General features: G+C 51.4%; 47 protein-coding genes and 1 pseudogene. 26 read left to right on the top strand and 22 right to left on the bottom strand.

Annotated features, from left to right (window positions below):
* From ftsY to BZG79_RS02110, 8 genes are all read left to right on the top strand, one after another.
* Positions 1 to 947, top strand: a 947-nt coding sequence (gene ftsY / locus BZG79_RS02145; RefSeq protein ID WP_077773628.1) for a signal recognition particle-docking protein FtsY, incomplete at its 5' end; no start/stop codon positions are given.
* Positions 948 to 949: 2 nt separating this feature from the next.
* Entirely contained in the window at positions 950 to 1,618 is a 669-nt protein-coding gene (gene ftsE, locus BZG79_RS02140) for a cell division ATP-binding protein FtsE (protein ID WP_077576383.1), read from the top strand.
* Complete coding sequence (ftsX, locus tag BZG79_RS02135; protein ID WP_077576382.1) at positions 1,611 to 2,546, top strand: permease-like cell division protein FtsX; 936 nt, start codon at positions 1,611 to 1,613, stop codon at positions 2,544 to 2,546. The genes ftsE and ftsX overlap by 8 nt, the downstream gene beginning before the upstream one ends.
* A gap of 120 nt (positions 2,547 to 2,666) precedes the next feature.
* Positions 2,667 to 3,530, top strand: a complete 864-nt coding sequence (rpoH, locus tag BZG79_RS02130) for an RNA polymerase sigma factor RpoH (protein WP_021022237.1) — start codon at positions 2,667 to 2,669, stop codon at positions 3,528 to 3,530.
* Between the two features lie 334 nt (positions 3,531 to 3,864).
* Positions 3,865 to 4,203 carry a thiosulfate sulfurtransferase GlpE gene (gene glpE, locus BZG79_RS02125; protein WP_021022239.1) on the top strand — a complete coding sequence of 113 codons (339 nt, stop codon included), beginning with the start codon at positions 3,865 to 3,867 and terminating at the stop codon, positions 4,201 to 4,203.
* Between the two features lie 8 nt (positions 4,204 to 4,211).
* Positions 4,212 to 5,042 carry a rhomboid family intramembrane serine protease GlpG gene (gene glpG, locus BZG79_RS02120; protein WP_077576381.1) on the top strand — a complete coding sequence of 277 codons (831 nt, stop codon included), beginning with the start codon at positions 4,212 to 4,214 and terminating at the stop codon, positions 5,040 to 5,042.
* A gap of 253 nt (positions 5,043 to 5,295) precedes the next feature.
* Entirely contained in the window at positions 5,296 to 6,657 is a 1,362-nt protein-coding gene (gene glpT / locus BZG79_RS02115) for a glycerol-3-phosphate transporter (RefSeq protein ID WP_077773625.1), read from the top strand.
* 87 nt (positions 6,658 to 6,744) lie between these two features.
* Positions 6,745 to 7,539, top strand: a complete 795-nt coding sequence (locus BZG79_RS02110; protein WP_077461465.1) for a DeoR/GlpR family transcriptional regulator — start codon at positions 6,745 to 6,747, stop codon at positions 7,537 to 7,539.
* Here BZG79_RS02110 and BZG79_RS02105 read toward each other — a convergent pair whose 3' ends face one another.
* Complete coding sequence (locus BZG79_RS02105) at positions 7,540 to 7,962, bottom strand: flagellar basal body-associated protein FliL (RefSeq protein WP_077773624.1); 423 nt, start codon at positions 7,960 to 7,962, stop codon at positions 7,540 to 7,542.
* Positions 7,963 to 8,119: 157 nt separating this feature from the next.
* On the opposite strand from BZG79_RS02105, the gene BZG79_RS02100 reads away from it, so the two are divergent.
* The gene (locus BZG79_RS02100) at positions 8,120 to 8,662 is read left to right on the top strand and encodes a chorismate lyase (RefSeq protein ID WP_077576378.1); all 543 of its coding nucleotides are present in this window, start codon (positions 8,120 to 8,122) and stop codon (positions 8,660 to 8,662) included.
* Positions 8,659 to 9,513 carry a 4-hydroxybenzoate octaprenyltransferase gene (gene ubiA, locus BZG79_RS02095; protein ID WP_077773623.1) on the top strand — a complete coding sequence of 285 codons (855 nt, stop codon included), beginning with the start codon at positions 8,659 to 8,661 and terminating at the stop codon, positions 9,511 to 9,513. The genes BZG79_RS02100 and ubiA overlap by 4 nt, the downstream gene beginning before the upstream one ends.
* A gap of 177 nt (positions 9,514 to 9,690) precedes the next feature.
* Here the strand turns inward: ubiA and plsB are convergent, their stop codons facing one another.
* Complete coding sequence (gene plsB, locus BZG79_RS02090; RefSeq protein ID WP_077773622.1) at positions 9,691 to 12,141, bottom strand: glycerol-3-phosphate 1-O-acyltransferase PlsB; 2,451 nt, start codon at positions 12,139 to 12,141, stop codon at positions 9,691 to 9,693.
* Positions 12,142 to 12,354: 213 nt separating this feature from the next.
* Between plsB and lexA the strand changes: the two genes are divergently transcribed.
* The 6 genes from lexA to BZG79_RS02060 all read left to right on the top strand — a co-directional run bounded on the left by lexA (position 12,355) and on the right by BZG79_RS02060 (position 18,274).
* Positions 12,355 to 12,981 (top strand): transcriptional repressor LexA, encoded by a 627-nt coding sequence (lexA, locus tag BZG79_RS02085; RefSeq protein ID WP_025744361.1) that lies wholly within the window; start codon positions 12,355 to 12,357, stop codon positions 12,979 to 12,981.
* 121 nt (positions 12,982 to 13,102) lie between these two features.
* Positions 13,103 to 13,897 (top strand): class I SAM-dependent methyltransferase, encoded by a 795-nt coding sequence (locus BZG79_RS02080; protein WP_347336578.1) that lies wholly within the window; start codon positions 13,103 to 13,105, stop codon positions 13,895 to 13,897.
* Positions 13,898 to 14,153: 256 nt separating this feature from the next.
* Positions 14,154 to 15,269: a cytochrome c oxidase subunit II gene (gene coxB / locus BZG79_RS02075; RefSeq protein WP_077576375.1), complete on the top strand. Its 1,116-nt coding sequence runs from the start codon at positions 14,154 to 14,156 to the stop codon at positions 15,267 to 15,269.
* A gap of 9 nt (positions 15,270 to 15,278) precedes the next feature.
* Positions 15,279 to 16,880, top strand: a complete 1,602-nt coding sequence (ctaD, locus tag BZG79_RS02070; protein ID WP_077461472.1) for a cytochrome c oxidase subunit I — start codon at positions 15,279 to 15,281, stop codon at positions 16,878 to 16,880.
* The gene (locus BZG79_RS02065; RefSeq protein ID WP_077646476.1) at positions 16,870 to 17,397 is read left to right on the top strand and encodes a cytochrome c oxidase assembly protein; all 528 of its coding nucleotides are present in this window, start codon (positions 16,870 to 16,872) and stop codon (positions 17,395 to 17,397) included. The genes ctaD and BZG79_RS02065 overlap by 11 nt, the downstream gene beginning before the upstream one ends.
* A gap of 10 nt (positions 17,398 to 17,407) precedes the next feature.
* On the top strand, positions 17,408 to 18,274 hold the full coding sequence (locus tag BZG79_RS02060) for a cytochrome c oxidase subunit 3 (protein WP_242412975.1): 867 nt from the start codon (positions 17,408 to 17,410) through the stop codon (positions 18,272 to 18,274).
* Position 18,275: 1 nt separating this feature from the next.
* Here BZG79_RS02060 and BZG79_RS02055 read toward each other — a convergent pair whose 3' ends face one another.
* Positions 18,276 to 18,482: a DUF2909 domain-containing protein gene (locus BZG79_RS02055; protein ID WP_077773621.1), complete on the bottom strand. Its 207-nt coding sequence runs from the start codon at positions 18,480 to 18,482 to the stop codon at positions 18,276 to 18,278.
* 45 nt (positions 18,483 to 18,527) lie between these two features.
* Between BZG79_RS02055 and BZG79_RS02050 the strand changes: the two genes are divergently transcribed.
* From BZG79_RS02050 to cyoE, 4 genes are read left to right on the top strand one after another with little or no spacing between them, the layout of a single operon-like run.
* Positions 18,528 to 19,235 carry an SURF1 family protein gene (locus BZG79_RS02050; RefSeq protein ID WP_175992987.1) on the top strand — a complete coding sequence of 236 codons (708 nt, stop codon included), beginning with the start codon at positions 18,528 to 18,530 and terminating at the stop codon, positions 19,233 to 19,235.
* Positions 19,232 to 19,753, top strand: coding sequence for a hypothetical protein (locus BZG79_RS02045; RefSeq protein WP_077660377.1), 522 nt, complete (start codon positions 19,232 to 19,234; stop codon positions 19,751 to 19,753). Before BZG79_RS02050 ends, BZG79_RS02045 begins: the two co-directional genes overlap by 4 nt.
* Before the next feature lie 2 nt (positions 19,754 to 19,755).
* A complete protein-coding gene (locus BZG79_RS02040; RefSeq protein ID WP_077676509.1) occupies positions 19,756 to 20,778 on the top strand; it encodes a COX15/CtaA family protein in 1,023 nt (340 codons plus the stop codon).
* On the top strand, positions 20,753 to 21,655 hold the full coding sequence (cyoE, locus tag BZG79_RS02035; protein WP_077773619.1) for a heme o synthase: 903 nt from the start codon (positions 20,753 to 20,755) through the stop codon (positions 21,653 to 21,655). The genes BZG79_RS02040 and cyoE overlap by 26 nt, the downstream gene beginning before the upstream one ends.
* 18 nt (positions 21,656 to 21,673) lie before the next feature.
* On the opposite strand, the gene BZG79_RS02030 is transcribed toward cyoE, so the two are convergent.
* The 3 genes from BZG79_RS02030 to BZG79_RS02020 all read right to left on the bottom strand — a co-directional run bounded on the left by BZG79_RS02030 (position 21,674) and on the right by BZG79_RS02020 (position 23,410).
* The gene (locus BZG79_RS02030) at positions 21,674 to 21,922 is read right to left on the bottom strand and encodes a DUF3862 domain-containing protein (protein WP_077461480.1); all 249 of its coding nucleotides are present in this window, start codon (positions 21,920 to 21,922) and stop codon (positions 21,674 to 21,676) included.
* Between the two features lie 75 nt (positions 21,923 to 21,997).
* Positions 21,998 to 22,582 (bottom strand): Fe-S biogenesis protein NfuA, encoded by a 585-nt coding sequence (nfuA, locus tag BZG79_RS02025; protein ID WP_025744364.1) that lies wholly within the window; start codon positions 22,580 to 22,582, stop codon positions 21,998 to 22,000.
* Positions 22,583 to 22,693: 111 nt separating this feature from the next.
* Positions 22,694 to 23,410, bottom strand: coding sequence for a phosphoribosyltransferase family protein (locus BZG79_RS02020; protein WP_077576367.1), 717 nt, complete (start codon positions 23,408 to 23,410; stop codon positions 22,694 to 22,696).
* Between the two features lie 38 nt (positions 23,411 to 23,448).
* Between BZG79_RS02020 and bioH the strand changes: the two genes are divergently transcribed.
* The 3 genes from bioH to BZG79_RS02005 all read left to right on the top strand — a co-directional run bounded on the left by bioH (position 23,449) and on the right by BZG79_RS02005 (position 25,282).
* Positions 23,449 to 24,228, top strand: coding sequence for a pimeloyl-ACP methyl ester esterase BioH (gene bioH, locus BZG79_RS02015; RefSeq protein ID WP_077773618.1), 780 nt, complete (start codon positions 23,449 to 23,451; stop codon positions 24,226 to 24,228).
* Positions 24,229 to 24,327: 99 nt separating this feature from the next.
* Positions 24,328 to 24,741: a hypothetical protein gene (locus BZG79_RS02010; RefSeq protein WP_077773617.1), complete on the top strand. Its 414-nt coding sequence runs from the start codon at positions 24,328 to 24,330 to the stop codon at positions 24,739 to 24,741.
* A 67-nt stretch (positions 24,742 to 24,808) separates the two neighbouring features.
* Positions 24,809 to 25,282 (top strand): hypothetical protein, encoded by a 474-nt coding sequence (locus BZG79_RS02005; RefSeq protein WP_025744367.1) that lies wholly within the window; start codon positions 24,809 to 24,811, stop codon positions 25,280 to 25,282.
* Between the two features lie 132 nt (positions 25,283 to 25,414).
* Here BZG79_RS02005 and BZG79_RS02000 read toward each other — a convergent pair whose 3' ends face one another.
* Both BZG79_RS02000 and greB read right to left on the bottom strand, forming a co-directional pair.
* On the bottom strand, positions 25,415 to 27,712 hold the full coding sequence (locus BZG79_RS02000) for a Tex family protein (protein ID WP_077773616.1): 2,298 nt from the start codon (positions 27,710 to 27,712) through the stop codon (positions 25,415 to 25,417).
* 45 nt (positions 27,713 to 27,757) lie between these two features.
* A complete protein-coding gene (gene greB / locus BZG79_RS01995) occupies positions 27,758 to 28,249 on the bottom strand; it encodes a transcription elongation factor GreB (protein ID WP_077676514.1) in 492 nt (163 codons plus the stop codon).
* Positions 28,250 to 28,470: 221 nt separating this feature from the next.
* Here greB and ompR point away from each other — a divergent pair, with 221 nt between their 5' ends.
* Positions 28,471 to 29,187 (top strand): two-component system response regulator OmpR, encoded by a 717-nt coding sequence (ompR, locus tag BZG79_RS01990; protein WP_077773615.1) that lies wholly within the window; start codon positions 28,471 to 28,473, stop codon positions 29,185 to 29,187.
* Between the two features lie 2 nt (positions 29,188 to 29,189).
* Positions 29,190 to 30,467: a two-component system sensor histidine kinase EnvZ gene (gene envZ / locus BZG79_RS01985; RefSeq protein WP_077773614.1), complete on the top strand. Its 1,278-nt coding sequence runs from the start codon at positions 29,190 to 29,192 to the stop codon at positions 30,465 to 30,467.
* A 17-nt stretch (positions 30,468 to 30,484) separates the two neighbouring features.
* Here envZ and recG read toward each other — a convergent pair.
* The 5 genes and pseudogenes from recG to gmk form a co-directional block, all read right to left on the bottom strand.
* A pseudogene (recG, locus tag BZG79_RS01980) lies at positions 30,485 to 32,427 on the bottom strand (ATP-dependent DNA helicase RecG).
* Between the two features lie 37 nt (positions 32,428 to 32,464).
* A complete protein-coding gene (gene trmH / locus BZG79_RS01975; RefSeq protein ID WP_077773613.1) occupies positions 32,465 to 33,166 on the bottom strand; it encodes a tRNA (guanosine(18)-2'-O)-methyltransferase TrmH in 702 nt (233 codons plus the stop codon).
* 84 nt (positions 33,167 to 33,250) lie between these two features.
* Positions 33,251 to 35,350, bottom strand: a complete 2,100-nt coding sequence (gene spoT, locus BZG79_RS01970; protein WP_077773612.1) for a bifunctional GTP diphosphokinase/guanosine-3',5'-bis pyrophosphate 3'-pyrophosphohydrolase — start codon at positions 35,348 to 35,350, stop codon at positions 33,251 to 33,253.
* A gap of 27 nt (positions 35,351 to 35,377) precedes the next feature.
* The gene (gene rpoZ / locus BZG79_RS01965) at positions 35,378 to 35,650 is read right to left on the bottom strand and encodes a DNA-directed RNA polymerase subunit omega (protein WP_077461490.1); all 273 of its coding nucleotides are present in this window, start codon (positions 35,648 to 35,650) and stop codon (positions 35,378 to 35,380) included.
* A gap of 114 nt (positions 35,651 to 35,764) precedes the next feature.
* Positions 35,765 to 36,388, bottom strand: coding sequence for a guanylate kinase (gene gmk, locus BZG79_RS01960; RefSeq protein ID WP_025744374.1), 624 nt, complete (start codon positions 36,386 to 36,388; stop codon positions 35,765 to 35,767).
* A 279-nt stretch (positions 36,389 to 36,667) separates the two neighbouring features.
* Between gmk and BZG79_RS01955 the strand changes: the two genes are divergently transcribed.
* Positions 36,668 to 37,771, top strand: a complete 1,104-nt coding sequence (locus tag BZG79_RS01955) for a glycerophosphodiester phosphodiesterase (RefSeq protein ID WP_242414112.1) — start codon at positions 36,668 to 36,670, stop codon at positions 37,769 to 37,771.
* A 205-nt stretch (positions 37,772 to 37,976) separates the two neighbouring features.
* On the opposite strand, the gene BZG79_RS01950 is transcribed toward BZG79_RS01955, so the two are convergent.
* The 9 genes from BZG79_RS01950 to BZG79_RS01910 all read right to left on the bottom strand — a co-directional run bounded on the left by BZG79_RS01950 (position 37,977) and on the right by BZG79_RS01910 (position 49,231).
* Positions 37,977 to 39,287 carry an MATE family efflux transporter gene (locus BZG79_RS01950; RefSeq protein WP_077646491.1) on the bottom strand — a complete coding sequence of 437 codons (1,311 nt, stop codon included), beginning with the start codon at positions 39,285 to 39,287 and terminating at the stop codon, positions 37,977 to 37,979.
* Positions 39,288 to 39,427: 140 nt separating this feature from the next.
* Positions 39,428 to 41,521 carry a prolyl oligopeptidase family serine peptidase gene (locus BZG79_RS01945; RefSeq protein ID WP_077773610.1) on the bottom strand — a complete coding sequence of 698 codons (2,094 nt, stop codon included), beginning with the start codon at positions 41,519 to 41,521 and terminating at the stop codon, positions 39,428 to 39,430.
* Between the two features lie 115 nt (positions 41,522 to 41,636).
* Positions 41,637 to 42,851: a tetratricopeptide repeat protein gene (locus BZG79_RS01940; RefSeq protein WP_077773626.1), complete on the bottom strand. Its 1,215-nt coding sequence runs from the start codon at positions 42,849 to 42,851 to the stop codon at positions 41,637 to 41,639.
* Positions 42,852 to 42,861: 10 nt separating this feature from the next.
* On the bottom strand, positions 42,862 to 43,491 hold the full coding sequence (locus BZG79_RS01935) for an energy transducer TonB (RefSeq protein WP_069361945.1): 630 nt from the start codon (positions 43,489 to 43,491) through the stop codon (positions 42,862 to 42,864).
* 3 nt (positions 43,492 to 43,494) lie between these two features.
* Complete coding sequence (locus BZG79_RS01930) at positions 43,495 to 43,902, bottom strand: biopolymer transporter ExbD (RefSeq protein WP_069361944.1); 408 nt, start codon at positions 43,900 to 43,902, stop codon at positions 43,495 to 43,497.
* 19 nt (positions 43,903 to 43,921) lie between these two features.
* Positions 43,922 to 44,452 carry a MotA/TolQ/ExbB proton channel family protein gene (locus tag BZG79_RS01925; protein ID WP_069361943.1) on the bottom strand — a complete coding sequence of 177 codons (531 nt, stop codon included), beginning with the start codon at positions 44,450 to 44,452 and terminating at the stop codon, positions 43,922 to 43,924.
* A gap of 9 nt (positions 44,453 to 44,461) precedes the next feature.
* A complete protein-coding gene (locus BZG79_RS01920; RefSeq protein ID WP_077646495.1) occupies positions 44,462 to 45,814 on the bottom strand; it encodes a MotA/TolQ/ExbB proton channel family protein in 1,353 nt (450 codons plus the stop codon).
* Positions 45,815 to 45,816: 2 nt separating this feature from the next.
* A complete protein-coding gene (locus BZG79_RS01915) occupies positions 45,817 to 46,578 on the bottom strand; it encodes a DUF3450 domain-containing protein (RefSeq protein WP_077646496.1) in 762 nt (253 codons plus the stop codon).
* A 58-nt stretch (positions 46,579 to 46,636) separates the two neighbouring features.
* The gene (locus BZG79_RS01910; RefSeq protein ID WP_077678648.1) at positions 46,637 to 49,231 is read right to left on the bottom strand and encodes a TonB-dependent receptor; all 2,595 of its coding nucleotides are present in this window, start codon (positions 49,229 to 49,231) and stop codon (positions 46,637 to 46,639) included.
* Between the last annotated feature and the right edge of the window lie 134 nt (positions 49,232 to 49,365).

The following is a 49,365-nucleotide window of genomic DNA, read 5'->3' as shown; positions in this document are numbered from 1 at the left end:
AGCCAGCGGTGCGCGAAAAACCGCAACGTGAAGGCTTCTTTGCGCGGTTAAAACGTGGCCTGCAAAAAACCAAAACCAACCTCGGCTCCGGCTTCTTTAGCTTGTTTAGCGGCAAGAAAATCGATGAAGAGCTATTTGAAGAGCTTGAGGAACAGTTGCTGATCTCTGATGTAGGGATGGAAGCCACGACCAAAATCATTGATAACCTCACCGATAAGGCCAGCCGTCGCGATCTCAAAGATGGTGAAGCCCTGTACGGCATTCTCAAACAAGAAATGGCGCACATGCTGGAAAGCGTTGAGCAACCCTTGGTGCTGACGGATCAAAAGCCTTATGTGATCTTGATGGTTGGCGTTAATGGCGTGGGTAAAACGACCACGATCGGCAAAATGGCACGCCAATTTCAGGATCAAGGCAAATCGGTCATGTTAGCCGCCGGTGACACCTTCCGTGCTGCCGCCGTTGAACAACTGCAAGCTTGGGGTGAGCGTAACCACGTGCCCGTGATTGCCCAGCATACCGGCGCTGATAGCGCGTCTGTGCTTTATGATGCGATTGAAGCGGCCAAAGCACGAAATGTCGATGTGGTGATTGCCGATACCGCCGGACGCTTGCAAAACAAAGCCAACTTGATGGAAGAGCTACGCAAAATTGTCCGTGTGATGCAAAAACTGGACGTAGGTGCCCCGCACGAAGTGATGCTTACCCTTGATGCAGGCACCGGGCAAAATGCGATCAGTCAGGCCAAGTTATTTAATGAGATAGCACCGATCACCGGTATTACCCTCACTAAATTAGATGGCACCGCAAAAGGCGGGGTGATTTTTGCGGTGGCTGAACAATTTAATATTCCGATTCGCTATATTGGTGTCGGTGAAGGCATTGAAGATTTACGCACCTTTAACGCCAATGACTTTATCGAGGCGCTGTTTAGCCGGGAGGAATAACCGTGATTCAGTTTCAGCAAGTCAGCAAAGCCTATCGCGGGGGACGTCAGGCCTTACAAAAGGTTAATTTTGAATTGCCTAAAGGCGACATGGCCCTGCTCACGGGTCATTCAGGCGCAGGGAAGAGCACCTTGTTGAAACTAATTTGTGCCATTGAACGTCCCAGTGATGGACACATTTATTTCAACGGCCACGATATATCGCGCCTCCCGCGTCAAGATATTCCCTTTTTGCGTCGTCATTTAGGGATTATCTTTCAAGATCATAAACTGCTGATGGACGCGACCGTGTTCGAAAATGTCGCCTTGCCCTTACGGATTGAGCAGCAGTCAGACAATGAAATCAAAAAGCGGGTTTCAGCCGCGCTCGATAAAGTTGGTTTGCTTGATAAAGCGCGTTGTAACCCCATACAACTGTCCGGTGGTGAGCAACAGCGGGTAGGGATTGCGCGTGCGGTGGTCAATCGTCCCCAAGTGCTGTTGGCTGATGAGCCGACCGGAAATTTAGATGCGGCGTTGTCTGCGCAAATCATGGAATTATTCCGCTTATTCAATCAAGTCGGGGTGACCATCTTGATGGCAACGCATGACACCAGCCTGCTCGAACAATACAACCATTTACGGCGCTTTGACCTTCAACACGGAAGCTTAGCGGAGGTGGGGCATGGCTGAATCATTTATTCAGACCCAGCAACGTCACGCATTGACGGCTTGGCGTGATCTTTTTCAGCGTCCGATGGGTAATTTACTCACGCTGATGGTGTTGGCCGTTGCCTTGTCTTTGCCGGCGACCTTCTATTTGCTAGCTAAAAATGTGGTCGCGGTAAGTGCGCAGTGGCAAAGCCCAGCAGAGATCAATGTTTTCTTGTCGCCGACACAATCTGAGCAACAGGGACAGGCGCTGGCGGACACACTGAAAACGTGGCCAGGTATTGATAGCGTCACCTATGTGTCACCGTCTGAAGGCATGACCGCGCTTAAAAAGCAGCGTGGCTTTCATCAAGCGGTCACTTTATTGGAGGACAATCCTCTTCCCAGCGTGATCGTGGTGGTTCCCAGGGGAGATGCTGATAATGACAGCACTCGGACACTGTCGGATCGCGCGAGTGGATTAGCAGAGCAATTAAGGCAACGGGATGAGGTCGCTGAAGTGCGGCTCGATACCGACTGGCTCGCGCGTCTTGATGCCATTAAGACCTTGGCGATGACGATGGCGTGGTTATTTTCTATTTTAATGCTGGCGGCTGTTGTTTTGCTGGTCGGGAATACGCTGCGCTTACAGGTCCTGCATCATCAACCCCGGATCCAGGTGATGAAAATGGTGGGCGCAACGGACAGTTTTATTCTGCGTCCCTATTTATATATGGGCGCTTGGCTGGGGAGCTTAGCCGCAGTCGTGGCCTGGATTCTCACTGCCATGAATACGTGGCTGATGGATGGTGCCGTCCACCAATTTGCACAGCTATATGACAAGCCCTTTACCCTCAGCGGACTGAGTTGGGATGAGTCTTTGCTATTATTGATGGGATCCGTTTTGCTTGGCGTAGGCGCTGCCTTGCTGGCGACGCGCCGTCACTTAAAAGAGATTGAACCTGTATAGGAATAATACGGTCATAGAACAACGAGAGAGACATCAGGGCTTGCAGTTTTCCCCCGCTTGGGTATATTTTTGCATGCTTAATAGCAATTCGGTCTTCGACGATTCGGAAACGAGGTTTGAATGACAAAAGAGATGAACGCATTGGCACCGATTGTACAAGGTAACATCGATGGTTATCTGCAAGCGGTTAACAGCCACCCTATGCTCAGCGCGGAAGAGGAGCATTCGCTGGCCGAGCGTCTCCATTATCATGGTGATTTGGAGGCGGCAAAGTCGCTGATCTTATCTCACTTGCGTTTTGTTGTTCACATCGCCCGTGGATACACCGGATACGGCTTACCCATCGCGGATTTGGTTCAAGAAGGCAACATTGGCTTAATGAAGGCGGTCAAACGTTTCAACCCTGAAGTTGGCGTACGTCTGGTGTCATTTGCCGTCCATTGGATCAAAGCCGAAATTCACGAGTACGTATTACGTAACTGGCGTATCGTTAAAGTGGCAACGACCAAAGCGCAACGTAAGCTGTTTTTCAACTTACGTAAAAATAAGAAGCGCTTGGGTTGGTTTAATAACGACGAAGTGAATATGGTCGCGGAGCAGCTTGGCGTTGAGGCGTCAGAAGTTCGTGAGATGGAAGCCCGTTTAGCGGCACAAGATCCGACCTTTGAAGCGCCCGCATCGGCAGACGATGAGCGTGAAAATGGCCCAATGGCGCCGGTTTACTACCTAGAGGACAAAAGCTCAGATATTGCCGAGTCTCTAGAGGCAGAAAACTGGGAAGCGCACGCTAATCGTCGCTTGGCGAATGCGTTATCAGGCTTGGATGAACGTAGTCAGCATATTGTTCGTGCTCGTTGGTTAGAGGACAATAAGGCAACGTTGCAAGACTTGGCAACGCATTATCAAGTCTCCGCAGAGCGTGTGCGACAATTAGAAAAAAATGCGATGAAGAAATTAAAGCAAGCCATTGGCGATGCGCTATAGCGCCTCCTGATCCTTGTATTGGTTTCGTGAAGAAAAACCGGTCCGTTGGCCGGTTTTTTTTATGCCTGAAAACCAGGCGGTACTCATCGCCATAGCAAGTTATACACAGCTTATCCTGGATCCATACTATATGTAGTGGATCCTTAGATACGATCATCGCTTATCAACGCAATTCACACCTTTGTCCACAAACGATCAAAAATCAAACAAAGCGAGTATTGCTAGACAGGCGGGGGGAGACAAACTCAGGTACAATGCGGGTTCATCTCGAGGCGCACGCGATCCTCGTGTAACATCAGCTGGGAATAACTTTGTGAGTGGAGAGGTATAAGGTATGGATCAGTTCGCACATATCTCTGTGACCGATGCGTGGGAAATGCTGAACGATGATCAGCAAAATGCAGTATTAGTGGATATTCGTGATCCTCAAACCTTTCAGGTCGCGCATCCTCAAGAGGCCTATCACCTCACCAACGACACGCTGGTGGCGTTTATGGATCAGGTCGATTTTGATCAACCCGTCTTGGTGATGTGTTATCACGGGATCAGTAGCCAAGGGGCGGCACAGTATTTGATCAATCAAGGCTTCGATGCGGTTTATAGTGTCGATGGTGGGTTTGAAGCCTGGCATCGACAGTCACTGCCGACCGCATCAGGGATCGATATAAAATAGGACAGCCCATGCAAAAAATCGCGGTATTGCCCAATGCGCGCTTGGCACAAGCTTTTATCGATTACGCGGCCGCGCATGATGTTAGCCTTGAGCTCGCGCCAGAGCCAGACGCACACGTTGCGGTTTGGTTGATTAATGACGACGACAAAGCATGGGTCGACAACGAGCTTGAACGTTTTATTGCCGATCCAACACATAGTCGTTATCAAGCGGCGTCTTGGCAAGTTGCCGAGACGCGCCAAGCACGCTTTCACTACCCCTCAGCTCGATTATGGCAAACGGTAAAAGAGAAATCTGGCCCGGTTACCTTGAGTATCATGTTTATCTGTGTGGCCTTGTTTACGCTGATGACCCTCGGCGGCTTTGATGTGGTGGCGCGTCGTCTGCTGTTTCCTGCAGACAGCAGCCAACAATGGCAATTATGGCGTTTATTCAGCCATGCGCTGCTGCATTTTTCTGCCTTACACATCATCTTTAATTTGTTGTGGTGGTGGGTACTCGGAGGTCGAATTGAGCGTCTCGATAGTAGCAGTAAGCTGGTGCAGATCTTTCTCTTTGCCGCACTTTTCTCAGGCTTAGGCCAATATTGGTTAGACGGCCCGTATTTTGGTGGGCTTTCCGGCGTGGTTTATGCGCTACTGGGCTATTTATGGTGGCTAACTTGGTTGGCTCCCGAGCGTGGATTAACCATCGAAAAACCCTATGTGATCTTTATGCTGGCATGGCTTGTGATTGGATTTTTCCAGCCTATGGGCATGAACATCGCCAATATGGCGCATTTATTTGGCTTAATCATCGGTTGTGTCCTGGGTTTATGGGACGCAAAACGCCACGCTTGACTATCCGCTAACCCCTCGTTCATCGACAGATACCACTGTGCCCTAAAAAAAGAGCAATGAATTGCTCTTTTTTTGTTCGAACGCATACCCTTTTTGCGTCAGATCTATGTTTTTATGTTCGCTTTCACGGTTTTGGTTTTCATTTTGAGTAATTATTCCATTTGTTGAGCGAAATCGAAATTTTAGTTGCTCACTTGTTTGATTTTTATCTTTTTAATTAATCCATCGCGTACATCTTACTGAGGACCCTCCCATGTTTGGAATCTTTCGGCCGGCAGCTCACCGGCAAAGATTGCCAGAGTCACAGATCGGTGACACTTATACCCGACTGCGCTGGCAATTATTTTTTGGTATTTTTATCGGCTATGCCGGTTATTATCTGGTGCGTAAAAACTTTAGCTTGGCGATGCCGTTTCTGATTGATGAATATGGCTTTAGTCGCGGCGATCTAGGTGTCGCATTGGCGGCGGTATCCATCGCTTATGGTTTGTCCAAGTTCCTCATGGGCAGCGTGTCTGATCGCTCAAACCCAAGATATTTCTTAAGTGCCGGTCTGTTAATGTCATCACTGGTGATGTTCAGCTTTGGCCTTTTGCCATGGACGACAAGCAGTATTGCCATCATGTTTGTGCTGCTGTTTATCAATGGCTGGGTGCAAGGTATGGGCTGGCCGGCTTGTGGACGCACCATGGTGCACTGGTGGTCACGGAAAGAGCGTGGTGAGCTAGTCTCCGTCTGGAACGTTGCCCATAACATTGGTGGCGGACTGATTGGTCCTTTGTTCTTACTGGGTTTATGGCTGTTTAACGACGATTGGCGCGCTTCTTTCTATGTGCCGGCATTCTTTGCTGCGTTGGTCGCTGTCTTTATCTGGTTTACCTTGCGAGATACCCCACAATCGTGTGGCCTGCCGCCGATTGAAGAGTACAAAGACGATTATCCGGATAACTACGACGAAGAAGCATTTGAAAAAGAAATGTCTGCCAAAGACATCTTTGTCACCTACGTGATGAAAAACCGTCTGTTGTGGTATATCGCGATTGCCAATGCCTTTGTTTACTTGATTCGCTATGGCGTGCTCGATTGGGCGCCGGTTTACCTGGATGAAGCCAAAGGCTTCACTGTGGATAAATCGTCCTGGGCCTACTTCTTGTATGAATGGGCTGGTATCCCAGGCACACTGTTGTGCGGTTGGATGTCCGATAAGTTCTTTAAAGGAGCACGTGCGCCAGCCGGGGTGCTATTTATGGTGCTGGTGACGATCGCTGTGTTGGTGTATTGGTTTAACCCCGCCGGCAATCCAGGCATTGATATGGTGGCACTGGTTGCGATTGGCTTCTTAATTTATGGCCCCGTGATGCTCATTGGTCTGTATGCCTTGGAGCTTGCACCGAAAAAAGCGGCGGGTACCGCGGCAGGACTGACCGGACTATTTGGTTACCTAGGTGGCGCGGTTGTCGCGAACATTGCTCTGGGTTATACCGTGGACCTCTTTGGCTGGGACGGTGGCTTTATGCTGCTCACCGGTGGCTGTGGCTTGGCCATCTTCTTCTTGTGCCTCGCGTGGGTGGGAGAGCATCGTGTGCGCCGTGACGCGGCTGTGCACGCTGCCTAAATGATCTGTCTTGGCATTGCCTAGTGGCTATGCGTAAACTAGGAAGCCCTCGTGATCGCGGGGGCTTTTTTTGTAAGGGGAGATGCAGTGAAGCAAAACAAACGTCATCAGCAAATCATTGATCTGGTTAAATCACAAGGATACGTGAGCACGGAAGACTTGGTTGAGCGCTTCAATGTCAGCCCACAAACGATTCGGCGTGATCTCAATGAGTTGGCAGCAGAAAATCAAATTCGCCGCCATCACGGTGGCGCCACCGTGCCCTCCAGCTCTGAAAACACCGCGTATGCGACCCGCAAAGTATTGCAACAACAGGAAAAAGACACCATCGCTCAGGCGCTGGTGCAGCACATTCCCGACGGCGCAACGTTATTTATTGATATTGGGACCACCCCAGAGGCGGTGGCGCGCGCATTGCTGGATCATCATAACTTACGGGTAGTCACCAATAACCTCAATGCGGCGGCGATCTTAATGCCGAAACAGGATTTTACGGTGATTATTGCCGGTGGTGAGGTACGCAATCGTGATGGTGGCATTGTGGGAGAGGCCACGCTCGATTTTGTCTCTCAGTTTCGACTCGACTTTGGCATCTTGGGGATCAGTGGTATTGACGATGATGGGTCATTACTGGACTTTGACTATCATGAGGTGCGGGTTAAAAAAGCCATTTTAGACAATAGCCGCTGTGTGATGTTGGCCGCTGACCATACTAAATTTGGCCGTAATGCGATGGTGAACTTAGGCAATATTACCCAACTGGATATGGTCTTTACCGATGTCACTCCGCCCGCGCAAATTCAGGAGATGTTAGCGGCACAAGGCAGCCACCTAGAGGTGATCAGCCATGCCGTCTCTGAGGATATGCCATCAGTTGGGTGATTACTGATAGAGGTACTTGGTAAATAAAAGGTCGGCCAGCATTCTGCGATTGGTTTCGGCAAGAAGAAGCGCGTTGACCTTTTCTAGGCATGCTTTGCGAATCGCTTCGCGTCCCGACAGCGATTTAATTTTGCTCGCGGTCTGTTGCGCCAAGGTTTCTATGATGACATCGCGGATCAGCGGCGAGTGGTATTCCAGCTCGCTGACCCACTTAGGATCATCGACCATCAATTCAACTTTCACCTTGATAAAACCGAGCTGCCGGCCTTCGGTGACATAATTGGTGGTAATTTCAGGCTCTAAGGAAAAGTAACTGTACTTTGCTTGGTTGCCGTTACTGCCTTCTTCTTGTGCCTGGACGGCGGTACTGACCCATAACAACAGGCTCAGCAGTACCATCAATAGGGGTTGTCGTTTACTCATAGCCACCCAAAAATTCGGTTGATGATGTGATAGGAGTAGGCCGTGCGCATTCTCCAATCGCGGTCAGCCTGATACAATTACCCGCCGAGTATAGCAACATTGTCCGCCTCATAGGGGGACGGACAGGCGAATTTTGCGCGATGTGGCACAGGAAATAATGTCAGACTTAAATCATACCTATCTAGAGGCGCTGCAACAGGCACGCTGGGAGCGACCCGATATTGCGGCGTTAAAGCGCACCGCAGAAGGCAGCTGGTTGTTAGAATCACACTCCATGACGGCACGACTCAAACGCCACTGTCAGGATTTCGATGTCGACGTGCTCCAGGTCTATCAACTGACGCCGGACAAATTGACCGATCATGAAACCGCTTTGATTGGCCCAGAGGCCTGTGTGGTACGGGAAGTCGTCCTCAAAGGTGACGGACAAGCTTGGCTGTGTGCGCGAACGCTAATGCCGGCTTCCACCTTAGAGGGACAGGGTGGCCACTTACACGCGCTAGGGACCGAACCTCTGGGTCAGCATGTGTTTAAACAGCGCGCCTCTCGCCGCGATGCGATTGAAACCGCACATGTCTCTTGCTTGTCACACCAGCTTTATGCCCGTCGCTCGCGTCTTTGGCTCCATAATCGACCCATGTTAGTGGCCGAACTCTTTTTGCCTCACTCGCCCTTATATGGCAAGGAGGCGCCTGCATGAGCACGAAATTGGCTGCTTATGGCCAGCTTGCACGTTTAGACCGTCCCATTGGTACCTTATTATTACTCTGGCCAACATTATGGGCGTTATTTTTAGCCGCCGATGGCATGCCGGCGTTGCTGACCCTGGTCGTCTTTGTGCTCGGGGTGTATATGATGCGTGCTGCCGGCTGCGTGATTAACGATTATGCGGATCGCCACTTTGATGGTCACGTCAAACGCACCAAAGCGCGCCCTTTGCCCTCAGGGCGGATTGGCGAGAAAGAAGCGCTGGGTTTCTTTATTGCGCTAGTGTTAGGCGCATTTTTATTGGTATTAACTCAAAATACGCTCACCATTCAGCTCTCGTTTGTTGGGGTGGCGCTGGCGTTTATTTACCCGTTTATGAAGCGCTATACCCATCTTCCCCAGCTGGTGTTGGGGCTGGCGTTTWGCTGGGCGATCCCGATGGCGTTTGCCGCGGCACAAGGGGCACTCCCTCCGGTGATTTGGCTGCTATTTATGGCCAATATTTGCTGGACTATTGCTTACGACACCTTGTACGCCATGGTGGACCGCGATGATGATCTAAAGATTGGGATTAAATCGACCGCCATCTTGTTCGGACGTTGGGATAAAGCCGCGGTTGGTGTATTGCAGTTATTGACGCTTGCGCTATTGATGCTCGCCGGGCAATGGCTAGAGCTGGCGGCCGGTTACCAATGGAGCCTATTAGCGGCCTTTGCGCTATTTGTTTATCAACACTATCTTGCCCGTGAACGGGAACGCATGGCATGTTTTCAGGCTTTTTTAAACAATAACTATGTCGGTTTAGTGGTATTCATTGGTGTTTTGGCCGGTATTTACGGTTAATGTTGTCGCTCTTGTCATCAACAACGAGACACTAAAAAGGCGCTTCTGAGTGAAGCGCCTTTTTTTTAAGCATCTAACTGTTTATGGTCATCAATATCTTTTTAATCAACATCTTATGTTAACCAAGAGCTTATGAAAACCACGAGCTTGTGGGCACCACAAGCTGACGGTGCCCTGTTAGCTATCATCAGGCTGGCTCTCACTCAGCGGCTGATTTAGCACGGCTTGAATTGTTAATTGCACTTCTGGTGAGATCAAACCACAGACAAAGTCATTTAAGGCCTGGATGCGCTCAGCATTGGYTTTGGCATCATCGTCTAAATAGCCTTGCTCGCGCAGGGTATCGATAAAGATGGTAAAGACCTGTTTATCGAAAAACTCAGGCGCATTGATACCATGCAAGCGGCTGAGTCGTTGCGCCAACATTTGGCTGTTTTTTTCCAAATCGCGCTTATCAATGTGTGGCTGATGGGTGAACAAGGTCAAGGTAATGGCATAGCGCTGCAGGGTTTCGGCAATGGTACGGCCGAGTAATTGTAGCTCGCCGAGCTTGGCATTATTCATGGTGACTTTGTCGCCCTCACAGCACAACAAGGACTGCGCATGCATGGCATGTAAGAGTGCATCAAAGTAGCTGTCGAGTCCGGCATCATCAAAGCTCATAAAGAGTTCTGCTTTGAGCAAGGGATACAACTGCTGCACACAAGCCCGCAAGCCGGATTGACTGATGGTTTGGTGGGTTACCAGGATTTGTGCAATCAGTGATGGCAGTGCCACTAGGTGGATCACATTGTTGCGATAGTAAGTCATTAAGATGGCTTGCTGGCGATCAAGCGAAATGACTTCACCCATGGTGTCTTTCTCGACCACCAGTTTATTTAACGACAACGCATGCTCGACCAATTCTACCGGCGAGGCTTGTGGGACACTGCTACTGGTGGAATATGGGGCCTGAGTCAGTAGGCCTTGATAGACCGCAAGCTGTGCTTCTAAGGCTTCTCGGCTCAGGGCTCGTTGGCGCGAGGCGAGCAGCGCGGTCGCACAGAGGTTCAGCGCATTGGTCGCGGCAGCATCGTTGATATGGGTCATGACCTTGGTCGCTAACTCACTCACCACTGGGTTCATCCAAGCCGGCTTTTGAGGCTCCATTGGATCAATATAATCATGCCAATCTGGCACTTTCTCATTGAGGTGTTGATTGAGCGCAATCGGCTCACCGAAGTTGACATAGCCAAGGCCATAATTGCGCAACTTACGCACAATCCCGAGTACCTGACCAAAGCTCTCTTTTTCTTTACGCTGGCCCTGTAGCTCTTTGGCATAAGTGTTCACTTCCATTACATGCTCGTAGCCGATATAGACAGGCACTAAGGTGATAGGACGCTGTTGGCCGCGCAGCATAGCTTGCAAGGTCATCGATAACATCCCCGTTTTAGCCGACAATAAGCGACCGGTGCGCGAGCGCCCGCCTTCAGCGAAATATTCGACCGAATAACCGCGGGCAAACAACTCGGCCAAGTATTCACGAAAAACGGTGGAATACAGGCGGTTGCCCTTAAAGCTGCGTCGAATAAAGAAGGCGCCACCGCGACGGAAGAGCGGCCCGGCAGGGAAGAAGTTGAGGTTCACGCCCGCGGCAATGTGCGGCGGCACTAAGCCTTCTTTATACAGTACGTAAGAGAGCAGCAAGTAATCCATGTGCGAGCGATGGCAAGGCACATAGACAATCTCGTGACCATCTTGTGCCAGCTGGCGAACCCGTTCGGCATTGTTAACATGAAGGCCTTGATACAGTTTATTCCAAAGCCAGGTTAGAATGCGGTCGCTGTAGCGAATCAAACGATGAGAAAAGTGTGCCGCAATCTCTTCCATCATATCGACGGCTTCTTTACGGACTTTTTCAACCGATACATCACGGCTTTGTGCTTCATCGTGGACGACTTTGTCGATGGCCTTTGATGCCAGCAGACGTTTGAATAACAGAGCGCGATTAGGCAAACGGGGGCCTGAGGCCGCGAGTTTTTGCCGCGAGAAGTGGATCATCGCCACCCGCGCTAATTTGTGGGCGATGGCTTGGTCGGTGCCGTGTTTGTCGGCCATGTAACGCAGCGACACCGCTTGGCTTAACCGCACCATGCCATCACGGCCACGAGTAAGGATGGTCCAGAATTTTTCTGGCCCATTCATTGCGTGCAGTGTTGCTTGGTGGCGCTGCGTCTCGTTGCCCGGATCGCGCTGCCAAAGCACTGAGGCAGGCACGAGTTGAATATCTAACTCGCTGTCTTGTCGGTGTAAGTGGAGTAAGTCTTTAAAATGCGCGAGCGAGCGCGCAGGCAGATCGTCATCACCGGAAAACACCTTGCGTCCGTGACTAATAAAGACATAGCGCGGCAGTGTGGTATCGCCAATAATGAGGGGCTTTAATGGATCCGGTAATCCTTGACGTAAACAGGTTCGCCGTAGCGTTAATAAATCCGAATGAGACTGAAACGGCAACACGTACACAATAGGACGTGCGAGAGACAGGTTTAGCTGCTCGACCGGTTCAGAGGGGATACATTGGGTTTTTACCCAGGCAGAAAGCGGCAAATTCAATAGCTTGTAATAAATCTTTTGCCAGAGCGCCATGATTGTCAGTGCCTCAAATTCAAAATGCGCGCCAAGGATAGCAGAAAATGGCTGCGAACTTGCAACCAAAGGCAGAGAATTGACGCGAGATTGCGCGCGTTTGAATCGGCTACCGACAATGAGATCCGCTTCTCGTGTCTATAATTAGTCCTTTTCAAGCCGTATGTTACTGGATATACTCACAGTTAACTGTATAAAAAGACAGGTAAGAGCATGAAGCCGTTAACCGCGAGACAGCAACAAATCTTCGAGCTGATTAAAACCCATATTGAAGACACAGGGATGCCCCCAACACGTGCCGAAATCGCCCGTCAGCTGGGGTTTCGCTCCGCGAACGCTGCCGAAGAGCATTTGAAAGCGTTGGCGCGCAAAGGCGTACTCGAGATTATTCCCGGGGCATCACGCGGTATTCGCTTAATTAGCGAAGAAGAAGTGGTGACGCCTGATGACCAAGGCTTGCCTTTAATTGGCCGTGTCGCGGCGGGTGAGCCCATCTTGGCACAAGAGCATGTTGAGAGCCTCTATCAGGTCGATCCAGCCTTGTTTAAGCCAAGTGCCGACTTTTTACTGCGAGTTAGCGGCATGAGCATGAAAGATATTGGCATTCTTGACGGTGACTTACTGGCGGTGCACAAAACACAAGACGTACATAATGGCCAAGTGGTCGTCGCGCGAGTGGATGACGATGTCACCGTCAAACGGCTAGAGAAGAAAGGGTCGAATGTTGTTCTTCATGCTGAAAACGATGAATTTATGCCGATCTCGGTGGATTTAACTGCACAATCACTGACGATTGAAGGTGTTGCTGTTGGTGTGATTCGCAATACCGACTGGATGTGATTTCCCACGTTGGCGGACATTGATGTCCGCCAATGGAATGCGGTTAAAAAAACATCTTTGCATTTCTCTACATTTAAACGATAATTATTATCATCCTTGATTATCGTGTGTGGAGGTGTCCGTGCGWACGCAACAGCATTCTGTTCCCAGTAAGCTATTTAAGCCAATGTGGCTGCGCAGTCGTGAGAGCCTGACTGACAATGGCGTGATCTATGACCCCATGGCGGCCGCCGCATGCCAAGGGTGTGTCATGCAGCCCGAATGTGATTGGCACAATCTCGATCAAACCCAGCTTCTTTATGCCACGCTCACTAGCCAGTGTGATGCCATTGTTAAACAGTTTCTTGCTCAGCACCCCACGGCATGGATCATTAATGTTGGTGGTGGGTTAGATACCCGCTTTTATCGACTGGATAACGGCCGTTGTCGTTGGTTAGAAGTCGATGTTGACGAAACCTTGTTATGGCGAGAGCGTTTATTCCACACCAGTGAGCGTTTCCGGATGGTGCAAGGGTCGGTCAAACAGCTTGATTGGCTGGCGCAACTGGCGGTTCCTGCGGGTCATCCGACCATGTTAATTTGCGATCAAGCCTTACTTGAGTGCACCAACCAAGAAATTTCTGCATTTTGCCAGCATATTAGTCGCTGTTTTCCCCAACTTGAGGCCTGTTTAGTCTTAGCGGGGGATAAGTGCCATAGCCGGATCGGCCAGAAACTGGGGTGTGAATCTTATCAACATGGTTTTGCCGATCCGCGTATGGCGATCATTCAAGCCTTGCCCTGGGCCTGTCGGGTTGAAGAACACTCCCCACTTGATAAACCTTGCCCAAGGTGGCGTTTTTGGCAGCGCGCACTGGCGGCGATGCCGCGTTATCGTCTGCGTTTTACCCCGATGGTGTTGCATATTGAGATCTAGCGCGGCGCGGATGCCGCCTTTCGCTTTTCAGTCTGTGCTTAGCCTCACGATCTTTCTTTGTCTATTTTTTGTCCTTTGGGCAAACCTCTCCTAGATTGAATGTAAACAAAACGTTAATTTTTGTGATCGTATGTATCGCGTTGTTTCCTTAACCTTTGCTTAAGCTGCGTGGGTTTAAGCAAAGGTGCAATGCATTCATGCCTGCGGGCAGGAGGGGGCCGTGTCGAGCTACCATAAACCAATACTGGCATCGGGAATGGCTTTGCTGCCTGGGCAAGTGCAGGCTGCCGAACGTGAAGGGTGGAACCTGACTCAAGGGGTCACGGCCATCAGTCAGCAGGTGTATGACCTGCATATGACGATTTTCTATATTTGCGTGGCGATAGGGGTATTGGTGTTTGGCGTAATGTTTTGGGCCATTATCCGCCATCGTAAATCCAAAGGCGCCAAGCCTGCTTCGTTTCATGAAAGTACCAAGGTAGAAATTGCGTGGACGCTCGTACCGTTTCTCATTTTGGTGGGTATGGCGATCCCCGCCACCCAAGTCTTACTCGATATGGAAGATACCACCAAGCCTGATTTAACCGTTCAAGTGACCGGCTCACAATGGAAGTGGCATTACCGCTACTTTGATCACGATGTTGCCTTTTTCTCCTTGCTTGCCTCTAGCCCTGAACAGATCCGCAACGAAAGACAAAAACGCGATAACTATTTGTTAGAAGTCGACCAACCCTTGGTGTTACCGGTGGGACGCAAGGTGCGCTTTTTGATCACGTCGCAAGATGTGATTCATTCTTGGTGGGTACCGGCCTTCGCGGTGAAAAAGGATGCCAACCCTGGGTTTATCAATGAGGCTTGGACCAAAATCGACAAACCCGGTATTTATCGTGGGCAGTGTGCCGAGCTGTGCGGTAAAGACCACGGTTTTATGCCGATTGTGGTGATCGCCAAGCCGCAAGAAGAATTTGATGCTTGGGTGCAAAAAACCGCACTCACTCAGCAACAAGCTCGCGAAGAAGAGCAACGCTTATTGGGGATGGAGATGCCGATGGATGAACTGATGGCGCTGGGCAAACAAGTGTATGACAGCCGCTGCGGCATGTGCCATCAAAGTGAAGGGCAAGGCATGCCTGGCGTATTCCCAGCGTTAGCGGATGCTGAGATTGCGACGCAACCAAATCGATTGGTTGATCATATCGATATTGTCGTCAACGGCAAAGCCGGCACCGCCATGCAAGCGTTTGGACCGCAATTGTCACTCAAAGAGTTAGCAGCGGTGGTGACGTACGAGCGCAATGCGTGGGGCAATGACACCGGCGAGACGGTACAAGCCGCTCAGGTTAACGCGGTGATGTCGGGCGAAGAGCTTTAGGAGCGCACTATGACAGATACAACGCCAGAATCCGTTCATGACGACCACCACCATAAACCGCGCGGCATCATGCGCTGGGTGCTGACCACTAACCACAAAGACATCGGCTCCATGTATCTGATTTTCAGCTTCACCATGTTTTTGCTGGGTGGCGCGATGGCAATGGTGATCCGTGCGGAATTATTCCAGCCCGGCCTGCAACTGATAGAGCCCAACTTTTTTAATCAAATGACCACGGTTCATGGTTTGATTATGGTGTTTGGCGCGGTCATGCCTGCCTTTACTGGGCTCGCTAACTGGATGGTGCCGATGATGATAGGGGCGCCGGATATGGCGCTGCCACGGATGAATAACTGGAGCTTTTGGATTCTGCCGTTTGCGTTTCTATTGTTGATCGGCTCGTTATTTATGGAAGGTGGCGGCCCCAACTTTGGCTGGACCTTCTACGCGCCACTGTCGACTACCTATAGCCCCGATAGCACCGGCTTATTTGTGTTTGCCCTACATATTATGGGGATCAGCTCCATTATGGGGGCGATCAATGTGATTGTGACAATTATCAATATGCGCGCGCCTGGCATGACCTATATGAAAATGCCGCTGTTTGTCTGGACCTGGCTGATAACCGCCTTTTTGCTGATTGCGGTGATGCCGGTATTAGCGGGAGCAGCGACCATGGTGCTGACCGATAAATACTTTGGCACCAGCTTTTTTGATGCGGCGGGGGGCGGTGATCCGGTTTTGTTCCAGCACATTTTCTGGTTCTTTGGTCACCCAGAAGTTTACATCATGATTTTGCCCAGTTTTGGCATTATCTCGGCCATCGTGCCGGCGTTCTCACGCAAACGGCTATTTGGTTACAGCTCCATGGTGTATGCCACCGCCTCGATTGCAGGATTAAGCTTTCTGGTATGGGCACATCATATGTTCACTACCGGGATGCCGGTGTTTGCCGAGCTGTTTTTCATGTTCTGTACCATGCTGATCTCGGTGCCGACTGGGGTCAAAGTGTTTAACTGGGTGGCGACCATGTGGCGAGGCTCGCTAACGTTTGAAGTGCCGATGCTGTTTGCGATTGCATTTATCGTCTTATTTACCATTGGCGGGTTTTCTGGGCTAATGTTGGCGATCACACCGGCTGATTTTCAGTACCACGACACCTACTTTGTGGTGGCGCACTTTCACTATGTTTTAGTCTCAGGGGCGGTGTTCTCGATCATGGCAGCCGCCTATTACTGGCTGCCTAAATGGACTGGGCATATGTTTAATGAAACCCTGGCACAGTGGCATTTTTGGTGCTCAGTGATTTCCGTCAATATTCTTTTTTTTCCGATGCATTTTCTCGGCCTCGCAGGCATGCCACGCCGGATCCCCGATTATGCCCTGCAGTTTGCCGACGTGAACGCCATTGTCAGCATTGGTGGCTTTGCCTTTGGTCTGTCGCAACTCATCTTTTTAGCCGTCGTCATTAAATGCGCGCGTGGTGGCGAGCCTGCTGCCGCTAAACCTTGGGAAGGGGCCGAAGGTCTGGAGTGGACCGTGCCATCGCCCGCGCCTTACCACACCTTTGAGACACCGCCGGATCTGGAGGAAGCGCGCTATGGTCACTAAATCAACGCGCTCCGCTCGTCGTCTACTGTTGCTCGCCGTGGGTATGTTTGGTTTTGCCTTTGCCTTAGTTCCACTCTACGACGTGTTTTGCGACGTGACGGGCATTAATGGCAAAACGGATACCGAGGCGGCCGCATCCAGTGCTGGCATTAACCAAGATCGCTTGGTGACCATTGAATTTATTGCCTACATCAATCCGGGGATGCGTTGGACATTTGAGCCCCAAGTCAACCAGATGCAAGTGCACCCTGGTGCGACTCACACGATTAATTATCTCGCAACGAATAACGCACGCTATGACACCATTGGTCAAGCCGTACCCTCGGTCTCACCGGGGATAGCCGCGCAATACTTTAACAAGATTGAATGCTTTTGTTTTAACCGGCAGCCATTGCCACGTGGCGAGGACGCGGCGTTGCCCCTGGTGTTTTATGTGGATCCTGAGCTGCCGGATGACATTAACCATTTAACGCTGGCCTATACGCTGTTTGATGTCACCGCCAGTGCCAAGGAATAAGGAGGCGATCATGGCGACGCCTGAACGTTACTACGTCCCAGCGGCGAGTATATGGCCGATTGTCGGTGCGCTGGCGCTGTTTTTAATTGCGGCAGGGGCCGGTGCCACGGTAGGCGGCTTGTTTGGGGGATACGGCCCTTGGTTGTTGCTTGCGGGCACCGTACTGATTGTGGTGATGCTGACCGGCTGGTTTCGCGATGTGATCCGCGAATCCATGCAAGGCCTCTACTCGGCTCAAATGGACCGTTCTTTTCGCCAAGGAATGAGCTGGTTTATTTTTTCTGAGGTGATGTTTTTTGGTGCCTTCTTTGGTGCGCTCTTTTACGCCCGCTTTATCGCCGTACCTTGGCTAGGCGGGGCCAGCAATAATGCGATGACCGCGGCGGTATTGTGGCCGGATTTTGTTGCCCAGTGGCCACTGACTGTCACACCGGGCGGGATAGAAACCACGGCAATGCCCGCGATGGGGCTGCCCTTGCTTAACACGCTGATCCTCCTGACCTCGTCGGTCACGCTCCATATTGCCCATACTGCGATTGAAAAAAACCAACGCGGACGGCTGAAGGGATTTTTACTGGCGACCGTCTTACTTGGGGCGGTGTTTATGTTCTTTCAAGGCGAAGAGTATGTGCATGCCTATCAAGAAATGAACTTGCGCCTCGATTCAGGCGTGTATGGCAACACCTTCTACTTACTGACGGGCTTCCATGGTTTACACGTGACCTTGGGAACCTTAATGCTCTTGGTTATTTGGTTACGCGTGATGCGTGGACATTTTAGCCCTGAGCATCACTTTGGCTTTCAAGCCAGTGCGTGGTATTGGCACTTTGTGGATGTGGTGTGGCTGTGCTTGTTTGTGTTGGTTTACATTCTTTAACTCAGTATGGGCGCGGATTGGGGGCAACCCAGCCCATGGAGAGCGCAAGCAGCAATAACACGAAGACAATCACGGAAAACAGCACCCGGCGACCGAGATAACGGGATAAAGGCACTGAATTATCGCCTTTTAATAACACGGGCAAGGCACGAAAGAGGTTAAACAAAATAAAAACCAGTAAACAAATCAGCATGGCTTTGATCAACATAAGCGCTCCTTCGCGCAATGGGTAAGTATGAAACAAGGACGACGAATGGGATTTCTGATATTGACTGTGGTTGTGGTCTTGCTGCTCGTCAAGTTAAGCCATTGGCAATGGACGCGTGGCGCGCAAAAAGCCCAACATCTGGCACGGTTTGACGCCAACCAAACACCACAATCACTCACAGGCTCGGTGCAAAAAGGGCAATACCTGGTGATCGATGGCCAGTTTCGCCCCGAGTTCGCCGTGTGGCTCGACAATCAGATCCACCAAGGCCGCGTAGGCTATCGCCTTTTTCTTCCTTTTATTCCAAGCCAGCAGCCATCGCAGTGGTGGTTAGTTGAATTGGGCTGGATGGCCGCGCCTGCGCTTCGTGCATTGCCGGACGTTCCCACGTTAGCATCGCGCTATCAGCTGTTCGGATTTGCTGACACACCGTCAAAGCGCGTTGTGCTTAAGCAACAGACGGAAACGCAAACCTGGCCGGTGCGGGTACAACGCATTGATTTACCCACATTGCAGGCACGACTACCCGCGCTAGAGGTGCAGTGGCTGATACGGGCAGAAAAACTGGTGGATGTGACAGCGCCGAGCCGGGATGCCTTGGCGCAAGCAGGGGTGAGGCCGGTGTGGCAGCCAGTGGTGATGCCGCCGACGAAGCACTATGGCTATGCCTTGCAATGGGCACTGATGGCTCTCGCAGTCGGTATCGGTGCGGGCATATGGTGGCACAAAACACAAAGGAAGGAGTGCGAATGAAAGGACGCATGCTTGTCGTGGCATTGATAGGGATCTTTATACTGCCGGTGGTGGTGGCCAAATTAGTGCTCGAGCAAAGTTGGTACCAAAAAGGTGTCACCAATTACGGCCAGTTTCTTGCTGAGCCAGCGACCTTGAATTGGTTACCCGAGCAAGGGCAGTGGCGGTTGATTTATCGGGTGCCAGAACAGTGTGACTTGGTGTGTGAGCAAGCCCTTTTTCAGTTAACGCAAATTCCTATTGCGGTGGGTAAAGAGCGCGATCGCGTCACTAGCGTGGCCCTGACAAGTACTGCACCGAAAGCGCCGGAGGTACTGACATGGCAAACTTTGACGACCGAGCAGGCGCAGGCATGGCAGCAGCAAGCATTTGATAAAAATACTATTTATCTTAGCGATCCGATGAACAATGTGGTGCTGGCCTATCCAGTCAGTGATGATAACACCCAGTGGATTGCGCAAGGTAAAGGCTTATTGCGCGATCTCAAACGGCTTCTCAAGTTGTCTAAGGTAGGCTGATTATGGCAACACGTCGCTACCAACTCGCCGTCTTATCGACACTGATACTGGCCGTGCTGGTGGTTGGGCTGGGCGCGTTTACCCGTTTAACTGAAGCCGGACTTGGCTGCCCTGATTGGCCCGGATGTTATGGCCACTTGGGCGTGCCCGACAGTGGAACTGCGCAATCGGTGGCGATGTTGCGGTTCCCCGACGCGCCCTTGGATGTGACGAAAGCGTGGAATGAAATGCTGCACCGCTATGTCGCAGGCACCTTAGCATTGGCTATTTTTGCGTTGACTTGGATAAGCTGGCGACGCTCCGATTATCGGGCGTTACGGCCGATGACCACGCTGCTGAGTGTGGTGGTAGTCATGCAAGCGGCGCTCGGGATGTGGACGGTCACCTTAAGCTTAATGCCGGTGGTGGTGATGGCACATTTGCTCGGTGGCTTCACTACGGTGTGTTTGCTGGCTTGGCTTGTGGTGTTGGCAGGGGCAATCAAGCTGCCCGTTATGCAAATATCGCCGCCCGCACGCCGCGTGGGCAGTGTGGCAGTGGTCGCCGTGATCATACAGATAGGATTGGGCGGTTGGACCTCAGCAAATTATGCCGCCACGGTCTGTACGCAGTTACCCATCTGCGAAAGCCCTTGGTGGCAGCTTTTCACCCCCTCGGCGTTTAATCCTATCAGCCCTCACAGCGAGACCTACCAGTTTGGCGTACTGAATCATGCCGAGCGGGTGACCATTCATGCCACGCACCGTCTCGGCGCCATGGTGGTCACTGCCTTGGTGCTGGGCTGGGCATGGGTACTTTGGCATGCTGGCGCGCGCGCCGTTGGGCTTGGGGTGATTGTGGTTCTGGCCGTGCAAATCAGCCTGGGGGTGACCAATGTGGTCGCGCTCTTGCCCTTAAGTGTGGCGGTGGCGCATAACCTCGGTGGATTGTCGCTACTGGCCATATTACTGCTCTCCCGGTTTTTATGTCTTTCACCGTCGGCCCGACAAGGATCTCACCATGGCACAGTATCAACGCACCGCTAATGTATCGACGCCTGCTGGCGCTAATTGGCGTGATTATTACGAGCTCACCAAACCGCGCGTGGTTGCCATGCTGCTTCTCACCGCGCTGGTGGGGATGTGTTTAGCCACGCCCGGCTGGCCACCCTGGTCGGCGGTGCTGGTGGGATTATTTGGCATTGGCGCACAAGCCAGTGCTGCGGCGGTGTTTAATCACGTGATCGATTGGAAAATTGATACCAAAATGCAGCGTACTCGCCATCGTCCTGTTGCTGAAGGCCGTGTCAGTCAAGGTGCCGCTTTGGTGTTTGCGGTGGCACTGATGGTGAGCGGCTTTATTACCTGTTGGTGGCTGAATCCGCTCACCGCGTGGCTGACCTTTGCCAGCCTGGTGGGTTATGCGTTGGTATACACCCAGTGGCTTAAACCCGCGACACCGCAAAACATTGTCATTGGCGGTTTGGCCGGCGCAATGCCGCCACTACTTGGTTGGACGGCGGTGACAGGCGAGGTCCACGCGCATGCGCTGCTGCTGGTGATGATTATATTCACGTGGACGCCGCCCCACTTTTGGGCGCTGGCGATTCATCGGCGCAATGATTATGCCAAAGCCGATGTGCCGATGCTGCCCGTCACCCACGGGGTTCGCTTTACTCAGACCATGGTTTTGCTTTACACCTTATTGCTGGTGGTGGTGGGGATTTTCCCTTGGCTGACCGGGATGAGTGGTTGGCTATATCTGGTGGGCGCGACTGCCCTTAACCTCGCTTTTGTCGGCTATGCTTGGCGACTGAAAACCCAGTCGCAAAAAGGCATCGCGTGGCAGACTTTTAAGTTTTCGATATGGCATATCTTCGCGACCTTTGTGGTGCTGCTTGCCGACCACGCGTTGCGCTATTAAGTGGCGCTATTGGAGGGACTACTTAAGCCCTTTTGCCGACAGTACCGTGGCTTTGTCGGCGACAAACGAGACCTTAATGTGTTTGCCATCACCGCCCCACACGCAATGGGTTAATCCCATGGTGTCATCACATTGGCTTGGCTTGCCAACGTGAGCAACTACCACGTCATAACTCATGCCGACCTCCAACTGATCGTAGTTTTGCTTAGTCACTTTCGAGCAACCGGCCAGAAAGACGACCAAGACACAGGCAAAAAAGACCCGCATAACAATACCTCACTCACTGATGTGATCAAAAAACAGGCCTCATGGCCTGTTTTGCTATTAACGTGGTGGTGTCTATTAGTAGTAAGAGTGATCGCCCCGGGCGTGCTCGGTCACATCGCGCACACCGTGTAGCTCACCACTAAATTCAGCCAATAGCTGCTTTTCAATCCCTTCTTTCAAGGTTACATCCACCATGGAGCAACCGTTACACCCGCCACCAAATTGGAGGATAGCCACCGAATCATCAGTGATTTCAATCAGGTTCACATGGCCGCCATGGCTGGCAAGTTGTGGGTTTACCTGGCTTTGAATCACATAATCGACGCGCTCCATCAAAGGTGCATCATCGGCGACTTTACGCATTTTGGCGTTCGGTGCTTTCAGCGTGAGCTGCGAGCCCATTTTATCGGTGACAAAGTCGATCTCTGCTTCGTCGAGAAAAGGGAGACTCAGTTCGTCGATAAACGCAGAAAAACCGTTGAATTTTATCTCGGTATCACTGCTTTCTACCGCTTCCGGCGGACAGTATGAGACACCGCACTCTGCGTTTGGCGTGCCTGGATTGACAACAAACACGCGAATATGGGTGCCCTCGGGCTGCTGCTCAAGCAACTTCACAAAGTGGCTTTGTGCATTTTCTGAAATATTGACTTCTGACACGACAAATACCTGACTAATCCAGTGTGTTTTATACAGTGTACTCCGGTTTGCTTTGGCTATCACCCCTCGAACCATGTGGCTACTTTATGTGCAGGGGTAGCACGCTTACCGCTAGGGTAGATCGGTACGGGCCAAACAGTAAACATCGATCGTTTTTGCACCGGCTTTGCGCAGTAATCGACATAATTGCGATACCGTTTGTCCGGTGGTGACGACATCGTCGACGACAGCGACATGAGAAGCGGGGAGCGGGCCATGAAGAGCAAAAGCACCACGCAGATTATGTAACCTGTCTTGCCGACTGAGACCTTGTTGTGGCGCGGTATGTCGGGCGCGAGATAAGTACGTATCCACCACCCGAGTATCAAGGTTGTCGGCAAGTGCCCAAGCCAAGTGCAGACTTTGATTAAACCCTCGTTGCCAACGACGTCGCCAATGCAGCGGCACCGGCAACAGCACCGGTGCGGGGGTGAGAATACGATCACTGAGCTGCTGGGCAAACGGCAATGCCAGCTCGAAGGCTCCTTGGTATTTGAACGCGTGAATTAATTGCGGGAGAGGATCATGGTAGCCACTGATAGCAACCAAGCGGTCCCAAGCTGGCGGCTGGCTGAGGCAGGCGCCACATCGCGCTTGTGGTTGTGAAACAGGCAGTCCACAACACTGACAAAGCAAACACTGATGATGGGCATCCCAACACGCATCACAGCACAGAGAGTGATGGGCAGGTAAGGCGAGGTGGCAAACGGGACACTGTAAGGGCAAGAGTTTGCCTCGCCAGTGGGTCAGTACACGTGTAAAGCGCCGTGGCACGATTGTTGATATCATAAGCGTCCTGAGTAAAAAGCAATCAAGGCAGTGTAAACATGGCGTTATGTGATTGGCAGTCGCACGGGCAAGGACCCGATCTGGTTCTCATTCATGGTTGGGGCATGAACAGCGCGGTGTGGTCATTAATCTTGCCGTACCTAACACCACACTTTCGGGTGCACTGTGTTGATTTACCCGGTTTTGGCTATAGCGCGGCACAACCGGGGCTTAATATCGAAGATCTGGCACAAGTGTTGCTTAAAGAATCACCAGTAGATGCCACTTGGATAGGCTGGTCGTTAGGTGGGTTAGTGGCAACACAAGCCGCGCTTTTATCGCCACAGCGTGTAACTGGATTGGTTACCATCGCCAGCTCACCCAAGTTTGTTGCCGAACCTGGGTGGCGAGGAATTAAACCTGGGGTGCTCAGTGACTTTGCTCGTCAGCTTGAGCGTGACTTTTCGCTGACAGTTGAGCGCTTTATGGCGCTGCAAGCGATGGGATCACCAACCGCGAGAAAAGACGTAAAAGCGCTTAAGCAAGCGGTATTTTCGCGGCCAACACCGGACCCTCGTGCGCTTGCGGATGGCTTAGCCATGTTAGCAGACACGGATTTGCGTCAGGGCTGTGGCGCTATCAAGGTGCCTTGGTTGAGAATGTATGGGCAGTTAGATGGTTTAGTGCCGGTATCGGTGGCTGATGCGGTATCAACATTGGCTCCGGACTCACACAGTGAGGTCCTGACACACAGTGCTCACGCGCCGTTCGTGACCGAGCCTGAAGCGGTGATAGACAAGCTAAAAGCCTTTTTAGGCAACAAGTTGCCGGCAACATAGCCAGTGCGGATCATTTTTTTGGTAGAATTGACTCAATCCTGTCACGGTTCTGCCGATAAGTTAACTATGTCACTTGTTTTGGCATAAGGAGAGACCATAATGAACGTAGGTAACGTTGGGCAGTCTCCGGCGTATCATCAAGCGATGAAGTCCAAAACGCCGGCACAGCCGCAGCAAAATGCGGACAAACAAGCTGAGCAGGTGTCCAAAGCCAATACTTTTAAGGATCACGTCGCAAAAGCGAATGAGGTCAAAGAAGGTGATAAACCGGCTTCGCCTCAAGCCGCAAAAAATAATGTTGACGTGAAAGACGGCGCCAACGCTGGTGCGGTCGCTAAAGCCCAAGAGGGAAAAGAGCCGGAAGAAACGTCCGCCGTAAAGTCGTTTACCTACGGCGCATTGGGGATGGAGCATCCGGAGAAAGTCCAAGAAAGCGATGATTCATCGTACACTGCGGGTAAATTTGTGTCGGCCTTAGGTACAATAGGTACAATACTCGCGGTTATCGTCTAAACTGATAGAAAGACGACAAGGCCGCACTAACAATTAGGCCTTCAGCTGGTGTGGGAGGTAGCATCAGATGAACATATCGCCAGCCAGCGTCAGTATTCCAACTGTCGCGCCATCGGTGAACCCGCCAACGGAGCAAGTTGCGCGGGACAATCGCTTGCGCGAAAAAATCGTCCCTGCTAAGTCATCTCCCGAGCCCGACAATGGTAAAGCCCCTTCTGATCAAGATAAGCAGCTGGGACGTTCATCCTGGGATCCTGCCCAACACCCCAACTACTCGCTGGACTATCAGCGTGATTCATTAACGCATGCCGACTACGATGGCGCCAATATCGCAGGTCGTATCGATGCCATAGCACGCACGGATCCCAGTGAGCAAGCTCGCCAAGATAATGGCTACACGATGGGCTTAAAAATGCCCGAAGAAGTGTTAGAAAAAATTGAGCAGCTAAAACGGTTTGAGCAAACGCGTGCGGTAGTGGCGATGCGCTACCAGCAGGCAAGCGTGGCGAACATGCCCTCCGAAGTATTGATTGTGATTTAATACGATCCAGTCCTTAAGCCATGTCCTGATTAAGACAAAATATAAAAAGCCCCGCCAGTATTGGCGGGGCCATTAGTGTCTAAATATGCCATTTGTTAGGCACTATTAGGTTGGCTCTAGAAACCTTTGACTTTAAGAGCGCTTGGCGCGCGCAAAGGCATCGGCCATGCTCCCTCCTAGGGAAGATGATGATTGCTGTTTGGGCGCTTTGCTTTCGCGCTGCTTAGTCGGCCTCGCTTTCGCTTCCGATGCCTCGGGCGTATCATCAAGACGCATTGATAAGCCGATCCGTTTGCGCGCCACGTCCACTTCCATGACTTTAACTTTTACTACATCACCGGCTTTGACCACCTCACGTGGGTCGCTGACAAAGCGCGTCGACAGCGCAGAGATATGGACTAAACCGTCTTGATGAACACCCACGTCGACGAAGGCGCCAAAGTGAGTGACATTGGTCACCACACCTTCGAGCTGCATCCCAGGCTTCAAATCACTAATTTGGTTAATGCCATCGGCAAAGGTCGCCGTTTTGAACTCTGGACGTGGATCGCGACCGGGTTTCGCAAGCTCACTCAGCACATCGGCGACAGTGATCGCCCCAAAGGTGTCATTGGCATAATCATTGGCGGTTAAGCTTTGTAATAAGCCCGTGTTACCCACTAAGGCATCGACCGCCTTGCTGGTCTTTTGGGCGATATGTTTGACCAATGGATAGGTCTCTGGGTGGACACCCGAGCGATCGAGCGGGTTGGTACCGTCCATGACGCGTAAAAAGCCAGCGCATTGCTCATAGGCTTTCGGCCCAAGGCGCGGTACTTTCAGCAAGGTTTTACGGTCGTTAAATCGACCATTTTCATCGCGAAAGGCAACAATGTTTTGCGCCATGGTTTGGCTAAGGCCTGCCACCCTGGTGAGCAGCGGCGCAGACGCGATATTGACATCGACCCCTACGGCGTTCACACAGTCTTCCACCACCGCATCAAGCTTTTTCGCCAGCTGGTGTTGAGAGACATCATGCTGGTATTGGCCCACCCCAATCGACTTAGGATCAATCTTTACCAGCTCCGCCAAAGGATCTTGCAGGCGACGAGCGATTGAGACGGCGCCACGGAGCGACACATCTAAGTCTGGAAACTCGTTAGCCGCTAGCTCAGAGGCTGAGTAAACCGAGGCACCGGCTTCGCTGACCATCACCGTTTGAATGCTTAAATCAGCCTGCTTGAGCAAGGTGGTCACAAAGCTTTCTGTTTCGCGAGAGGCAGTGCCATTGCCCACGGCAATCAAACTCACGTTATGGCTTTTAATAAAGCGGCGCAGCACTTTGCTTGCGCCGTCTATATCATGCCGAGGTGCGGTGGGATAAATGGTGGCGGTATCGAGCAGTTTGCCGGTGCCGTCAACCACGGCGACCTTGCAGCCGGTACGCAGGCCAGGATCAATACCTAAGGTGCAGCGAGGGCCTGCTGGCGCGGCCATCAATACATCTTTGAGGTTGGCGGCAAACACATCAATGGCATCGTTTTCCGCCCGCTCTTTGAGGTTAGCCATAAACTCAGTTTCTAGGTGCATCAAGATTTTGACCCGCCAGGCAAAGGCTATCACTTGTTGGCGCCAGCGGTCAGCTGGGGCGCTGCCCAAAGAAAGCTGATAATGCTGAGCGATCATGGTCTCGCACACGCTTTGCTTGCTTGCTGGATCTTGATCCGGATCGGCAATCAATGCCAGCTGTAATACGCCTTCGTTGCGGCCGCGCAACATGGCCAGCGCGCGGTGAGAAGGCACTTTGGCAATCGACTCTTGGTGATCAAAGTAGTCTTTAAACTTGGCACCGGCGTCTTCCTGACCAGCAACCACGGTGGCGCGCAGCACCGCATATTGCTTCAGGTATTGGCGTAGCGTTTCAAGCAGGCTGGCATCTTCGGCAAGACGCTCCATCATGATCGCGCGGGCACCATCCAGCGCCGCTTTGGTATCGGCCACGCCTTTATCAGGGGCCACAAATGGTGCGGCGGTGGTCTCAGGTGTTTGGGATGGATCGTGCCATAGCGTATCAGCAAGAGGCTCCAGCCCTGCTTCGATGGCAATCTGCCCTTTAGTCCGGCGTTTCGGTTTGTAGGGAAGGTATAAATCTTCCAGTCGGTTTTTGCTCTCTGCGGCGACAATATCGCGGCGCAGCCCCTCGGTCAGCTTGCCTTGTTCGTCAATCGATTTGAGGATGGTGTCACGACGGGCGTCTAATTCGCGCAGATAGACCAAACGGGTCTCAAGGGTGCGTAACTGCGAATCGTCTAAACCTTGCGTGGCTTCTTTACGGTAGCGGGCGATAAAAGGGACAGTGTTTCCGTCGTCCAGCAGTGTCACCGCGGTGTTGACCTGGCCAGGCGCGACATTAAGCTCTTGGGCCAGGGTTTGGATAATCGATGTGTGCATGTGTTTCCTTTTCGTTCCCATCAAGGTCATCAAGATGAGTGATGCTCAGACTGAATCATTGCCTGGCTTGGGATAGGTGATAGTATTGATAAACCACTGTTTTTCGCCTTCCGGCGTTGACACCACGACGTCATCGTCGACCTCTTTTTTCAATAACGCGCGCGCCATGGGGGCATCAATCGAAATGTAGTCTTTGCGCTCATAAATTTCATCGGGACCGACAATGCGAAATTGCTTGGTGTCGCCGGCCTCGTTTTCAATCTCGACCCAGGCGCCAAAAAACACTCGGCCCTCTTGCTCGGGCGCATAATCGACAATGGTTAAGTCGTTCAGCCGCTTGCGCAGGTAGCGGACACGGCGGTCGATTTGCCGCAACAGCCGTTTATTATAGGTGTAGTCCGCGTTTTCTGAACGATCCCCTAAACTGGCGGCCCAGCTGACAATTTTGGTCACTTCTGGACGTCGCTCGTGCCACAGGTAATCGTGCTCGGTTTTGAGCGCATTAAACCCTTCACGGGTCACCAATTTGGTTTTCACGTTACCTCTCCTTTCACTAGCCAACTGGCGTCGTGCGATATAACCTTGTTCAGGAAAGTACAAGAAGCGAGTGAGCTTGTCGAGGCAACACTCGGTAACAATTTACCGTACAGTTCTGTGCGGACAAACACGCGGCCTGGCGCACAACTGTGGCAAAATTCAATCAGATGACGGTAATAGCTGCTTGATGATTAGGCAGCGAACAGCATTGAGGGCGAAGCATGCAAGAGAACTATAAAATTCTAGTCGTGGATGATGATATGCGTCTGCGTTCACTGCTAGAGCGCTACCTGACCGAGCAAGGGTTTCAGGTACGAAGTGTCGCCAATGCCGAACAAATGGATCGATTATTGGCGCGTGAAGCCTTTAATCTTATGGTGCTTGATTTAATGCTCCCTGGGGAAGATGGCCTGTCGATATGCCGCCGCTTGCGCCAAGCCAATAATCAATTGCCCATTTTAATGCTGACGGCGAAAGGGGATGAAATTGACCGAATTGTCGGTTTGGAGGTCGGAGCCGACGATTACTTACCTAAGCCGTTTAACCCACGAGAATTACTGGCTCGGGTGCGTGCGGTTTTACGCCGTCAAACAATAGAAGCGCCTGGCGCGCCGAGTGCTGACTCCACCACGGTCACCTTTGGTGAGTTTCGTCTTAATTTGGGCACGCGTGAGATGTTTCGTAATGACGAACCGATGACACTCACCTCGGGGGAATTTGCAGTGCTCAAAGCTTTAGTGACCAATGCGCGTGAGCCGCTTTCTCGGGACARACTCATGAACATGGCGCGTGGCCGCGAGTACTCAGCGATGGAGCGCTCGATTGATGTACAAATCTCCCGTTTACGCCGTATGGTCGAGGAGGATCCAAGCAAACCGCGTTATATCCAAACGGTGTGGGGACTCGGCTACGTGTTTGTGCCTGATGGTGAGGTGTAGCGATGCGGATGTCACCGCGGACGAGCTTCGCGCGAACCTTATTGATTTTGGCTGGCTTATTAATTGCCAGCCAAGTTTTTTCTTACCTGACCATTGTTAATTATGCGTTGCTGCCGAGCTTGCAGCAGTTCAATAAGATTTTAGCCTTTGAAGTCCGCTTGATGCTGGAAGAAGACTGGTATCTGAAAGATGGTGAAGTCCTTCATCTGGGTGAGCCGGTGCGCCGACAATTGCTGGAACAAATTGGGGTGACCCTACACGCGCCAAGCAGTGAGCGCGCAAGCGCGTTCCAAGATGCGATGGAGATTGACTACTTAAGCGAACATATTAGTGAAGAGCTCGGAACAAAGACGCTGAAGTTTGAGGCCATTGATGATTTTTTAATGCGGATCCCCTTATCGGAGCTGCATCAAGATGACTTTGCGCCACTGTTTCAATATAGCTTGGTGATTGCGCTTTTGGTGATTGCCGGCGGCTGGTTGTTTATTAAGATGCAAAACCGGCCCCTGGTTGCGTTGGAGCGGGCTGCGCTCGATGTCGCCGATGGTCGCTTTCCTGATCCCGTCCCACCCCGGGGGGCGTCAGAAATTCAGGCGGTGACCGTGGCCTTTAATAAAATGTCAGCAGGGATACGTAAACTCGAAGAAGACCGCGCCTTGTTAATGGCGGGCGTCAGCCATGATTTGCGCACGCCACTCACGCGCATTCGACTGGCGACTGAAATGATGTCATCCGACGATGCGTATTTGGCCGATAGCATCACCGAAGACACGGAAGAGTGTAATGAGATCATTAATCAATTCATGGATTATTTACGCGCGGTGCAACAGCAAGATCCGGATCCCGTTGATTTATCCACCATCTGTCGCGATGTAGCCAACCATCAGCAGTCAATGGGCGTTGATATTGTCTTGGACTTAGAATCGCTGCACGGTGATTTATATGCCAACTCGGTGGCGCTAAAACGGGCGGTTACCAACCTCGTGGTTAATGCGGTGCGTTATGGCAATGGCTGGGTAAGGCTGCGGTGTGGTAGCAATGCGGACCATACGTATCAATGGGTGGAGGTGGAAGATAATGGTCCGGGCATTGATGCGAGTCTCGAAAATACCTTGTTCCAGCCGTTTACCCGCGGCGATACGGCGCGGGGTAGCGAAGGAACAGGGCTAGGGCTTGCGATCGTGAAACGGATTGTTGAACAGCTTCATGGCGATATTCGTTTATCATCACGGACCGAAGGCGGGCTGCGGATCCAAATGACGTTCCCGGTCGGTAAATAGGCCGCGTTAAGCGGCCATTAGGCGTTGGAGTAGTGGGTTTTATGTCCCAACCAGCGGCGAATGATGGCCTGTGCATGTTTGGGGTAGTGCTGGTGCAAATGACTGGCCAGCTTTTGTACCTCGGGGATCAGCGCTTGGTCGCGGACTAAATCGGCAATTTTAAACTCAGCCAAACCGGTCTGGCGGGTGCCCAATAACTCGCCTGGCCCACGGATATCGAGATCGCGTTGAGCAATGACAAAGCCGTCATTGCTGTCTCGCAGTACGCCCAGCCGCTGAGTAGCTGTTGTCGACAAAGGGGCATGATAAAGCAGCACACAATGGCTGGCGACGGATCCACGACCGACACGGCCACGTAGCTGGTGGAGTTGTGCCAGCCCGAGTCGTTCAGGGTTTTCGATAATCATTAGGCTGGCGTTAGGGACATCGACGCCCACTTCAATGACAGTGGTTGCCACCAATAACTGCACCTCGCCTTGCTTAAAGGCATTCATCACTGCGTGTTTTTCCGCCGCTTTCATTCGGCCATGAACCAGGCCAATGGTCAGATTCGGTAACGCTTCTTTGAGTGCCGTAGTCGTATCTTCAGCGGCTTGCGCCTCTAAAGCGTCAGACTCTTCAATTAATGTGCATACCCAATAGGCTTGCCGACCATCACTGCAGGCGGCGTTGACCCGGGCAATAATGTCATCACGGCGCGTGTCCGGCACCGCAACGGTTTGAATCGGGGTGCGTCCTGGTGGCAATTCATCAATCACCGAGGTTTCTAAGTCGGCATAGGCGGTCATCGCCAAGGTGCGTGGAATAGGCGTAGCGGTCATGATCAACTGATGTGGATGCGCGCCCTGTTGCTCGCCTTTTTCACGCAAGGCAAGCCGTTGGTGGACACCAAACCGGTGTTGCTCGTCGATGATCACCAGCGCCAAGCTTTTAAATTGGACACTGGCTTGAAATAACGCATGAGTACCGACCACCATTTGCGCCTCGCCGTCGGCGATGTATGCCAAGGTTTGTGTCCGTGCCTTGCCTTTTAATTTACCGGCAAGCCAACCGACTTGGATACCTAGCGGCTCTAACCATTGGGCAAAATTGGTGGCGTGTTGCTCGGCCAATAGCTCGGTCGGTGCCATTAACGCAACCTGATGGCCTTGCTCGATAGCTTGTAAGGCGGCGAGTACGGCGACCAAGGTTTTACCGGCGCCGACATCACCTTGGACTAAGCGCATCATCGGGAATGGTTTGGCTAAATCGGCACTGATCTCGCTAACCACTCGTGATTGTGCCCCTGTGGGAGTGAAGGGCAAATTGTCTAACAGGCGTTGTCCGAGCGAGTGACTCGGGGCGAGGGCGACCCCTTTCACTTGCTGTGCGTGATGGCGAACTGACAGCATCGACAGGTGCTGGGCTAGGAGCTCTTCAATGATTAAGCGTCGCTGGGCGGGATGTTGGCCCGTTAATAAATCATCCAGTACCGTCTCTGGCGGAGGGCGGTGTAATAGGTGTAAGGCGTCACGCAGAGACAGCTGTCGATCGTACAAGCCTTCAGGGAGTAATTCTTCGACACCGCTTTTATCTAATAAAGCCAGCGCTTGGTCGGTGAGCTGACGTAGCGTTGCTTGGCGCAGCCCCTCGGTGGTCGGGTAGACCGGCGTCAGCGTTTCTTCCATCACCAACTCGGTGGGCTCGGAAAAGACTTGATACTCGGGGTGAATGATTTCTAGCCCGTGTTTGCCCCGTTTAAGTTCGCCATAGGCTTTCACCTGTTTGCCAACCGCCAAGCTATTTTTCATCGCGGCATTAAAATTGAAAAAGCGTAGCGTTAANCTTCATAGCGATACGGCAGATGAAACAACACGTCCTGCACCGTATGCAGGCCGATTTTAGCCAGCTTTTCAGCCATTTTACTGCCGACACCTTTAAAGGTGTCGACGGTTACTGCGCTAAGCATGGAAGATTGCATCCGTTTCTTTATCCGTCAGGTTGAGCTTGCTAAGCGATTAACGCGCGTGTTTTGCCGCCTGCATGCTCGCCCACCATGTATCGTCAGCAATAATTTGCCCATTGCCATCGAGTGGCGGATAAGGCAGCCCCTTTTGCTTGGCCACGCGGGCGAGCACCGGATGACCGCGCTCAAACAGGATGTGATGCACTTCATCGTCGGGCAAGCGTGTCTTCGCCAACTGGTACATGCCTGCCGCTTGGCGTTGTCGTTGCGCTTCGTACAAAATCAAGGCGCTAGCCACTGACACGTTCAGCGACTGTACCATACCCACCATTGGAATGAGGATGTCTTGATCGGCTTTATCGAGCGCTTCGCGACTGATGCCATGTTTTTCTTGGCCGAGGATAATGGCGGTTGGTCGGGTGTAATCAACCTCACGAAAGTCGATGGCCGTTTCCGATAGGTTAGTGACCAATACTTGCATGCCTTGCGCTTGCATGGCCTCAAAAGCATCCGCGGTCGTGTTATGGGTGACCACGTCAATCCAATTGCGTGAACCGGCAGATGTACCGCCTAAGGTCCGCATTTTGGTGCCTTCTGGCCATACCGCATGCATACGATGAATGCCCACCGCATCGGCAGTACGAATGATGGCAGAAATGTTATTGGGCTTGTGGACTTGCTCCATACACACAGTGAGATCAGGCTGGCGCTTTGCCAGCACCTGATGAATGCGTTCAAAGCGTTCAGGTGTCATGATTCAATTCCGTAAATGACAGACGAAAGACAAACGCGCCCACCAAAAGGGTGGGCGACAGACAATAATAATGTATCGCGACGATCAGTTCTTTTGGCGGCTGACCTTCACTACATTGGGCATCACCCGCAGGCGGCGCATAATGTTGGCAAGGTGAACCCGATCTTTGGTCGTTAATCGAACAAAGATAGTGTACAAGCGACCATCACGCTCTTCAGTGGAGAGCCCTTGGATATTGGAGCCCGTTGAGGCAATGGTGTTGGTTAAATCGGCCAACGCGCCTTGATGGTTTTGCATATCGACTCTGACGCGGGTACTGAACTCTTGCTCAAAATCATCCGCCCATTCCACCGGCATATACTTATCCGGCTCTTGGCGATGGCCGCGAATATTGGCACAGGTTTCACGGTGAATCACCAACCCCTTGCCGGGACTAACATGGGCAATGATAGGATCGCCTGGAATGGGGCGACAACAGTTGGCATAGGTCACTAGAATGCCATCGGCACCGCGAATCGGCATTTTACCTTCGGTAGGCGCGGCCGGGTCTTGATTCAGTAAGCGACGTGCTATCACCACGCTCATGAGTTCACCCAAACCAATCGAGGCGAGTAAGTCGTCGCTGGTTTTGAGCTTGAGATCGCTTAACACGGTATCGACTCGCGCGGCGTCGATGTCCGGCAAGTTTTGTTCCCCAAGCGCATGATTGAGTAAGCGGCGGCCTAAGGTCACCGACTCTTCCCGACGCATGGTTTTCAGTACCTGACGAATCTTGGTACGCGCCCGTGCCGTGACCACATAGTTAAGCCAAGCGGCATTGGGGCGCGCGCCTGGCGCAGTGATGATCTCGATGGTCTGGCCGTTTTTTAACGGCTGACTGAGCGGATAGGGCTGACGATTAACTCGCGCACCGACACAGGTATTGCCGACATCCGTATGCACTGCATAGGCAAAATCGACCGCGGTCGCATCGACCGGCAGCTCGACAATTCGCCCTTTCGGCGTAAAGACGTAAAGCTCATCGGGGAAAAGGTCTGACTTAACGCTTTCGATGAACTCAAACGAGCTGCCGGCACTTTGTTGCAGCTCGATAATGTTTTGCATCCATCGTTGCGCACGTTTTTGTGCGGTGGTTCCCGATGGACGATCGGAGCCGTTTTTATAAGCCCAGTGTGCCGCGACCCCTTTATCCGCCATTTGATCCATATCTTCGGTACGAATCTGCACTTCAACCGGGACACCGTGGGGGCCGATCATCGACGTATGCAGTGATTGATAGCCGTTCGCTTTGGGAACAGCGATATAATCTTTGACGCGGCTAGGGCGAGGCTTATACAGGCTGTGCATTTGCCCCAGCACCCGATAACAGGTATCGAGATCGCGCACGATCACCCGAAACGCATACAAATCCATGATGGTATGGAAACGCTGCTCTTTGTTTCTCATCTTGTTGTAGATGGAATAGAGATTTTTTTCTCGGCCCAGTACACGGGCCTCAATGCCAGCATCTTCAAGCCGCCCTTCGATTTCCGCATGGATTTTTTGAATCATCTCTTTGCGGTTTCCCCGAGCTTGCGCAATCACTTTTTTGAGCACGCGATAGCGATTGGGGTAGAGGGCTTCAAAGCCCAGCTCTTCGAGCTCGACTTTTATATTATGGATACCTAAACGATGAGCGAGTGGGGCAAAAATCTCTAGGGTTTCGCGGGCAATACGACGCTTTTTATCCGGACGTAGGGCGCCCAGTGTGCGCATGTTATGGGTACGATCGCCGAGTTTGATCAAAATAACGCGAATGTCATGCGCCATGGCCATGACCATTTTGCGAAAGTTCTCGGCTTGGGCTTCTTTGCGATCACGGAATTTGAGCTTGTCGAGCTTAGACACGCCGTCAACCAGCTCAGCCACCACATCACCAAAGCGCTGCTGCAGATCGTCTTTGGTGACCTCGGTGTCTTCAATGACATCGTGCAATAACGCCGCCATGAGGGTTTCACAATCCAAACGCATTTCTGCCAGGATCCGTGCTACCGCAATGGGGTGAATGATGTAAGGTTCGCCCGTTGAACGAGTCTGCCCGTCATGGGCATCCCGTGCTACTAGGTAAGCTTGCCGGAGCGCTTCAAGCTGTGACTCCGGCAAATATTGACTAGCAACTTCTTTCAGGCTATCAAATAAATACAAACGGCCTGTCCCTGATAAATGACGCGTTTAACGTTGACCAGAAATGGTGCTAACCGCTGCCATTTCGGCGGCTTCTTGCTCTTGCTTCTCTTGACGCTCGCGGGCGTCGAGTACTTCTTTGTTAATCAGTCCTTCTTCTACTTCGCGTAGAGAGAGCACAGTGTACTTGTCGTTTTCTTCTGCAACTAAGGCGTCTTTACCACCGGTTTGCATTTGGCGGGCGCGGCGAGCCGCAACCAGAACGAGATCGAAACGGTTACCAATTTTTTCAACGGCGTCTTGAACAGTTACGCGTGCCATGAAGGACTCCAGCTATGTAATAAACAGGTCATTAAAAATGACCGAAAAGTATACAAAAGGCCGCGACCTATTGCTAGCTTTGTGCTGCAATGCGGCCACGTCTCAATATTTGGGTTAGTCGGCCAGCAGGTCGTCGATCATTGTATGATATTTGCTGGCTTGCTTGGTTTGCCCCATCCGCTCTGCGCGGACGATGGCCTTAATATCCATTAATGCGACGTCAAAGTCATCATTAATAATCAGGTAATCATAATCAGCATAGTGAGAGATTTCCGAACGTGCCTCTTGCATGCGTGTGGCAATGACCTCATCACTGTCTTGGCCACGCGTTGTCAAGCGTCGTTCCAGCTCTTCACGGCTTGGCGGCAAAATAAAAATACTCTTACTTGCAGGCATTTGCTGACGAATTTGCTCGGCACCTTGCCAATCGATATCAAGAAAAATATCGACGCCATTGTTAAGCATTTTTTCAATCCAGACCCTGGACGTGCCGTAATAATTGCCGAATACCTCTGCATGCTCTAAAAAAGCACCTTGGTCGATTAAGGCCTTAAATGCTTCTACCTCAACAAAGTGATAATGCACGCCATCTTCTTCTCCCGGGCGCATGGCGCGGGTGGTGTGCGATACCGACACTTTCATGTCATAGCGAGGATTATCATTCAGTAGCGCTGAAATCAGGCTAGATTTGCCCGCGCCACTCGGGGCGGAAACAATGTAAAGCGTACCTTGGCTCATGGATTGATCACTTTCACTGGCTGATGCCCATCCGCAGTACAGCGTATGCGTATGGGAGTCGATCGACGAATAGATGTTTGTCTCCCGTGGGAGGCGCGCAGGGTAGCACGAACCTGTCGCAATTTGAACGGGATTAGTTGCAATCTCGGAGGGGAGTAGCGTGACTTGGTGTTATCAGCAATGCTTTTTCTCTTTAAATTAAGGTTTTGCTATGCTGTCTCGATAATTGAACAAGCGTTTAATTATCTCGCCAATTTCAACGACATTAAGGAGTTTCCGTTGAACACATCATTAAAAGCGACCCTGAGCGTGACAGCTACTGCCCTGAGTGTAGCCAGTGCCGTATCCTTCTCTTCTTTTGCTCAAGCCAGTGACAGTGCGCTGAGCGAACAACTTGGCATTACTAATCATGCGGTGATTGCTCACCGTGGTGACTCTTACAATGCGCCAGAATCCACGTTGCCAGCCTATCAGCTTGCGTGTGAAGTGGGCGCGGATTACCTCGAGCTGGACCTGCAGCGTACAAAAGACGGCAAACTGATCGCCGTGCATGACGACAACCTCAAGCGCAACACCAATATTGAGACCGTCTATCCTGAGCGTGCTGACGATCCGGTCAACACCTTTACGTGGGCAGAGCTGGAAAAACTGGATGCCGGTAGCTGGTATAACCAAACCTATCCCGAACGCGCACGCGAAAGCTTTCGTGGCTTGAAGTTGGTGACACTTGACCAGGTCCGAGAAATCGCCGAAGGCTGCGCCCATCAGCCAGGACTTTACATCGAGACCAAGGTGCCTGAATTCTTCCCTGGCATTGAAGAAGATTTGAAACAAGATTTAACCCAACACGGTTGGCTAGATAAGGACGCCAAGGGCAAAGTGGTCCTGCAAACCTTCAATAAATCGAGCCTTGAAGCACTGCAAGATGTGATGCCGAATGTGCCAAAAATCTTGCTGCTATGGGCAGGTGATGGCTACATTCCGACCAAAGATAGCGCACCGAAAGCGGATGACGAATCTTACGCCCAGTACTACGCGCGTCAGGAAGTAGCCTCGAAAGCGGACTACGCAGAGTGGCTCGATTACGCCAAACAAAACGGTGCCATCGGTGTAGGGCCTTCAGGTACCCAAGCCAACTTCGATGATGCCTGGTCAAGCCAATTTAGCTATATGGACCTAGCGAAGACCTGGATGGTGGACATGAGCCATGAAAAAGGCTTGCTGATGCACATGTACACTCTGGATGATCGCGAGGACATGATTCGCTACCGTGATCGCGGTGTGGATGGCTTCTTTACCAATCGTCCTAATATGGCGGTGAAAACGTTAACGGATAGCGACGGTAAAGACATTGAAGCAACCTTAATGCAACTGGGTTATTAACCCCGCGCGTTAATTGTATTTACCCTTTGAGCCCGCCTGTTATTAGCGGGCTTTTTCGTTGGGGGCAAACGCTAGATAGGGTTCGGCTTATTTCGCTAAACAGACCCTCCGCGCCATGGATGGCGCGGCGGAGCCTCCAGGGATGGATTGACGGCGTGTCTGTGTGCGAACTGAGCCGGTGCCCCAAGGTTAACGTTTTGGCTATCTACTCGCTCGCCATGAGTTTAGCCAGCGTACGTCGGTACATGCCATAAGCCACCGCGCCCGCAAGTAGGTTACCGATTAAGGCACCGGCAAATAGGCCAAACAGCTCGCCAATTTGTGCCCCTAACCAAAGGCAGGGCAGGAAAAACGCAAATAGGCGGAGCGCAGAAATGGTTAGGGCGGTGTATGAGCGGCCTAATGCATTGGTAATTGACACCATCAACATACACACCCCCAGCGCGCCCAGGCTAAAGGGTACTAGCGTAAGATGAGTGTGCAAGATATCGGTAACTTGTTGATCGCTGGTCATCAAGTCGGCGAGGGGAGCGGCGGCAAGCCAAGTGACCACGGCGATCAGCAATTGAAAGCCGAGAATAAACTGACACGCTAACTTGACCAAATGGCGCACTTCGGTTAAATCGCCTTTACCCAGCAAACGACCCACCATAGGTGGCATCGACATGGTTAATGCCAGTACCGAGACAATCGCGAAAAACTCAAACCGCGAGCCTAATGCCCAAGCGGCGACCGCGGTTGAGCCAAAACTCGCAAGTAACTTGGTCGCCAGCATCGATGAGACGGGTGGTAGCAGCTGGCTGATCATCGCTGGCCCCATAATGTGACCAATCGATCCTATACTTTGCTTAACGTTGACGTCATGCCAGTCAAAAGAAACCCAACCTTTGCCGAGTACGCGAGGGGCGACAATGGCAATGCCTACGCCAAAGGCAATCAGAGTGGCCACCGCCGCGCCATTGATGCCCCAATCGAGCCAAAAAATAAAGATAGGATCGAGGATAAGGTTTAATAAGCTGGTAACCACCATCATGGAGCCGGGCAACACTGTGTTGCCATTAGCGCGAGCCAAGCTATAGAAGAAGTAAAGCACCGCCCCTGTCCAGGCACTGACGAGCCAAATTTGCCAATAAGTATCAATCACCGGGAACACCTTGTCCGGCGCATCGAGTAACAGCAAGATCGGATGGCGCAAGGCATAGAGCAAGCCGGCAAACAATGCCACGCCTGTGGTGCCAATAAATAAAATCAGACCGCCTAATTGCTTGGCATAGCGACACTGATCGGCGCCGAGCGCGCGCGAGATCACCGCTGTGGTCGCAATGCCGAGGCCAACTTGCAACCCGATAATGATCATCTGAATCGGCAAGGTGAAACCTTGTGCGGCGAGCGGGAGTACACCCAATTGACCAATAAAGGCACTATCGACCAACTGAAAGCTCATCAGTGACAGCACACCAAACAGCATCGGTAGGGTGGTAGAGAAGAGGCGCTTGGCGCGAGAAACGGATTCCATCAGGCACTCTTTACATTAATAGGGTGAAAAAAGCCGAGCATTGGCATGCTCGGCATAGTCGCACCAATTGTAGAGGAATGCTAAAAATTACCAACCCCTAATAAATAGGGGACTTATGGTTGATGGACGCCATGTGCGAGTTACTCCATGCCGAGCTGGTCGGCGAGATATGTATAGGTCCGCGCGAGCATCTTGGCACGGGTGGTATTGTTTGATGCGCCTGCATGCCCGCCTTCCATGTTTTCAAAATAGAGCACGTCATGCCCCATCTCCTGCATTTTCGCGACCATTTTGCGCGCATGGCCAGGATGAACGCGATCATCGCGGGTTGATGTGGTAAAAAATATGCGCGGATAAGCCGTTTCAGCTTTAATATTATGATAAGGCGAATAAGTACGAATATATGCCCAATCGGCATCGTTATCGGGGTTTCCATATTCTGCCATCCAACTAGCACCGGCCAACAACTGGTTAAAGCGGCGCATGTCCAATAGGGGGACTTGGCACACGACCGCGTTGTAAAGATCGGGCCGTCGCATCGCGGTTGCGCCGACCAAAAGCCCGCCGTTGCTGCCGCCTTGAATGCCAAGGTGGGCTGGTGAGGTGATTTTTGACGCGATCAATGCTTCTGCCACCGCTTCAAAATCTTCATAGGCTTTATGGCGTTGATCTTTAAGTGCCGCTTGATGCCAAGCGGGCCCATACTCGCCGCCCCCGCGGATATTGGCGAGGACATAGATGCCCCCTTTCTCGAGCCAGTTTTTTCCCGTTACCGCGCTGTAGTGCGGTGTCAAGCTGACCTCGAATCCACCGTAACCATATAACAATGTCGGGTGGGACTGATCCAGGTCGAGTGACTTTTTCGCCACGATAAAATAAGGAATGGCGGTGCCATCTTTTGATGTTGCAAACTGCTGTGTCACCTGAAGATCGTCTGCATTAAACTTGGCTTTAGTCGATTTAATCACGCGGGGATCTTGGCGATCTGGGGTCACTTGATAAATCGAAGGTGGGATCAGAAAGCTGGCTACGTCGACAAAAAAATCATGGTGCTCAGGTGTCGCATTAAAGACCGAGAGCGTTGCATTATCTTCTATTGCCACCGTCTGAGTGTGCCACTGGCCAGTATCCTGTGGACGGAATAGCTGTATTTGCGACGTAACATCATTGAGCCAGCTGACCACAAGGTACTCGGCCGTGACGTCTAGCGCTTCAATACTGGCAGACGCCGTTGGTTTTACAAGTGATTGATAATCCGGGGTCGGCTTGGCAAGCTCTGTCATTGAGGCATAGACAACACTGCCTTGCGGGAAGGTGCGTTCACCTTGGCGATAGTCAGATTTAAGCTGGAAAAATAATTGCCCCTCAAAATAACCCATGACTTCGCTATCTGCAGGTAATGCCAACGGCACCAGATCGTCTGCGTTTAGCCAAAAGAGCTTTTGTGAATAAAAGGTCATACCCTCTGCAATCAAGGTGACTCGGCTGTGGCTATCACGTAATGTCATGGTGCTGACGGATACCGAGTCGGTAGCGCCTTGGTACAAGGTTGTCGCTTCCGATAATGGCGTGCCCCGTTGCCATTGTTTGATGGTGCGTGGGTAGCCCGAGTCCGTTAAGCTATCGGGCCCAAAATCAGTGGCTACGAGCAAGTGATCGTGATCCAGCCAGGTGGTCCCGCTTTTGGCCTCGGGCAGTGTAAAGCCATCATGGACAAATGCCTTGTCGACCATATCGAATTCACGTTTCACCGTCGCATCGGCGCCGCCGAGAGAGAGGGCGACCATACAGCGCTGATAGTCAGGCGCGTAGCAATCGACCCCTTTTAACACCCAATCTTTTTGCTCGTGCTGTGCCAGAGCATCGATATCAATGACGGTTTCCCACTCAGGCGCCTTTTGTGCATAACTTTGCGCCGATGTGCGTCGATAAATGCCCTTAACATGGGTATCGTCTTGCCAGAAATTATAGTAGAAGGTGCCCCGCCGTGTCGGGTAGGCAAGCCGATCTTGTGCGTTAAGCACGGCCAAACTGTCGTCATAAAAAGCATCATATTGCGATTTTTTTTCCAGATAAGCGTCCGTTTGGCCATTGTGTTTTTTGACCCATTCGAGCGCGTCTTTGCTCTCGACGTCCTCAAGCCATAGGTAAGGATCCGCTTGCTCAGCCCCGTGTGCGCTCGCAACCGTCATGGCCAGTGCTGCCGCTGACAGGCACTTGGTTTTATTTGTCATCGTGATTCTCCCGACGTCATTGTCAGTGGGTGTGTCAATACACAGAAAAAAACCGAGCACAAAATGCTCGGCGTCGAAAAAGGTTCAACGTAAGCCGAAACGGCAGTGGTGGGATTTAACTATTACTCAAAAAAGCGATCCATGGCGACGCCATCGGTTTGAGTGACTCTGACTGCGCCGCCTGTTTCATCGCTTTCAGTGCCGCTTGGTGATTCTCAAGCTCAAAATACGCCATGCCTTTTAAGTACTCGAGCTCTGCGCGTACATCGCCAGCGATATTTTGATTGTCGTCCGCAAAGGGAATAACGGCTTGATACTGTTGGTCTTGTACCATCAGTCGCGCAATCTTTAGTTTGGTTTTCGGGTCATTATCTATGCGATAAGCCGCACGATACGCGTCGATCGCTTCCGGTAACTCTTTGGCTTGATGCCAATACTGCGCGAGTTTCTTTAAGTGACCATGGGTACGCTCGACAATGCCAGCGTCTAACGCTTGGGCAAGGGTTGTCGCTGCGCGATAAGGAATCGACTGGTAGGCTAAAAAGTCTGTCAGTCTCAACACTTCCTTTTCTTTATCGAGTAACCCCAAGCTATAAGCTGACTCCAAAGCGGCCAGAGCTGCCGCTTCATCGTTCCTTTCCATTTCAATACCGGACAGTTGTTTCCAATATTGCTTTTTCGTCGGGTTGATTGTGGTCAGCGTCGTTAACACTTGTGCCGTGTTTGCCAAATCGTTGGTTTGATAATAGGCCGACATCAGCATCATATACCAAGATTCACTCGGCGTATCACTAAGCGCAATGGCCTGCTTTATCTCGGGAATCGCTTGCTTAAACTGCTCTTGCTGTATGTACGCGCTTGCCAGGGTCATATAACTCATGACGTCGGGTTTTTCCTCACCCTCAGCGAGTTGTATCTCGAACCACTGACGCATGAGTGAGATTGTTTTGCCAAAGTCCTCTTGCACCATATACAGCTGCGCCAAGCTATACCGCACTTGCTGCGCGACCGCGACGGGCAGGGCGCCAACCTCTAACGTTTTGGCGAAATAGGTGACCGCTTTGGCATAGTTATCTTCCATTGAGTAGATATAGCCGAGTTGTTGTAAAAGTACGGCCTGATCATAATTTTTGTTACCGCGACGCTCGAGTGCCGATGCCAGCTCTTGCTTCGCCTCTTGATACGTCTCGTTAGCAATGTATTTTTGTACTTTGTTCACGGTACGGTACGTGCGATCGGACAGCTCAGGCGTATCCGCACCATAGCTAGCACTTGATAAACTGGCGGCAAATAAGGCCAGTGCCAACATCCGTGTCAGTTTTTTTTCCATGATGGCCATCCTAGTTAATTGAAAACTCTATTTCTTGAGAAAGTCGAGCTTTAACGGGGGCGCCGTCCACTACTTTAGGTTTAAAGCGCCATTGCTTAACGGTTTTTTGCGCCGCGCGGCGAAGTCCCATGCGGCGCGGATCTTCTTTGAGCACCGCCACGTTTTCGACGCCGCCTTGCTCATTCACCGTAAACTCAAGCAATACTGTGCCTTTTTCTAGCCCAGCGCGTGCCGCTTTACGTGGCATTTGCGGTAAGAAGGTGGCAAGCGGTGTCGGCCCTTGGTTGCCGCTCACTCCGCCGCCGCCTTGGCTGTAATGCCCCAGCACCGATCCGCCACTGACATTGACGGGTAAATCCAGGTCAGGCATATCTAAATCTACCTGGTCCATTTGCGGCTTCACCGTTGATGTCACTTTCATTTCCGGTGGTGGTGGTGGCTTTTTCGGCGGTTTCGGCTTAGGAAGCTCACGCTTTTTCTCTTTAACCGTTTCTTCGGGTTTGATCCGTACAAATTCGATGATTCGCTGATCGTCATCAGAAGCTAGCTCATGGCGTTCTTTGTTGACAATTTTATCCATGCCCCAAAAAAGCCCCAGCGAGACGAACAGCGCGATCACTATTGACGCCAAATAACGCATACGCTAGTCCTTGCTTTTCGCTGCAATCGAGATGCTATCGACTCCGGCCATCTTAATTTGATCCATCACATCGACAACCACACCCGCACTGGCCTCTTGATCGGCTTGGATAACAACCGCGCCCTCTGGGCTCTCCGCTCGTAAACGCTCAATATTGGCGCGTACGGCATCAACATCGACGCGGCGTTTGTCCACCCATACATCGCCAGCAGGACCAACCGCAACCATGATGTTGCCTTTGCTGACTGTTTGTGCGGTATTGGCACTGGGGCGATTGACGTCTATCCCAGCCTCTTTCACAAATGAGGTGGTGACGATAAAAAAGATCAGCATGATAAAAACGATATCCAACATGGGAGTCATGTCGATTGCCGCTTCTTCATTGCCTTCATTGCTATAACGTCGTTTCATATCGCTACCTTAAATCCTTTTACGAGGTAACATGCTTAAGCTTATCTTCAAGCTTGCGCGTGGATAATTTGGCGAGGTGATCCAGCCGGGTACTAAAAAACAGCCCTGATAAAGAGGCAACCATGCCCGCTAACGTCGGGATAGTGGCTTTGGAAATCCCTGAAGCCATTGCTCGTGGGCTGCCTGTGCCTACCACGGCTAACGTATCAAAGACGTGAATCATCCCTACCACGGTGCCAAGTAAGCCCAATAAAGGACACATGGCGATCAGTACTTTGACAATAGGCAGTCCGCGCTTGTTTTCAATATCACGTTGGGAGACTAGCTCCTCACGGATCCGCTTAGACGCCCAGCTTTTATGGTCCTTGCGTTGTTGCCACTGTGTGACGACCGACTTGGCCGCGCGTGGTGCCACAAAAATAAAGTAAAACCAACGCTCCAATAATGCACACCATAGAAAGACACTCAGGATAAAAATGGCGACGAGGACATCGCCGCCCATACCGAGAAAGTGTCGAATCGACTCTAGTTCAGAGAGTATCCATTGCATGACATCTCCTTAGCTTTCAGCGGTGTGAAGCTTTTCCTGGTAACGCGCAATAAAGCCAGCGCTTTGCTCTTCAAGCGTTTGAACCAGTCGACGGCCTTTGCTGTGGACAAAGGTGTAGAGGAACAACAAAGGAATCGCAACGACAAGGCCAAGCATGGTAGTCACCAAGGCTTCGGAAATGCCGCCAGCCATCAGTTTAGGGTCGCCCGTACCAAATAGGGTGATCGCCTGGAAGGTCCCAATCATCCCCATTACTGTACCGAGTAGGCCGAGTAGCGGTGCCACCGATGCAAATAACTTGATCGATCCGATAAAGCGCTCAATTTTTGGAGCATTGCGCATGATGATCTCGTCTAGTTTGGCTTCTAGATCTTCGAGACTGGCACCTTGGTGCTCTTTATAGGCCGTGATCACTTCACCCAGCGGGTTGCTACCAATCGCTTCTTCACTTTTCTTCTGCTTGCGCATTTTGTTACCAATGACGGATAGACGCAGATAGCAGAGCAGGGCAATCAGCAAGCCGACAGCACCCATGGCGAGAATGATATAACCGACAATCCCGCCTTGATCGATACGTTCTTGAACGTTTGGACTTTGCACCAGTAAGGACAGAATCACCCCGCGTGATGGGTCGATATGTAAGGGGGCATAGTCACTTGAGGCAGATTCAAACGCGGCAACATTAGAGAGAATTGTACCTGCGGGTTGGCGCGCTAACTCTTCAAACTTGCCGGTTTCTGGCTCATAAGTCAGGTATTTACCATTGGCAATGGCATTAAACTCACCAATCAAAGTGACATCATCTTGGGCTTCACTGCCTTCGCCGTACACCACAGTGGCCGGTACGGTCGAGGTGTCACCTGAGACGATCATCTGCTCCATAATGATCTGCCAAAACTGCTCGAGTTCGGTAATCGACGGCAGCTCTTTACTTTCAGCAAGTTTAGTTAGCAGTGCTTCCCGCTCAGGAAATTGCACCGCGTTTTGAGAGGCGCTGAATAAGCCGTTAAATTCGCCGGAGAACTGGCGAACGACGCCAAACATCTCACCGAGTGATCCCGAGCGTTGGCGCAGGGTCTCACTAAGCTCGGTGAGGGTTTTGTCATTGGTATCAAAGGTCGCTTTGAGATCTTCACCTCGTTGCGATTCGAAGGCGAGATCTTGTTTGGCTTTGGCCAATAGCGCCGCTTGGTTGTCTTTATCGGCTAAAAACGCGGCTTCACGTTCGCGGTTTTGTTGCGATTCGGTGACACGTTCGCTTTTAACTTGGTTGAGTAGCTCATCCAAGGTATTGGCTTGCACGTGGCTTAGCGATAACGCGACCGCGGCAATCCCTGCAAATAGATACTTGATTCCTTTCATGATTACTTCTCCCCTGTAAAGACAGGTAGCTCGATCAATGCGGGTGGCGCTTGTTTTTTCGCAATCCGCAGCCCTTGCGTAATTGCATCACTGTAGCCTTCGGGTAAGGCTTCCCATTGATTAGTTTGCTTATTCCACATGCCGGTTTCGGCACCATCGGGCGATTGGAAGAACAGTGCCGTTCGACCTATGCGAAGAAAGTCATAGGTTTTGGTGTCACCATTACGTGCCATGCTGGCTTTGTAGGCCTCAATGTTACGTGAGAAGCCCTCTTCAATTTGGTAAGCCTCGAGCACGCGACGGAATTTTTCTGATGTGGTGACATCCGCGCGGTCCATCATCTCGTGGAGGCTGGCAATCCGTTTTTCCCGTTCGTCTAATTGGAAAGGTAAATCGAGCTGCACAAACTGATCGAGTGAATCAATCATCTTGAGTGTCAGCGGCACGATTTCCATCGCGGTTTGATCAATTTGGTCAATTTGCTTTTCCAATGACGCGAGCTCGTTATTTTGCGAGCTCACCATTCGTTCAAGCTGGTTGTTATATACCCGCATGCTATCGAGCTGACGCAGTACGGCTTTGTACTCGGCCAGCATGCTGTCGGTTTGTTCGCTGTATTGATCAATTTTTTGTTGCGATGCTTGCCCTGCGTTATTTTTACTTTCTACCGCTGACACCACGTCATCGGTAGAGGTAGCCATCGCAAACGAGCTCGTCAGCAACAGAGAACTGAGAATGGCGTTATTTAATCCCTTACGTACCATATCCGTTACCTGTTAATTGTGGAGAAATAAGGCGCGGCGAGGCCGCGCCAGGTTTGAGTTAGAAGTTTTGAGAATATTTAAAGAAGAAAACACGGCCTTGAATGCTGTATAGATCTTCATTGTAGGTGACGCCATCACTCTCAAAAGATGGATCTTCATCAGTCAGGTTACGTACACCGGCTGAAAGCTGGCCTTCCCATGGGGCCTGGTAGGTATAGGCCAGGTTCCATGTGGTTTGGCTAGTGATGTGTCCTGTCTTGTTATAATCCTTGTCAATATCTTGAGCTTGGCTGTCGATATAATCCGCGGATAAATAGATATCGTGGGTATCGATGTAGTTGAAGCCAACGCCACTTTGGAAACGATATTTTGGCAATCCATTACGGCCCACTTGGTTATTAACCGGACCATTAACGAACTCAGGTTCGCTATAGTCAAGCACATAGGTACCACTGAAATCGTAACGAACACTACCAATGTTTAGGTCATGCGCATAGTTAGCCTTAAGATCGATCCCCGATGTATCGAGTGTCCCCAAGTTAAGCCACTCGGCATCTGCACTGACTATTTTTCCGCCCTGACGAGTAATGTTCGGGTTTGGTTGGCCGCTTGAACGTGCCTCGTCAATCATTGACTGCAATTCATTTAAGACAATGGTGTCTTCAATCGAGATATTGTAATAGTCTGCAACCAAATCAAGGTTCTCAAGCGGGCTGTAGCTAACGCCAAAGTTAAATGAAACTGACTCTTCGGCATCCAGATCTTTGTTGGACTTACGAATCACATCATATTGACGCTCAGGACAATCAGCATCAGCTGTGCCATTAGCATCACATGAGACATAGTCTTTAGCGTAATCGCTAGATTGTGAATCAGCAGCGTAAAGATCTGACAGCTTAGGCGCTCTAAAGCCCATCCCTGCACCGGCTCGGAACATTAGATTATCTTGTGGTTGATAACGAAATGAAATCTTGGGTGAAACCTCGCTGCCAAAGTCGCTATAGTCGTCATAGCGTGCTGCTAAGTTCATCTCTAAATCATCAGTCAGGTACAGCACAGATTCGGCAAACAGCGCGAAAGTTTCACGGTCACCGGCGGCTGAGTTACCTGCACTACCAATGATATTGCCTGCTTCACTTTGTGAATCATAAGTGTCTGAATACTCGTAGCTTGTAAACTCAGAGCCAAGATAGAGAGGAACGTTAACCCCACCGATTTCGGCAACATCAAATTGCAACCCACCGGTGAATTGATGCATCTCCATCTCTGTGTCGCGAGACGTTGTTGCATTCAGTATATCGGCTGCTTTGTCCGTGAACTCACCATCAACAAATTCACCGTCATTGGCGAGCTGTTCGGCAGGGCTTTTAAATACATAGCCGGTACCTGTTTCACTACTTTGTGAATAGTTGGTGTGATAACCGGTTTCCCAGATCACTTCGCCAAAGGCCTCAGTGGCAAAATAACCGTCTAAACCAAAATTCAAGTCWGCTTGAAAATCGGTCACTGTATTATCGCGTGTCCCGACTTTGTCGAACCGATAATAAACCGTTGCGGGTCCGTCAGCAGGATCGAGGCCATTATCAGTAAAGAATTGTCCGCCGCCGGTTGTTGTTGGATCAACCGAAAAGGTACCGGCTGCGGGGGCAAAACGACCGAAACTTTCATTGCGGTTAATCAGCAGCTGAGAGGTAAAGGTAGTCGAATCAGTTAAGGCCAAATCACCATTAACAAACAGCGTGTTACGTTCAAGTGACGCGGTTTTAGCCGCTTCAGACGTGTAATCATAGCCGCACACGGTCCCCAGCCCAGGATAGACAGCTTCACCAACAAATCCGTCTTTACACTCTCCATTGTTCTCAGTGCCGGCGATCGGTTTTATTGATCCTGCATGAAACACATTACGGCCGTAAACACTCACCCCTCGCATATCATCAAAGCTAGTGGCATCGGTATTTTTAGAACGCAAGAAGTCACGATCGCGAAGATAAATTTCGTCTTTGCTATCATGCTCAAAGGTGAACATTAGGCTTCCATCGCTGCCCGATGTACCACCTGATATAGACACGTTTTTCTCATCGCCCCCTTCTCGGTCTGGAATGCCTCCACCGAAGGTCACATTGAGTCCATCAATACTGTCTTTTAATATAATATTGACCACGCCTGCGACGGCATCAGAGCCGTAAACCGCTGAGCCACCATCGGCCATGATTTCAATACGCTCCACGGAGGCGGCAGGAATAGCGTTAATATTCGCAGGACCGCCCCCCATCGCAGCCGAGCCAGGCAGGCGTTTACCGTTAACGAGAATCAGTGTACGGCTACCGCCTAAGCCTCGTAGTGACATCGTTGCTTGGCTCTGCGCGCTCGAGCCCGACGTTTCGCTGAGAGATCCGAAGGAGTTATAACTTGATTTGCGCAAAACATCAGCAATTGACACATCACCCGCACGTGCAATTTCGGCCTCACCGATAACTGCGACAGGCGTACTGCCTTCCATGGAAGCGCGTGTGATCCGCGATCCCGTTACTTTCAGTTTCTGCAGTTCTTGCGCTTGTTCTTGAGACTCGTCCGCGATGGCGGTTGAGGCGAATGTGACTGATCCGACTGCCAGACCAATGGCAACAGACAGTGCCGTTGTTCTTATCTTCATCCTTGATTGCTCCCTGTCATTTAACGGTCTTATAAATGCGCTGACTCAGACAACTCCATTACTTGAGCGCGCATGACAGCAAGATATACCCAATGTTTCGTCTGGGCGTCAAATCAAGTACCGATATATCAACT

The sequence above is a fragment of the Salinivibrio sp. MA427 genome, assembly GCF_001996115.1.
Lineage (GTDB): Bacteria > Pseudomonadota > Gammaproteobacteria > Enterobacterales > Vibrionaceae > Salinivibrio > Salinivibrio costicola.
Note: the sequence above shows the minus strand (reverse complement) of the source record. Positions and strands in the feature narration are given on the sequence as shown.

Bases quoted from the DNA above. Each gene is read 5' to 3' on its own strand.
- ftsX (WP_077576382.1), top strand. From the start codon at position 1,611: ATGGCTGAATCATTTATTCAGACCCAGCAACGTCACGCATTGACGGCT.
- rpoH (WP_021022237.1), top strand. From the start codon at position 2,667: ATGACAAAAGAGATGAACGCATTGGCACCGATTGTACAAGGTAACATC.
- glpE (WP_021022239.1), top strand. From the start codon at position 3,865: ATGGATCAGTTCGCACATATCTCTGTGACCGATGCGTGGGAAATGCTG.
- glpG (WP_077576381.1), top strand. From the start codon at position 4,212: ATGCAAAAAATCGCGGTATTGCCCAATGCGCGCTTGGCACAAGCTTTT.
- glpT (WP_077773625.1), top strand. From the start codon at position 5,296: ATGTTTGGAATCTTTCGGCCGGCAGCTCACCGGCAAAGATTGCCAGAG.
- BZG79_RS02105 (WP_077773624.1), bottom strand. From the start codon at position 7,962: ATGAGTAAACGACAACCCCTATTGATGGTACTGCTGAGCCTGTTGTTA.
- BZG79_RS02100 (WP_077576378.1), top strand. From the start codon at position 8,120: ATGTCAGACTTAAATCATACCTATCTAGAGGCGCTGCAACAGGCACGC.
- lexA (WP_025744361.1), top strand. From the start codon at position 12,355: ATGAAGCCGTTAACCGCGAGACAGCAACAAATCTTCGAGCTGATTAAA.
- coxB (WP_077576375.1), top strand. From the start codon at position 14,154: ATGGCTTTGCTGCCTGGGCAAGTGCAGGCTGCCGAACGTGAAGGGTGG.
- ctaD (WP_077461472.1), top strand. From the start codon at position 15,279: ATGACAGATACAACGCCAGAATCCGTTCATGACGACCACCACCATAAA.
- BZG79_RS02065 (WP_077646476.1), top strand. From the start codon at position 16,870: ATGGTCACTAAATCAACGCGCTCCGCTCGTCGTCTACTGTTGCTCGCC.
- BZG79_RS02060 (WP_242412975.1), top strand. From the start codon at position 17,408: ATGGCGACGCCTGAACGTTACTACGTCCCAGCGGCGAGTATATGGCCG.
- BZG79_RS02055 (WP_077773621.1), bottom strand. From the start codon at position 18,482: ATGTTGATCAAAGCCATGCTGATTTGTTTACTGGTTTTTATTTTGTTT.
- BZG79_RS02050 (WP_175992987.1), top strand. From the start codon at position 18,528: ATGGGATTTCTGATATTGACTGTGGTTGTGGTCTTGCTGCTCGTCAAG.
- BZG79_RS02045 (WP_077660377.1), top strand. From the start codon at position 19,232: ATGAAAGGACGCATGCTTGTCGTGGCATTGATAGGGATCTTTATACTG.
- BZG79_RS02040 (WP_077676509.1), top strand. From the start codon at position 19,756: ATGGCAACACGTCGCTACCAACTCGCCGTCTTATCGACACTGATACTG.
- cyoE (WP_077773619.1), top strand. From the start codon at position 20,753: ATGGCACAGTATCAACGCACCGCTAATGTATCGACGCCTGCTGGCGCT.
- BZG79_RS02030 (WP_077461480.1), bottom strand. From the start codon at position 21,922: ATGCGGGTCTTTTTTGCCTGTGTCTTGGTCGTCTTTCTGGCCGGTTGC.
- BZG79_RS02020 (WP_077576367.1), bottom strand. From the start codon at position 23,410: ATGATATCAACAATCGTGCCACGGCGCTTTACACGTGTACTGACCCAC.
- bioH (WP_077773618.1), top strand. From the start codon at position 23,449: ATGGCGTTATGTGATTGGCAGTCGCACGGGCAAGGACCCGATCTGGTT.
- BZG79_RS02010 (WP_077773617.1), top strand. From the start codon at position 24,328: ATGAACGTAGGTAACGTTGGGCAGTCTCCGGCGTATCATCAAGCGATG.
- BZG79_RS02005 (WP_025744367.1), top strand. From the start codon at position 24,809: ATGAACATATCGCCAGCCAGCGTCAGTATTCCAACTGTCGCGCCATCG.
- BZG79_RS02000 (WP_077773616.1), bottom strand. From the start codon at position 27,712: ATGCACACATCGATTATCCAAACCCTGGCCCAAGAGCTTAATGTCGCG.
- envZ (WP_077773614.1), top strand. From the start codon at position 29,190: ATGCGGATGTCACCGCGGACGAGCTTCGCGCGAACCTTATTGATTTTG.
- trmH (WP_077773613.1), bottom strand. From the start codon at position 33,166: ATGACACCTGAACGCTTTGAACGCATTCATCAGGTGCTGGCAAAGCGC.
- rpoZ (WP_077461490.1), bottom strand. From the start codon at position 35,650: ATGGCACGCGTAACTGTTCAAGACGCCGTTGAAAAAATTGGTAACCGT.
- gmk (WP_025744374.1), bottom strand. From the start codon at position 36,388: ATGAGCCAAGGTACGCTTTACATTGTTTCCGCCCCGAGTGGCGCGGGC.
- BZG79_RS01950 (WP_077646491.1), bottom strand. From the start codon at position 39,287: ATGGAATCCGTTTCTCGCGCCAAGCGCCTCTTCTCTACCACCCTACCG.
- BZG79_RS01945 (WP_077773610.1), bottom strand. From the start codon at position 41,521: ATGACAAATAAAACCAAGTGCCTGTCAGCGGCAGCACTGGCCATGACG.
- BZG79_RS01940 (WP_077773626.1), bottom strand. From the start codon at position 42,851: ATGGAAAAAAAACTGACACGGATGTTGGCACTGGCCTTATTTGCCGCC.
- BZG79_RS01935 (WP_069361945.1), bottom strand. From the start codon at position 43,491: ATGCGTTATTTGGCGTCAATAGTGATCGCGCTGTTCGTCTCGCTGGGG.
- BZG79_RS01930 (WP_069361944.1), bottom strand. From the start codon at position 43,902: ATGAAACGACGTTATAGCAATGAAGGCAATGAAGAAGCGGCAATCGAC.
- BZG79_RS01925 (WP_069361943.1), bottom strand. From the start codon at position 44,452: ATGCAATGGATACTCTCTGAACTAGAGTCGATTCGACACTTTCTCGGT.
- BZG79_RS01920 (WP_077646495.1), bottom strand. From the start codon at position 45,814: ATGAAAGGAATCAAGTATCTATTTGCAGGGATTGCCGCGGTCGCGTTA.
- BZG79_RS01915 (WP_077646496.1), bottom strand. From the start codon at position 46,578: ATGGTACGTAAGGGATTAAATAACGCCATTCTCAGTTCTCTGTTGCTG.